The following is a 57,671-nucleotide window of genomic DNA, read 5'->3' as shown; positions in this document are numbered from 1 at the left end:
CCAACTGCGCAACAACGTACTCAAGTCCGGCCAGGTCGGGCGTCTGGTGGCCAACGATTTCAAGTCGAGCATCGTCGATATTCCGTTGTTGGAGTCCTACCCGGACCCGCAGGACCAAGGCAAGTTGCTGGCCCTGGACTACCGCAAGTTCTCCCATGAACTCGAAGACAAGATCCGCGACAAATTCGAAGCCCAGAACCCCAACGTCAAGATCCATATCGTCGGGTTTGCCAAGAAGGTCGGTGACCTGATCGACGGCCTGGTGATGGTGGTGATGTTCTTCGGCATCGCGTTTGTCATCACCTTGATCCTGCTGCTGTGGTTCACCAACTGCCTGCGCAGCACCGTCGCGGTGTTGAGTACCACCCTGGTGGCGGTGATCTGGCAATTGGGGCTGATGCACTTTTTCGGCTTCGGCCTCGATCCCTATTCGATGCTGGTGCCGTTCCTGATCTTTGCCATCGGTATTTCCCATGGCGTGCAGAAGATCAATGGTATCGCCCTGCAATCGAGTGAAGCGGACAACGCACTGACCGCGGCGCGGCGCACGTTCCGGCAATTGTTCCTGCCCGGTATGATTGCGATCCTCGCCGACGCCGTGGGCTTTATCACGCTGCTGATCATCGACATCGGCGTGATCCGCGAGCTGGCCATCGGCGCGTCCATCGGCGTGGCGGTGATTGTGTTCACCAACCTGATCCTGCTGCCGGTGGCGATCTCCTATGTCGGCATCAGCAAGCGCGCCATCGCCAAGAGCAAGAAGGACGCGCACCGCGAACACCCGTTCTGGCGCCTGCTGTCCAAGTTCGCCAGCGCGAAGGTTGCGCCCGTCTCGATCCTGCTCGCGCTGGTCGCCTTCGGCGGCGGCCTCTGGTACAGCCAGAACCTGAAGATCGGCGACTTGGACCAGGGCGCACCGGAACTGCGCCCGGATTCGCGCTACAACAAAGACAACAACTTCATCATCAGCAACTACTCCACCAGCTCCGATGTGCTGGTGGTGATGGTCAAGACCAAGGCCGAGGGCTGCTCGCGTTATGACGCCATGGCGCCCATCGACCAGTTGATGTGGAAGATGCAGAACACCGAGGGCGTGCAGTCGGCGATCTCGCTGGTGACCGTGTCCAAGCAGATGATCAAGGGCATGAACGAGGGCAACCTCAAATGGGAAACCCTGTCGCGCAACCCCGACGTGCTGAACAACTCCATTGCCCGCGCCGACGGCCTGTACAACAACAATTGCTCCCTGGCGCCGGTGCTGGTGTTCCTCAACGACCACAAGGCCGAAACCCTCGACCGCGCCGTGCATGCGGTGCAGGACTTCGCCAAGGAAAACAACCGGGACGGCCTGGAATTTATCCTCGCCGCCGGTAACGCCGGGATCGAAGCCGCCACCAACGAGGTGATCAAGGAATCGGAACTGACCATCCTGATCCTGGTGTACCTGTGCGTGGCGACCATGTGCATGATCACCTTCCGCTCCTGGGCGGCGACCCTGTGCATCGTGTTGCCGCTGGTGCTGACCTCGGTGCTGGGCAACGCCCTGATGGCCTTCATGGGCATCGGCGTCAAGGTCGCGACCTTGCCGGTGGTGGCATTGGGCGTGGGGATTGGCGTGGACTACGGCATCTACATCTACAGCCGTCTGGAAAGCTTCCTGCGCGCCGGCCTGCCGTTGCAAGAGGCCTACTACCAGACGCTCAAGTCCACCGGTAAAGCCGTGCTGTTCACTGGTTTGTGCCTGGCCATCGGTGTGTGCACCTGGATCTTCTCGGCCATTAAGTTCCAGGCCGACATGGGCCTGATGCTGACCTTCATGCTGCTCTGGAACATGTTCGGTGCGCTGTGGCTGTTGCCGGCACTGGCACGGTTCCTGATCAAGCCCGAGAAGCTGGCGGGGCAGAAGGGCAATTCGCTGTTTGCGCACTAGTGGTTTAACGGTTTTACTCGGTCAACCTGTGGGAGCGGGCTTGCTCGCGAATGCGGTAGTTCAGTCTATGCATCTGGCGACTGATACACCGCATTCGCGAGCAAGCCCGCTCCCACATTAATTCCAGGTCCAACCTATAGGTTACGGCGTGGGCTATCATTGGCACTTTCCCCAAATGATTGACTGCCATGACTGCCGACACCGCTACCTTGCTCGATGCTTTTAAAGACTGCCAGATGGTCGAAATCGATGGGCTGCACACCTTCGATTTCAGCCTGGATGACCAGAAACTGTTGATCATTTGCATGGACGGTCGCGCCGAGAAGCGCTGGAGTTTCAGCCTGGAGCAAGTCAACGCGGCGGTGTTTGATCCAACCTTGCAAAGCTGGACCCTTACCGGTGACTCGGGCGAGCATCGCCTGGTGTGCATGAGTGGCGTCACCGGCAACAATAACGACGAGGACGAAGCGGATGATGATGCGTAAATTCTGGCCCCTGCTGATGGCGGGCAGTGTCGGTGCGATGTCGGTGCAAGCCGCGCCGGCCGACACCTATGAACTGTTGGTGGGCAGCTACACCGCCGGCACCAGCGAAGGTATTTACCGCCTGCAATTTGACAGCCGCACCGGCCAGTTCAGTGGCAAGCCCGTGCTGGCGGCCAAGGCGGCCAACCCGTCGTGGCTGACGCTTTCCCAGGACCGTAAGCACCTGTTTGTGGTCAACGAGAATGGCCCAGGGCAAAAAGACCCGGTCGGCCGCATCAGCAGTTACAGCATCGACCCGCAGAATCATCAGCTCAGCCTGATCAACCAGGTCCAGAGCCTGGGCAACGAGCCTACCCATTCCAGCCTGGCCGCCGATGGCCGTTACCTGTTTGTCGCCAACTATTCGGTGCTGGAAGATCCGGGCGGCAGCCTGGCGGTATTGCCGGTTGATGCCAATGGCAAGCTCTCGGCGCCGGTGCAGTTGAGCGCACACCCGGCCAGCCGCGTGAACCCAGAGCGTCAGGCCTCCAACCACGTGCACTCGGTGGTGTCGTCGCCGGACGGCAAGTATGTGTTTGTGCAGGACCTGGGCGCCGACAAGGTGTTTGCCTACCACTACGACCCCAAGGCCAACCACGAACTGCCATTGACCCCGGCCGATCCCGCCTTTGTGCAATTGCCACCGGGCAGCGGCCCGCGCCACCTGTTGTTCAGCGCCGATGGCAAACATGCCTGGCTGACCACCGAAATGAGCGCCCAGATCGCGGTGTTCGATTACAACGACGGCAAACTCAGCCAGACCCAGTTGGTCGATTTTGCCGCCGGGCAGCCGGTGTCCGACAAGGCCGGTGCGGCGGTACACGCCTCAAGCGACGGCAAATTCCTGTATGTGAGCAACCGTGGCACGGCCAACCAGGTGCTGGTGTTCAGCATCGACCCGGCCACCGCGCACCTCAAGGAATTGCAGCGCCGTTCCGTCGAAGGCGACCACCCGCGCGAGTTCAGCCTGGACCCGAGCGGCAAGTTTTTGCTGATCGCCAACCAGAAAAGCAATGAAATCGTGGTGGTTGAACGCGACCCCAAGACCGGCCTGCTGGGTAAAACCGTGCAGAAACAGTCGATCGATGCGCCCAGCGACCTCAAGTTCCTGGTGCGTCAATAAGCCACAGGCCCCGCAGTGCGGGGCCTGACCCTTTGTATTAATTCTATTAATAGCGGCTACTGTTTCAAAGCATTTCTAAGGTTCAACCCTCGGGCGTAAGTTGGGTTCCAAGGCCTCCACCGGCCACCTAACCAAACGAACACAAGGGTTACCGCCATGAACTTGAACCTCTTCTCCATCATCGCCGCTTCCGCTGTTTCCGCCACCGTGGCCCTGCCAGCTGCCGCCAGCGTGGAAGTCTCCGGCAAAAAATCCAGCACCACCGCTTACACCCAGAAATACCTGCAACAAAGCGCCAACTTCTATGCCGCACTGGATCACAAAGCTCAGCACTGAGCTTGAGCCAAGCGACGGTCAAATGTGGGAGCTGGCTTGCCTGCGATGAAATCAATGCGGTGGATCAGTTGCACCGAGTCGTCGGCATCGCAGGCAAGCCAGCTCCCACATTTGATTGTGTGGATCTCAGGGTTTTGCCATCACCGCCACAAACAGCGGCGATTCCAGAAAGCGTTGCAACCAATGCTGCAAGCGCTTGTACGGCGTCTGCGCAAACCACTCGCGGTCCACATGCGCAAACTGGCGCACAAACGGCGCCAGTGCCATATCGGCCAGGCTCAAATGCTCGGCCAGCAAATAATCATTGCTCGCCAGTAACGCTTCCAGCTTGTGCAAAAACACCTCGCCCTCGGCCCGATAGTGTTCCATCGGCTGCTCCGGGTAGCGCTCGGCGTACTTGTATCGATTCAAATGATGTTTGAACACCTGGTCGTTCTCAGCAATCAGTGCTTGAACCCTCGGGTCGCCCTGTAGCAACCAGTCGTCAGGATCGTGCTGCGCCAGCGCCCATTGCATGATCTCCAGGCTTTCCTCGATCACCCGGCCGCCCACGCAAAGCACCGGCACCGTGCCCTTGGGCGACAGCGCGAGCATCTCGGCCGGCTTGGCCTTGAGGCTCACTTCGATGATGTGCACGGGCACGCCCGAGTAGCGCAAGGCCAGCCGTGCCCGCATCGCATACGGGCAGCGCCGAAACGAATACAGCAGCGCCTCGCTCACTTGACCTCCAGCGTACTCAAGCCATTGCCCTGGCGCTTGACCTGGATCTGCACCGGGATGCTCTCATGCATTTCCTGCACGTGGGAGATCACCGCCACCTTGCGGCCCTGGGCCTGCAAACCGTCGAGCGCGTCCATTGCCAACTGCAGCGACTCGGGGTCGAGGCTGCCGAAGCCTTCGTCGATAAACAGCGACTCAATCTTCAAGGTGCTCGACGCCATCGACGCCAGGCCCAACGCCAGCGCCAGCGACACCAGGAACGTCTCACCACCCGACAGCGAATGCACCGAGCGCAATTCATCGCCCATCTCCGTGTCCATGACCAACAGCCCCAACATGCTGCCGCCGCGCTTGAGGCGATAGCGGCGCACCAGTTGGCGCAACTGCACATTGGCGTGGTGTACCAGCAGGTCGAGGTTATAGGCCTGGGCGATCTTGCGGAACGTGTCGCCGGTGGCCGAGCCAATCAGCGCATTCAGGCGTGCCCAGCGCTGCCACTCGTCATAGGCCTTGGCGATATGCTCGCCCAGGACATGGTTGGCGTCCTGGCGACGCTGGTCTTCAGACTGACGCGCACGCAATTCGGCGCAGCGGCTGTCGCCCTCGGCCAATTGCTGATTAAGCTCGGCAAGATGGCCGTCCAGCTGTTCGGCGTCCAGGTTGCCATTGTGCAAGGCCTGGTGTTCGGCCAGGCGCTGTTGGCGCTCCTGCAACAACACCTTGGCTTGCTCCACGGCTTTTTCGCTGTGCTGCAACTGCTGGCGCAAGGCGCTGACTTGGCTGTCATCAAAGGCCAGCAAACGCGTAAGCCCGTCGTTATCGAGTTCTGGATGAAGCGCGCGCCATTCACCCAGGCGCGCGGCGAGGGTGTGCTGCTCGGCGGTCAGCGCCTGTTGGCGTTCCTGCAGGGCCTTGAGGTCGGCGGCCAATTGGATCAGGGCATCGCGGCTGTCTTGCAGCTGTTGGCTGGCGTCGCTGTCGCTGCGGCGTGATTGCGCCACAGCCTGATCCAGCTGCTGTTGCCACTGTTCGGCAGTGGCGTGCTCGCCCAGCAATGCGCTGAGCTGTGCCTGGGCGGCCTGTTGCTGTGTGGTCAGCTCGCTGACTTGCTGCTGCAAGGCTTCCAGCTGCTGCTGGCGATGCTGCTGATGGGTCTGCTCTTTCTCGATGGCCTGCTGGCGCTCTTGCTGTTCGGCCAACTCATCGCGCTGATGGCCCAACTGTTCCAGGCGCTGGCTGACGTGCTGGTCCAGTTGCATAAAGGTGGCTGCCGGTTCACGGCGCAAACCCTCGAGGGTGTCGGCCGGTAGCAGGCCGGCGAAGGCGTGCAGTTCTTCGTCCAGGCGCTCACGGTCGTTGGACAGTTCACGTTGCTGGTCCACCAGCAACTGGCGGGCTTGCTGGCTGGCATCCTGGGCCGCTTGCAGCTGTTGCTGCAAACGCCCGGCATTTTGTTGCAGATTGAGCAGGGCGCTTTGGCGTTGCTCATCCTGGGCAATGTTCTGCGCCAGCTGACCCAACTGCTGGCCCAGCCAGGCGCTGCGTTTGGCGGCGTCCTGGTTGAACAGCGAGGCGGACAACGGGTGCGCTTGCAGGCTCGGCGTCAGGCTCTGCTGTTGCGCCGCCAACTGTTCCTGCTGTAGCAGGAATTCTTTTTGCTGGGCGATCAAGCCGCCCACGACGGCACGCAGTTCGGTGAGTTTTTCCTTGAGGGTGTCGACAGCCTTCTGCGCCGTGGCTTCTTCGTTTTCATCATGGCGGCCAAGGCTTTGCAGCAAGGCTTCGGGTTGATGGTACGGATGCTCATGGCTGCCGCACACCGGGCACGGCTGGTCGTCCTGCAACTGCTCGCGCAACTCCTCGACACTGGCACTGCGCGCCAAACGCTGGCGTTCCAGCAGTTGCTTGGTGACCGACAGGGTTTGCTCGGCCACGCTCAGTTCGGCCTTGGTTTGCAGGCCGGTCTGGTTCAACTGTTCGCGCTGTTGCTGCGCGTCTGCGAGTTTTTGCGTCAACGCGGCGCTGTGTAGATCCAGTTGCTGCTGGCTGTCCCACAGGCGCGTGAGGTCCTCGAAGGCGCGTTGCTGCTTGCGATTGTCCTGCAGCAGGCTGGCCAGTAATTGCACCTGCTCGGCCACGGCGTGCGGTTCGGCACCGGCTTCCTGGTACAGCAGGTCCAACGCCTCGCGTTGCTGGGTGAATTTTTCGGCAGCGGTGGTGGCTTTTTGTTCAAGCTGCGGCAGTTCGGCCTGGCCCTTGTTCAGGCGGTTGCCGATCAGCATCAGCTGTTGCAGGCGGTCGCGGTAGGCGGTCCAGGCGTCGCTGAGCGGCGCCAACGCGGCGCTGCGCTCAAGTTCGGCGGCCAGGCGTTGCAGGCGCCCGGTAACCTGGGCCTGCTTCTCCAGCAAGCCGTTGAGCAACGATTGCCCTTCGGCGCAGGCAGTGTCCTGTTGCTGCTTGTCGTCGCTGCGTTTGGCCAGGTCTTTGCTCAGGTGGGCGAGGGTGCTCTGCTGTTCGAACGCCTGGCGCAGCAAGGGCACGGCGTCGGCCTGGTGTTTCAAGGCGTCAGCCAAGGCGACCTGGGCGGCGGCCTGCTGTTGTTGCGCCTGCTCCTGGCGTATTTGCAACGCGGTTTGCTGCTCGAGGTGCTGTTGAATCTGCACCGCCAGCGGCGTCAGCAGGGTGTCGAGTTCAGCCAGGCGCGCGAACTGATGGCGCTGTGGCGCTAACTGCTCCAGGCGGTTCAGGTCCTGGCGTTGCGGGCCTTGGCTGTCCCAAACCTGTTGGGCTTGCTGCAACTGTTCGGTGGCACTGAGCTGGCGCTCTTGCCATTCGCGCAGTTCCTTGAGCCAGGTGTGTTGCAGCTCCAGCTGTTTGAGTTGGGCCTGCTGGGTCTTGAGGTGCTGCTGCGCCTCGGCCAATTGCTGGTCAAGTTCGGCGCGGGCCTCAGGTGCCAGCGGCACCAGGCCGGTGGCCTGGTCTTGCAGCTGTTTATGCGCGTCCCGGGCATCCTTGGCCTTGTCGAAGGCGCGGCGGCCGAGCTGGGTGTACAGCGCGGTGTCGGTGAGCTTTTCCAGCAGTTCGCTGCGCTCATTGTCGTTGGCCTTGAGGAACGCGCTGAACTCACTTTGCGCCAGCAATACGGCACGGGTGAACTGCTCGAAGTTCAAGCCCAGGGCCAGTTCCAGCTGGGTTTTGTATTCGGTTTTCTGGCTGGCCAGCAGTTGGTCGCTGTCCAGGTCGATCAGGCTTTGGCGGCTGTTCTGCAACTTGCCGCTGGCCTTGTCGCGCGCGCGGTTGGCTTCCCAGCGTGCCCGGTAGCGACGGCCGTTGACGCCGACAAAATCCACCTCGGCATACCCGCCGCCGGTGCCGCGGCGGATCAGGGTGCGCGGGTCGCCGATGGAGATATCGCTGTCGGCATCCGGCATCTTCGCCTGGCCGGTATCGCCCAGGCGCGGCACGGCGCCAAACAGGGCCAGGCACAAGGCATCCAGCAGGGTACTTTTACCCGCGCCGGTCGGCCCGGTAATCGCGAACAACCCGGCACTGGCCAGGGGGTCGGCGGTAAAGTCGATTTCAAACGGGCCGGCCAGGGAGGCGAGGTTTTTCAGGCGGATGGCGAGGATCTTCATGGCTGTTCGCCCTCCTGTTGCACTTCCTGGAGCAGCACGGCGAAGTCCTTCAAGGTCTGTTCATCCACCTCACTGCCGTAGTTGTCCTGCCAGGCGCGGCTGAACAGCTCCTGGGGCGTGAGCTGGTCCAGTTCGACCAGGCGGTCTTCGTCGGTGTCGTCGCTGCCGCGTTTGCCGGCGTATTCGGCGGCGATGCGCACCAGGCGCACGGCCTTGCCTTGCAGGGCGGTTTCGATTTGCTGGCGCAGGTCCGGTTGCGGCTCGTCGAGGCGCACGCGCACTTCCAGCCAGGGGTGGCGCTGGGTTTCGGCGAGCAGGTCGATGTCGGGCAAGTCGGCCAGCTGCGCGAGGATATCCGCCAGTGGCGCGGCGTCCAGCCGTTGCAGGTTGACCGAGCGTGGGATCAGGCGTGGTTCCACGCCCACCAGGCGCTGGCCCTGGAACGTCACATCGAGAATCTGGTGCTTGTAGCCGATTTCGGAAAACGACAGGGGAATGGGCGAGCCGCTGTAGCGAATGCGCTCTTCGCCGTTGACCTGCTGCGGCTTGTGCAAGTGGCCCAGTGCCACATAGCTCACACTGGCGTCGAACAGGCTGGCAGGCAGGGCCTCGGCATTGCCGATAATCAGGCTGCGCTCGGAGTCTTCCGACACCGAACCACCGGCCATGTGCGCATGGCTGATGGCAATCAGCGCCTGGCCTTTCTTGCGTTTGGCATTGGCGGCGGCGATCAGCCATTCATGCACCTGGCCAATGCCCCGCAGATAGTCGTCGCCCAAGTGCGCACCCGTGACCTCTGCCGGGCGCAAAAACGGCAGCGCCAGGCACCAGGCGGCGATCTTGCCTTTGGCGTCGGGCAGCGGGATCAGCAGGCGCTCGGCGTCCAATTGGCCGTCATCCAGCCACAGCACGCGGCCCAGCGCATGGGTGCGCAAACGGCGCATCAACGGCGCGGGCAGCTCGATCCGCGAACCGGAGTCGTGGTTGCCGGCGATCATCACAATGGTCAGCTTGGGGTTTTGTTCGTGGGCGCTGATGATGAAGTCGTACAGGCGCTCCTGGGCCTTGAGCGGCGGGTTGACCGTGTCGAAAATGTCGCCAGCGATCAGCAGTGCATCCGGCTGCTCGGCTTTTAGTTGGCCCAGCAGCCAGTCGAGAAAACAGGCGTGTTCGTAGTCGCGTTCCTGGCCGTGAAGGTTTTGGCCAAGGTGCCAGTCGGAGGTGTGGAACAGACGCAAGGCGAACTCCGTGGAGAAGATGAAAAGGAGGGGAGTTTACCTGTAAAACACACACTCGGTGCTCGCGGGTGACCCAGGTCAAATGTGGGAGCGGGCTTGCTCGCGAATGCGGTGGTTCAGTCAGTACATGTGTGACTGACACACCGCATTCGCGAGCAAGCCCGCTCCCACAGGGGTTACGCGCTGTGCAGGCACGCCAGCGCGCGGTCTGCGAGGGTTTTGGCCTAGTTGATCAAGTGCTCGGTGGCGCCGGCCATGTGCTGTTCATCGCCTGTCAGCGCCTCACGGGTGCCCGCTGCGGTGGCGGCTGCGCAGCGCAGCACGTCGCAGAGTTGGGCGAGGGCGTCTTCAAAGCTGAGGTCGTGATGCACGGCGAAGGACGGCGGTGGGGCAGGTTGCAGGTAGTGGCGCAGGGCGCGCTCAAAGATTTCGCGGTCGGGGGTGAAGCGGGGTGGGTCTGGGACGATTTTGGTCATGCGTGAAGTACCTGTTCGGGCTGGGAGCCATTTTCTTGCCGATCTCACACGTCAAAAAAGGTGGCAGCTATGTGCGGGGTGAGATACCGGTGAACAGGACCCGGCCAGACCGAAGTCTGCCCGCACACAGCCGCCATAAGCGGTTGTAGCGCATTACGTCCGTTCATACACGGGATCTCACACCCGATCGCTGATAGGCAGCGACGAAGCGAAGGCTAGCCAGTGAAGTGAGCAGGCGCAAGGCCAAAGGATTGTCTAGGAAACTTCCCGCAAATTAAAGGGATAGGGACTGCTGGCCTTTAATAATGCGTAACAACCCTTGCAATTCAGAGGGAACTGGGCATTTGGCGGGTGCCAACTACCTTATGTGCCCCGCTTCGCGGTGGCCTCTCTCTACGTATTTTCAAGGGTTATTCGGATGCTTAATTTTTCTTTTGGTTTTCAATTGATCAGGCCTGTGTTTTCGCAATTGCTAAGTCCTGCACACGTCACTGTGGCGCTCTCTGCGCCTTCAGTTGCCACCACCGGTGAAAAAGCCTTGGGCAGCGTTCCCACGCAGAACGTCCCGCGGCCCGAGAATGATCGTCGAACCGCCGAGCAGATTATTCTCGACAACCCCATTCTAAAAAATCTGGGGCCTCAAAAAGACATCCACCTGGCACTCATCAAGGAGCGTCTGGGCGATTGGAGCGCCAATAACCCTGATCCGGCGTCGAGAGCGGACGCTGCCTACAATGCTGCTCGGGTTCTCAACTGGATTGATACGTCGTTGACCGCCGTAGGCGAAGACCGTGGTAAATACTCGAACAACGGCGTCCTGGAGGGCTACACCAGCACCGGTTACGCCGCATTCGGCACACCAGCCGGAGCGTGGGAGGGTTTTATCGAACATGGCTACCACATCCTGAACCGCGATCGTCGTCTGGAATGGACCAATGACGCGAATGTGACCGCTGAAGGCAACTACCGCGACACTTATCGTTAACATTTGACCGAGGCTTGACCGCAAGCCAGTTCCCACAGGTTTTTTTGTGCTGTCAGGTAAGTAGAGATTTACCGGGATACAGCGGCGGTAGTTGGGGGTATCCGTTGGCAGATATTTTGTCGCACATACTCAGACCGTCCAAGGAACCGAGCAATACCTGTTGATCACTCAATGAGTGCCCTGGCCATCTGGCAACAGGGCTTCCTATTGTTTTTTAGAGAGTGAGAACGCGATGGCTATTAGTGCAATCAAACCCGTTGTTGTAACGCCTCCCCGCAGTGGTGACTCCTGGGACCCAGTACCTGCTCGGCGCCCCACAGACCCACCCTCACATTGGAGTGACCGCCAGCTGATTGAGCAGGTGGGCAAGCATTTTAATGAATTCGGTGGCGGTGATGAATATGTGAATTTCAATGAGTTGAAGCAAGCTGCCGGGCTACTACCCAGCGATAAGACGTTTTCTGTTGAAGCACAAGCTGTTGCGACGGAAATCCTGAATCGCCCCAAGTTGTTGCGTAAGTTGGATATTGGCGTTTATCGAGGCGGCCCAGGCAAGGAAGATGAGCGGTTCGATATGGATAACGTCGATCATCTAAAGAAAAAAACCGCATTCCGTTTGGCGCCCAATTACCACAGTTTTTATAACTGATGCACGCCTGATGGGGCCTGGCTTTTTTGGATACCAGGATCGATGACCGATGGGGAAAGTCCTCACTTGGGTGAGGACGATCCTCAATAGCTGCTTAAGTTACTTTGGATACAACGGCGGCAAGCTGGTGCTGTCGGTGGCCGGGTCTTGTTCGCGCTCCACCATCGGGATGGACTTGACCGCACGCCACAGATCCTCACCCAGCCAATACTGGCCACTCTCGCTGTACAGCGCGCCATTGAGCCCATCCAGGGCATCCGACAACGGCACAAACCGCGCCGCCATGTCGGCCAGGGTTTCCGGCTGTTGCCGCGCCCAGGCATCCAGCGCCTGGCGTGTGGCTTGTGGGTCGTTGGCCTGGGTGGCGCGTTTGAGGTCGTCCAGCAGCGAGCGTGGGCTCGGGCCGGTTTGTGCGGCGCGCTGCACGGCAGGTTGGCGACGTGCGCGCCACCACAGGCCGAAACCCAACAGCGTGGTGCAGGCGAGTATCAAGGTGCTCAGTTGCCACAGCCACAGGCGGCTATCGTCCGGTGCGGTAATCACCGTTGGCGTGGCGGGCGTGTCCACCACCAGACTTGGGTTGGTCGCCACTTGCAGCGTGCGCGCGGGCAGGCTGGTGCGTTCCAGGTGATCTTCGTGGGTGTTCCACCACACCACTTCCACGGCGGGCATTTCTAAGCTGCCGGCGCGGGTGGGCACCAGGGCTTCGCGGTCCTCACGGCTGCCGATCAGGCCACGGTCGCTGTTCTGGTTGGCGAGCACCGGTTGGTCCGGGTAACGGCGCAGGCCGTTGATCTCGCTGGTGGGCAGTGCCGACAGTTGTGCGCTGGACAAACCCTCGGCCTTGACCGTGAGGCTGCGCGTCAGGGAGTCGCCGACTTGTACGTGATCGGGTTCAGGGTTCCAGGCTTCACTCAGGGTCAGGCTGCGCGCAGGCAGCCAGGCGGCGTCGGCGGGGTAAAATTCCGGCTTGGGTTTTACCGTCAGTGGCAACTCGGCCGAGCTGACATGAATCAACTTGCCCGGTTTGGTGCCTTGCAGGGTGTTCTCCTGGGGCGGCCGCGATTCCACCAGGGTGGCACTGAAAGTCTGCGCCGGTATCACCAGGGCGCCGCTGTGCTGCGGGTAGATCGCATAACGGGTTTCGATCACGCCGTGGCGAATGCTGTTGATGACCTTCTCAAAGGTGCGTGACTCGCCCAATTGCTCGATGCGCGCATCCGGGATCTGCAACGGCGTGAGGCTGCTGTCGTCATACAGCGACACCGAGTGGTACACGCGCACGGTCAACAGCGCCTGGGCCTGCACGTACACACTGCTCTGGTCGAGGTTGGCTTCGATAAACACCGGGGCCAGTTCGGCGCTGGTGTTCTGGCTGGCGGTTTCCAGCACTTGCAGGCTGATCGGCTGGGTCTTGAGTTCGCCCACTTGCAGCGGCGGAATCACTACAGTGCCGTTTTCCTTGGGCAGCAACGTGATAATCCAGCGCGTGGTGGCGTGGTTATCGCCGCCCAAGGTGGTGAGCTGGTTGATCTGGCGCGTGCCGCTGACTTCGAACTGCGCATCCAGCGGTGACAAGTCGGGTTTGCCGAACTGGGTGACGTCACTGGATTCCACCGTCAGCTCCACCGTTTCCCCGGAATTGACGCGGCTGCGGTCGACGCTCGCCACCAGGTTGGCCGCCTGGGCGTGGCCTGCCGAGAGTGCAAGCAGGAGCAGAAGGGTGGTGCGGCGGCTCATCGAGTCTTGTCCTGATGTTGTTGCTGTTCGTACCAGAATTTACGCCGCAGCAACTCGCCGGGGTTGTCCGGGATCTGCTGCAGCCATTGCTCCAGTGCCTGGCGATGCTCGCCATCGAGGCTGGCATCGGCGGGGCGCAAGGGCGGGGTGGTGGTGTGCTCGTCGCCCAGTTCGCTGCCGGGTACGTCATTGCCGCCGGCCTTGGGGGTGGCGCCCGTCTGGTTATCGCCGGCACTGGCCTGGCCTTGACCTTGGGGCGATTGCTCGCCGCCTGTGGCACTTTGGCCGCTGGCGCCCGGTTGCGCAGTTTGGCCGGGTTGGGTGGTTTCGTCATCCTCATTTTTGACAGGCTTGGCCGGTTCGGGCTGGGCTTTTTCCTGGATCAGGCTTTCGACCAGCGCTTTGTTTTTCAACGCCGGTTGCAGGTCGGGCTGGGCTTCGAGCGCTTGCTCATAAGCGTCGATGGCGGCTTCCAGTTCACCGGATTTGGCCAGGGCATTGCCGCGATTGTAGTGGGAATAGGCGTCATTGCCCTGGGCAAAACGCTTGATCGCTTCGGCGTAGTTGCCCGCCTCATACAGCGCCACGCCTTGCCATTGCGGGTCTTCGAAGTGTTCGGCGGCCTCGCTGGGGCGCTTTTTCTTCAGCAGGTATTGGCCTTGTTGGTCGGGGCGCAGCCACAGGTCCCGAAGTTCAAAGGCATAGCTGGGTTGCGGCGCGCCCAAGAGCAGCAACGGCAAACAGAGCAGCCAGCCTCGGCGGCCCGCGCAGGCGGCGAGCAGCAACAGCGGCAGCAGCAGCCAGTAACCCTGGTCGGCCCAGGTATCGAGGTGCAGCAGTTGGCCGTCATTGCGCAGTTGTTGCGGGCCGTCGAGCAGGTTGAGTTGGCGCAGGTCTTTGTCGTCCAGGCGCGCGGCGTGGTAACGGCCGCCCATCTCACTGGCGAAAGCTTTGAGGGTTGGGCTGTCCAGGCGCGGCACCAGGATGGCGCCCTGGTCATCCTTAAGGAACTCACCGCTTTCCTGGGTCACCGGCGTGCCTTCGCGGCTGCCGATGCCGAGGATCGACAGGGCCGGGGCCTGAGCGCCTTGCAACTGCAGACGGATGCCTTGGCGCTCCTGTTTGGACAGTGACGAGCCCACCAGCAGCAGGCGCCCCTGGCCAAGGCCGGCTTGCTTGAGCAGGCTCAGGGCTTTTTCTACCGCCAGATCGGCGCGATGGCCGGGCTCGGGCATGATCGAGGGGCGCAACGCTTCGAGCAGGTTGCGGCTGGTGGCCAGGTCGTCCGACAGCGGCACCAGCGTGTGCGCGCTGCCGGCATACACGACGATGGCGGTGGGCGCGTTGTCACGTGCTTGCAGCAAGTCGTAGAGCTTGCGCCGCGCCTGCTCCAGGCGATTGGGCGGGCTGTCGGTGGCAAGCATTTCCGGGGTCAGTTCCAGCAGCACGACCACCGGGTCGGCGGGTTTCTGGCTGTTCTGTTCAACCCTTTGCCAGCTGGGGCCGAGCAACGCCAACACGGCCAGCAGCCAGGCGATGCCCAGCACCACCCACGGTGATTTGCTCTCGCGGCCATTGCCGCCACTGAGCAGCACCGCATGAAAGGCCGGTGGCAAAATCATCTGCCAGCGCCCGGCGCGCTTTTGCCGGTGCCACAGCTGCCACAGCAGCCAGCCGAGCAACGGCAGCAGCAACAGCCACCAGGGGCGGAACCAGTGCGGCCACAGGTCGATCATCGACGCCTCCGCAAGCGCAGGCGTTTAAGGCGTTGGCGCCATTGCGGGTGTTGCTGCAAAAAAATGCCTTTGGTCGAGAGCTTATTGAACCAGCGTTGCAATGCGTTATTGGGCCAGCGCTCCTGCACCACCAGCAGCATGCTCAGTATCAGGGCCAGCGCCAAGGGTGCGCTGTACAGCGCCTGGGCCGGGCGTGCCTGGGTCGGTTGTTGGGCCACCGGTTCCAGCTGATCGAGGGTTTGCTTGATCTTTTGCAGCTCATCGCCGTCGCGGGCGCGGAAGTAGCGGCCACCGGTGGCGTCCGCGATGGCCTTCAAGGCCGGTTCATCGAGGTCCAGGCTCGGGTTGACGCCCAGGATGCCCAATGAGCCGGTTTGCTCCGGGTCGGCGCCAATGCCGATCGGGTAGATTTTCACGCCTTCTTCGGCCGCCAGGCGCGCGGCGGTCAGCGGGTCGATCTGCCCGGCGTTGTTGGCGCCATCGGTGACCAGCACCAGCACACGGCTTTGCGCCGGGCGTTGGCGCAGGCGTTTAAGGGCCAGGCCAATTGCATCGCCGATGGCGGTGTTCTTGCCGGCGATGCCGATGCGCGCTTCATCCAGCCAGGTGCGCACGGTGCGCCGGTCGAAGGTCAGCGGCGCTTGCAGGTACGCCTGGCTGCCGAACAGGATCAGGCCCACGCGGTCGCCTTCGCGGCTTTCCAGGAAGTCGCCGAGCAAATGCTGCACCAGGCTCAGGCGGCTGACGTCATCGTCGTGCCAGTGCATATCGGGGAAGTCCATGGAGCCGGACACGTCCACGGCCACCAGCAGGTCACGGCCGCTGGCGGCAATCGGCAGCGGTTCGCCGAGCCATTCAGGGCGCGCGGCAGCGGTCAACAGCAGCAACCACAGCACCACGAACGGCGCTTGCTGGCGCCAGCCGGGCAGGTTGACCCGTGCGCGGCGGCGCGCCAGGCCTTCAAGGTCGGCCAGGTAGCTGACCTTCAGCGCGGGCTCGCCGCTGTCGGCCACCGGCAGGATAAAGCGCATCAACCACGGCAAGGGCAACAGGGCGAAGATCCACGGCCAGGCGAACTCAAACATGTTTGCGAATCCAGGTATCGACCGCTTGGGTCAAGCCGGCGATGGCCTTGTCGTCGAGTTTGCATTCGGGTTTGTAGGCGCCTTCGACCAACACCATCCAGCGCGTAAGGCCGGCGGCGGGGCAACGGTTGTCGAGGAACGCCAGCCATTTGCGTCCGTTGAGTGTGTGGCTCTGGCTGTAGGGGTAGTCGTTGCGGCACAGGCGCTTGAGCAGGCCATTGAGTTGTTGCAGCCAGGCACCGGCGGGCGCGCCGTCGTAGGGTTTGGGCATCAGCGCCAGTTCGGCGAGGGCGGCGATGCGCAGCGGGTCCAGTGGTTGTTCGGCGCGGGCCACGGGGCGGCGTGTGGGCAGGAACCGGCGCAACCACCACAAGCCCCAGCCCAGCAGGGGAATCACCAGCAGCAACAACCACCAGCCCGGCGCAGGCGGCCAGAAGCCGATGGCCGGCGGGGCGATCAGGGGCTGCAGTTGGTCAAGGCTGCTCATTGCTTTTTAACCGGGCGTTGCGGGTTGAGGTATTCGCGCAGTTGCTCGACCATTTCGCTTTGGGTGCTTAAGGGCATCAACAGGATGCGCAGCTTCTGTGCGAGCAGTTCCCAGCGCGCAATACGCTCCTCGGCCTGGGCTTTGTAAGCCTGGCGCAAATCGAAGTTCAGGGTGTCCAGTTCCAGTTGCGCGCCTCTTTGCGCGAAACGCAGCAGCCCCGCGGCGGGCAGGGCGTGGTCCAGCGGGTCAGAAATGGGCAGCAACAGCAGGTCGCAATGCCGTGACAGCAGGCTAAGTTGCTGCTCGGCGCCTTCGGTCAGGGCGCGCTCGTCGCAGATCACAATCACCAGGCTGCCCGGGCGCAGCACTTCGCGGCCACGGCGCAGGGCCATGCCCAACGCGTCGGCTTCGGGGCGACTTTCGGTGTTCAGGCTCTGGTTCACCCGCACCAGGCGGTTGAGCAATTGCAGCAGGCTTTGTTTGCTGCGCCGGGGTTTGATTTCGTAGTGTTCGCTGTCGCCGAACACCAGCCCGCCGACACGGTCGTTGTGCCCCAGCGCAGCCCAGCCGATCAAGCTGGCAGCCTGCGCGGCGAGCACCGATTTGAACATTTGGCCGGAGCCAAAAAACAGCCGGCAGCTTTGCTCCACCATGATGAAAATCGGCCGTTCGCGTTCTTCGTGGAACAGCTTGGTGTGCGGCTCCTGGGTACGCGCCGTGACGCGCCAGTCGATGGTGCGCACATCATCGCCGGCCTGGTACACGCGCACCTGGTCGAAGTCGACCCCGCGCCCACGCAGCTTGGAGTGGTGCAGGCCGATCAACGGGCTGCGCTGGCTGGGGGTGGAAAACAGCTGCACTTCGCGCACGCGATGGCGCATCTCAATCAATTCGCTGAGTGTGACGCGGATTCCGTCGCCGGCGCTCATGGGGTTCAAGCGACGGCAACGACGTCGAGAATGCGTTGCACCACACGGTCCTGGTCAATACCGGCCGCTTCGGCCTCGAACGACAGAATGATGCGATGGCGCAGCACGTCGAACAGCACCGCCTGGATATCTTCCGGGCTCACAAAGTCGCGCCCGGCCAGCCAGGCGTGGGCGCGGGCGCAGCGGTCGAGGGCGATGGAGCCGCGCGGGCTGGCGCCATAGGCGATCCACTCGGCCATCTCCGGGTCGAACTTGGCCGGGGTGCGTGTGGCCATGACCAGTTGCACCAGGTATTCCTCCACCGCATCGGCCATGTACAGGCCAAGGATTTCCTTGCGCGCGGCAAAAATCGCCTGCTGGCTTACGCGCCGCTCAGGCTTGGTTTCGCCATTGAGTGCTTCGCCCCGGGCTTGCTGCAGGATGCGCCGTTCGACGGCCGCGTCCGGGAAACCGATTTTGACGTGCATCAGGAAACGGTCGAGCTGGGCTTCGGGCAGCGGGTAAGTGCCTTCCTGCTCAATGGGGTTTTGCGTGGCCATGACCAAAAACAGCGGCGACAGGTCATAGGTGCTGCGGCCCACACTGACCTGGCGTTCGGCCATGGCTTCGAGCAGCGCCGATTGCACCTTGGCCGGGGCGCGGTTGATTTCGTCCGCCAATACCAGGTTGTGAAAGATCGGGCCTTGCTGGAACACGAAGCTGCCGGTTTCCGGGCGATAGATCTCAGTGCCGGTGATGTCGGCGGGCAGCAGGTCGGGGGTGAACTGGATACGATGGAACTGCGCTTCAATGCCTTCGGCCAGCTCTTTGATGGCCTTGGTCTTGGCCAGGCCCGGTGCGCCTTCGACCAGCATATGGCCGTCCGCGAGCAGGGCGATCAGCAGGCGATCGATGAGTTTTTCCTGGCCGAGAATCTGCGTAGAAAGAAAGGTTCGCAGCGCAAGCAGCGCTTCACGATGTTCCATCGATGACGGTTCCTGGAGAGATAAGCCCCAACGTCGAAAAAACCGCCGGGCCTGGGGCGTCTACTTTAATGCATCGCAGGGTGTAGCGACTAACGGCGCGACGGGTATTTTTAGCAAAACTTGTAGGATTTTTGTGTGGCGTGCACAAATTCCACTGAGCGTTGCTCGGCCCCTGTGGGAGCTGGCTTGCCTGCGATGGCATCAACGGGGGGGTATCTGATACACCGAGGTGTGAGTATCGCAGGCAAGCCAATTCCCACATTTGATCCTTGGCATCGTTTAAATTCGGATAAAAGTACCGGTGCCCTTGAGGATGTTCTGCAAGGTTTCTTCCACTTCAGCCATATCCGACACAGCAGTGGTGTGGGTGATCTCCAAACAGTCCTTGCCACCCAGCGCATCGGCATCGCCGGCCGCCAGTTCAATCACCAGGGTGGTGTCACTCAAGGTGACTTTCAGCCCGTCCAGGGTCGATGGCTCATAGTCCCAGGTCAGTTCAACCTCATCTTCATCCGGGTAACGGCTGAGCATGAACATCTCGCCATTTTTGCCGTGACAGCAAAGCATGGCCAGGTTGTCTTCTTCGTCATCACAGGGGTTGACGATCAAGTGGGCGCTGGTGAGTTGCATGGGCAATCCTGTTTATGGGGGGAGGGGATTTTGCCATTTTCCATGCTTTTGCGCCGCTTTAAGTAATGTCGGTGTGAGTAGCCGTCCCTGGCCTACGGGCCTCAGGCCTTAAATACTAGGGTCTTGATGGCGCCCGAAACAGGTGTGAAGGCTTTGCCGAAACCCTCGCTGAATATAGGCTTGACGGTGTTGATTGCACCGCTGAAAACGCGCTCGGTGCCGCCTGGCCGGTTGTGGATCTTGTCATTGATGCCGATACCGAGTTCCGCCCCACCGAGAGCAACACTTGTTGCCGTAAGTGCTACACCGACGGGAGGGAAGGCCATTCCGAGGGGCGCGAAAACCAGTAAACCGTAAGAGGCAATCTTCAACCAATTGACCACCTTGTTTTTGGTGTGGTCGCTATTGAGTATGAATTGATGATCGGTCGCCGCCTTGGTTGCTTTCTCCGTACGGTGTTGAAGTTCTTCAAAGGGGTTGCCCTTGATCACTTGCCCACTAAACACGCCGCCTTCCTTCCAAAAGCCAAGGCTTTCCTGGGTTTCTTCCGATACATAGTGATTGAGTTGCTGGGTCAGGTAATCAATCCGCGCATCCGAGCCCAGAGACACGCCCCCAAGCGGCCCGGCAACGGGGCCGACTGAGGGGCGATCCTGTGGCCGGAACTGAATTTTAAGTGCCTGGGCCTTTTGAGGGTCCTTCAATTGTTCCCCCAGCCATCGATACGTGGCTTCAACCGAGTCAAAACCCTGCTGGGGAGGCATTTGGCCGGGAATATACAAAAGTGTTCTTCCCGTTGTTTTGTCGCGTGTGTAGAACATTCTCGATTCGAAACCGTTGAGCTTGAGGAATTTGGTTTCCAGATTCGGGTCGGCCTTATAAGGTTGCTTCAAATCGTCGGGTGTCGCGCTCAGGTATGTTTTGTCAGAGGGCAAGCCCGCTACGCCCGAGGCAATTTTTTTGTCGTTTTCGGTCAGTGATTTGTCATGATGCAGAATATGCGCACTCGTCAGGTAGGCGATCGTCGCTGTGGATGTAAATTCGGAACGTGTGTTGGCGTTCCAGTAACTTTTCAGGTAGTTGTCGTAAGGTTTTTTATAGGCGTTGTCCCACACCATTTGTTTGAATTCTTTAGGGTCTATAGGGACGTAGTTGCTGTGGTCATAGGTGTTGGGTGCCCCTGGGGAAGGCTCTTTGTAAATGCCATGGGTCCATGTGTTGTAGGTGAAATTTTCCGGAGTTGTGTAGGTCCCGTCAGCACTTGAGGCACCGGCATGTCGAGACTTCTCGTCTATCGTAATCAGGGGGGGGCCATCACGGTATTCACTGTGGGAATCTGAGCCACTGAAAAAGGGCAGTTTAATACCTTGTATATTGAGCCGGGCGGCATCGGTTAAAGATATTTTCTGTGTGATGACGCCTTTATTAGGTTCTTTATCACTTTTGTGGTTGAACACGATGGTGACCAAAAAGGTCTTGTCCGGATCAACGTCGGTGAGCCCGAATTTCTCTGCAATATGAGCTTTTACCTGTTCCGAGGTGATCTCATTAACTGATTTCATGGGCGTGTAGTTTCTGGCGAGCTCATCCAGCGCTTCATTGCGTTTTACCGGTGCCTGAAAGTAGGCCTTTGAGGCACCCTCTGTTGTAAGGACTGGCTTAGTCTGTGCCTGATGGTGCAAAGCGGACAGCCAGTAGGCGAGGGTGCCCGGTTTTTCGGCTTTGTCGCCCTCGTTCGAATGGGCGGCGGCTGGCGGGACAAGGGCTTGCGATGGGTTAGAAGTTGTCGATGTGATAGACATATAGACCTCATGATTATGAATAGAGATCTTCCTTGAAATGATTGATGCCCATTGGTTGGCGCACTCATAACAACTGATTGGTCAGCTCCGGCGATTTGCGCCCATCTAAAAATGCTATCGACTCGGTTGATGAAATCTATCGGCGCGCTTGCCGCGCCCGTGAAAGCGGGCTTCTTCAGGTTTGCCTGCGCTTGACCGAATATGTCGCCGTACGGAAAGCAACCGTCTTCCTACACTCGTTAAGCTGCGCAGTGGATGCGCCACCGTCAGGCCGTTGACCTGCCCGTCGTTCCGTCACCTGCCAAACGGCGCATCCGATGTGACCTGATCGCCTTGCGCAGCTTCACCCACCTGTCACCTCGATTCGTTATAAGGTAAGCGACGAACAGAGCTGACGGTCTCCCCGCAAGGGGATAACACGCGACGCTTCCATCAATAACAAGCCCAAGCGGAGTACCACAGATGGCGTTCTTCACCGCAGCCAGCAAGTCCGACTTCCAGCATCAACTGCAAGCGGCACTGGCGCAGCACATCAGTGAACAGGCACTGCCACAAGTGGCGCTGTTCGCTGAGCAATTTTTCGGTATTATTTCCCTGGACGAACTGACCCAGCGTCGCCTTTCCGACCTGGCCGGTTGCACCCTGTCTGCCTGGCGCCTGCTTGAGCGCTTTGACCACACCCAACCGCAAGTGCGGGTCTACAACCCCGATTACGAACGTCATGGCTGGCAGTCGACCCACACCGCGGTTGAAGTGCTGCACCATGACCTGCCCTTTCTGGTCGACTCGGTACGCACCGAGCTGAACCGCCGTGGCTACAGCATCCACACCCTGCAAACCACCGTGCTCAGCGTACGTCGCGGCAAAAAAGGCGAGTTGCTGGAAATCCTGCCAAAAGGCACCCAGGGCGAAGGCATTCAGCAAGAATCGCTGATGTACCTGGAAATCGACCGTTGCGCCAATGCCGCCGAACTCAACGTGCTGAGCAAAGAGCTTGAGCAAGTGTTGGGCGAAGTGCGCGTGGCCGTGGCCGACTTCGAACCGATGAAAGCCAAGGTCCAGGACCTGCTGGCCGGTATCGACGCGAGCCAGTTCGGCATCGACGGCGAAGAAAAAGCCGAGATCAAGAGCTTCCTGGAATGGCTGGTGGGCAACCACTTCACCTTCCTCGGTTACGAAGAGTTTGTGGTACGTGACGAGGCGGATGGCGGTCATATCGAATATGACACCGGCTCCTTCCTCGGTCTGACCAAATTGCTGCGTGCCGGCCTCACCGCCGAAGATACGCGCATCGAAGACTACGCCGTGGCTTACCTGCGTGAACCGACTGTGCTGTCGTTCGCCAAGGCCGCGCACCCAAGCCGCGTGCACCGCCCGGCTTACCCGGACTATGTGTCGATCCGTGAGATCAGCGCCGACGGCAAGGTCATCAAGGAACACCGCTTCATGGGCCTCTACACTTCGTCGGTGTACGGCGAAAGCGTGCGAGTGATCCCTTACATTCGCCGTAAAGTCGCGGAAATCGAGCGCCGCTCGGGCTTCCAGGCCAAGGCGCACCTGGGCAAAGAACTGGCCCAGGTGGTTGAAGTGTTGCCGCGTGATGACCTGTTCCAGACCCCGGTCGACGAACTGTTCAACACCGTGATGTCGATCGTGCAGATCCAGGAACGCAACAAGATCCGCGTGTTCCTGCGCAAAGACCCGTACGGTCGTTTCTGCTACTGCCTGGCCTACGTGCCGCGCGATATCTATTCCACCGAAGTGCGCCAGAAGATCCAGCAAGTGCTGATGGATCGCCTGAAAGCTTCGGACTGCGAGTTCTGGACCTTCTTCTCCGAGTCCGTACTGGCCCGTGTGCAGCTGATTCTGCGGGTAGACCCGAAGAACCGCCTGGACATCGACCCGGTTCAACTGGAAAAAGAAGTGGTGCAGGCTTGCCGCAGCTGGCAGGACGACTACGCCAGTCTGGTGGTGGAAAGCTTCGGCGAAGCCCAGGGCACCAACGTGCTGGCGGACTTCCCGAAAGGCTTCCCGGCAGGTTACCGCGAGCGTTTTGCTGCGCATTCGGCGGTGGTCGACATGCAGCACCTCAACAGCCTGACTGAAGCCAACCCGCTGGTCATGAGCTTCTACCAGCCGTTGGGCCAGGTCTCCGGCCAGCGTGAGCTGCATTGCAAGCTCTACCACGCCGACACGCCACTGGCGCTGTCCGACGTGCTGCCGATCCTGGAAAACCTCGGCCTGCGCGTGCTGGGTGAGTTCCCGTACCGCCTGCGTCATGCCAATGGCCGTGAGTTCTGGATCCATGACTTTGCGTTCATCGCCGCCGAAGGCGTGAACCTGGATATCCAGCAGCTCAACGACACCCTGCAGGACGCGTTCGTGCACATCGTGCATGGCGATGCCGAAAACGATGCGTTCAACCGCCTGGTACTCACCGCCGGCCTGCCTTGGCGCGACGTGGCGTTGCTGCGTGCTTACGCCCGTTACCTCAAGCAGATCCGCCTGGGCTTCGACCTGGGTTACATCGCCAGCACCCTGAACAACCACACCGATATCGCCCGCGAGTTGACCCGGTTGTTCAAGACCCGCTTCTACCTGGCGCGCAAGCTCACCGCCGACGACCTCGAAGACAAGCAGCAACGTCTGGAACAAGCGATTCTCACGGCCCTGGACGATGTTCAGGTGCTCAACGAAGACCGCATCCTGCGTCGCTACCTGGACCTGATCAAGGCCACCCTGCGCACCAACTTCTACCAGACCGACGCCAACGGCCAGAACAAGTCGTACTTCAGCTTCAAGTTCGACCCGCGTGCGATTCCCGAGCTGCCCAAGCCGGTGCCGAAGTTTGAAATCTTCGTGTACTCGCCGCGCGTTGAAGGCGTGCACCTGCGCTTTGGTAACGTTGCGCGCGGCGGCCTGCGCTGGTCTGATCGTGAAGAAGACTTCCGCACCGAAGTGCTCGGCCTGGTAAAAGCCCAGCAGGTTAAGAACTCGGTGATCGTGCCGGTGGGCGCCAAAGGTGGCTTCCTGCCGCGTCGCCTGCCATTGGGCGGCACCCGTGACGAGATCGCGGCCGAGGGCATCGCCTGCTACCGCATCTTCATTTCCGGCCTGTTGGACATTACCGACAACCTCAAGGACGGCGCCCTGGTGCCACCGGTCAACGTCGTGCGTCATGACGACGATGACCCGTACCTGGTCGTTGCGGCGGACAAGGGCACTGCGACCTTCTCCGACATCGCCAACGGCATTGCCATCGACTACGGCTTCTGGCTGGGTGATGCGTTCGCTTCCGGTGGTTCGGCCGGTTACGACCACAAAAAAATGGGCATCACCGCCAAGGGCGCGTGGGTGGGTGTGCAGCGTCACTTCCGTGAGCGCGGCATCAACGTGCAGGAAGACAGCATCACGGTGGTGGGCGTCGGCGATATGGCCGGTGACGTGTTCGGTAACGGCTTGCTGATGTCCGACACGCTGCAACTGGTCGCGGCCTTCAACCACCTGCACATCTTCATCGACCCGAACCCGAACCCGGCGACCAGCTTTGTCGAGCGCAAGCGTTTGTTCGAGCTGCCGCGTTCGGCGTGGACCGACTACGACACCAGCATCATGTCCGAAGGCGGCGGGATCTTCTCGCGCAGTGCCAAAAGCATCGCCATTTCGCCCCAGATGAAAGAACGCTTCGATATCTCGGCCGACAAGCTGACCCCGACCGAACTGCTCAACGCCTTGCTCAAGGCCCCGGTGGACCTGTTGTGGAACGGCGGTATCGGGACTTACGTCAAGGCCAGCACCGAAAGCCATGCCGACGTGGGCGACAAGGCCAACGACGCGCTGCGCGTCAATGGCAACGAACTGCGCTGCAAGGTAGTGGGCGAGGGCGGTAACCTCGGCATGACCCAATTGGGCCGTGTGGAATTCGGCCTCAATGGCGGCGGTTCCAACACCGACTTCATCGACAACGCCGGTGGTGTGGACTGCTCCGACCACGAAGTGAACATCAAGATCCTGCTCAACGAAGTGGTGCAGGCCGGTGACATGACCGACAAGCAGCGTAACCAGCTGCTGGCGAGCATGACCGACGAAGTCGGCAACCTGGTGTTGGGCAACAACTACAAGCAGACCCAGGCGTTGTCCCTGGCCGCGCGCAAGGCTTACGAGCGTGCTGCCGAGTACAAGCGCCTGATGAGCGACCTGGAAGGCCGTGGCAAGCTGGACCGCGCCATCGAGTACCTGCCGACCGAAGAGCAGCTTGTGGAGCGTGCCTCCGCCGGTAAGGGCCTGACCCGTCCCGAGCTGTCGGTGCTGATCTCCTACAGTAAGATCGACCTCAAGGAAGCCTTGCTCAAGTCGCTGGTACCGGATGACGACTACCTGACCCGTGACATGGAGACCGCGTTCCCGCCGAGCCTGGTGGCCAAGTTCGGCGAAGCCATGCGCCGTCACCGTCTCAAGCGCGAAATCGTCAGCACCCAGATCGCCAACGACCTGGTCAACCACATGGGCATCACCTTCGTTCAGCGACTCAAAGAGTCGACCGGCATGAGCCCGGCGAACGTGGCCGGCGCTTATGTGATCGTGCGTGACATTTTCCACCTCCCGCACTGGTTCCGTCAGATCGAAGCCCTGGACCACCAGGTGTCCGCCGACGTGCAACTGGAGCTGATGGATGAGCTGATGCGCCTGGGCCGTCGCGCTACGCGCTGGTTCCTGCGCAGCCGTCGCAACGAGCAGGACGCTGGCCGCGACACCGCGCACTTCGGTCCGCACCTGGCGGCGTTGGGCCTCAAGCTCGACGAACTGCTGGAAGGCCCGACCCGCGAAGGCTGGCAGAACCGCTACCAGGCCTACACCGAAGCCGGCGTACCCGAGTTGTTGGCGCGCATGGTTGCAGGTACGACTCACCTGTACACCTTGCTGCCAATCATCGAAGCCGCCGACGTGACCGGGCATGACGCCGCCGAAGTGGCCAAGGCCTACTTCGCCGTCGGCAGCGCCCTGGACTTGCCGTGGTACCTGCAGCAGATCAGCGATCTGCCGGTGGCCAACAACTGGCAGGCCCAGGCCCGCGAAGCGTTCCGCGACGATGTGGACTGGCAGCAACGGGCGATCACCATTTCGGTTCTGCAAATGGCCGATGCGCCACAAGACATGGAGGCCCGTGTGGCCCTGTGGCTTGAGCAGCACCAGGACATGGCCGATCGCTGGCGCGCAATGATGGTTGAAATCCGTGCAGCAGTCGGCACGGACTACGCCATGTATGCGGTCGCCAACCGTGAGTTGCTCGACCTGGCATTGAGCGGTCAGTCGGTGCTGCAGCCGGCTTGATCCCTCGGTAAAACAAAAGCCCCCGCCTCGTGAGAGGCGGGGGCTTTTTGTTGGAACACTCTTCACCAAACACCACACATCCACTGTGGGAGCGGGCTTGCTCGCGAATGCGGTGGATCAGTCAACACTTATAGTGACTGACAAACCGCCTTCGCGAGCAAGCCCGCTCCCACAAGTTGATCTTCCAACGTTAACGACTACCCAAACATGGCTGAATAACTTTTTTCAACCCACTGTTGTTTGCCGGCAATGTAAAGGTTGCCGTCAGCGGCTGGCCGCCTGCCTTGGCAGGCGCCAACCAAAGTTTCAGCGTCTGGCCCCGTGAGGCATCACTGGCCCAGTAGGCCAGTTCATCGCGCGGCACTTGGGTGCTGAACGCAAAGACCGTCCCTAGCTGGAAAGACCCGGCGTAAGTCCAGACGCCACTGACCGAAAGCTCAATGGCCGTGCGTGCTCCCGTGGTCATACGCAACGGCCCATTGGTGCTGGCGTCTTTGCCATGAAATGGCTCAATGTCCAAGCCCAGCGTTTCCGGGGTTATCTGCAGCGCCAGCCCGGCCGTTGGATTTTCCGGGTGGCAGCTGATTTCCAGGCTGGCCTTGGTGTGGAAGTCGTTGTAAGCGCTGTCACCAAAAGTCCGTGCGGTGGTCAACATCGGGCTGTCGACGTCGGGCCGCTCAAGCAACCAGACGGGGTGCGCGGGTGTGATGATTACGTCGTCACCGGCGTGTGCGTAAACCGTGAGCGATGGTATGAAAAGAGCTGCGAGCAACGTAAAGGCGAGGGGTTGCATAGAAGTATTCATCCGTATGTGGGCCTTGATGTAAGGAATGAATGCATTCTGCTGCTTAGCGAGCGCTCGTTATGTCGGGCGTTTCCCAAGCGGGAGTAGTTTGTCCTCCAGGTGATCCAGATGCCGGCTCATCAGGCTTGTCGCGCTGCGCACGTCGCGTTGCTCCACCGCATCGACAATCGCCAGATGCTCCTGCCACGCGCAGTAGGTGCTGGCTTTCGCTTCATATTGCGCAATGATCAATGACGTCAACGGCACCAGGCTGTTGAGAAATTGCGCCAACGGTGCGTTGCCTGCCATCTGCGCCAATTGCAGATGAAACTCCCCCGATAATCGAATTGCCGGCCCGCGCTGGTCGCGTTCGATGCAGTCGCGCTCCCGTGCAATCAACTCACGCAGCTGGCGTATCTGCGTGGTGGTCGCTTGGGCGCACGCCAACTGCACCACGGTGATCTCGGTCATCCGTCGTGCTTCCAGGATCTGCCGCGTCTGTTGCGCATCCGGCGCCGCCACCTGGGCACGCTGGTTGGGGCGCAGAATGATCACTTGCTGATGGGACAGCTTGGCCAGCACACGGCGAATCACGCTGCGGCTCACACCAAAGGTTTCGCCCAGGCTCTCTTCGGTAAAGCGGCTGGCCGGGGCGATGCGTTGTTCGAGGATGGCGTCGAACAGGCGTGGGTAGATGTCATCCACCGAAAGTTTCTTGCCGCCAACCAGGCGCAGGGCAGGGAGGACAGCATTGCGTTGCAGGGCATGGGCGCTCATGGTCGGTCTCCAAAAAATCAGCTGCCCAGATGGTCGTCCGGGATATTCAAACGAATGCCCATGCGCAGGCCTTCCTGGAGGATGTGCCGGCGCATTTCGGCGCTGGCCAGGGCGCTGTTCTTGTTGCGGATGGCGCGCACCACGGCGTCGTTCTCCTGCAGGCGTTCGGCCAAGTGCTCGGGCGAATTGCGCAGTACCTGCGCGCTTTGCTTGAGGGCGTTGCTGGTCTGCTGCACCACGTTCTGGAAGATCGGGTTGGAGGTCAGCGCGAACAGCTCTTCGTGAAAGCCGATGTAAGCGTTCATGCCGGCTTCGGCGTCGCCGGCATCCAGGGCTTCGCGCATGTCCATCAAGGTCAGGCGCAGCTGGCCGACTTCCTTGCTGCTGATGGACTGGGCCACCAGGCCGACAATAAAGGGTTCGAGGGTGTAGCGCAGTTGCAGGATATCTTCGAGGCTGGCGTCGGCCACAGCGTCGCTGGACTGTGGTTCGCTGACGCTGGTTTCCAGCACCACCACGCCTTTACCGGGCATCGAGCGCACCAGGCCGAGGGTTTCCAGCACGATCACGGCTTCGCGCAGGCTCGGGCGGCTGATGCCCATCTGCTCGGCCAGTTCACGCTGGCCGGGGAGCATGTCGCCCTGGCGCCACTGGCCCCGCTTGAGTGCGGCGCGCAGTTTTTCTACGACTGAATTGACGACGGTTGAAGTGCTGATCACGTCTACGTCTCCTTGGATGTTGCCAATACGATGGTCAAATTAGCGATGATCAAAATGTGGGAGCGGGCTTGCTCGCGAATGCGCAGTGTCAGCCAATGGATTTATCAACTGACCCACCGCTTTCGCGAGCAAGCCCGCTCCCACATTTGATTTATGTCGCTCATAGACTGGGTTAAAACTCCTGATGCGCCGGCAGCACCGGCTTCTTGGCCTGGAAGGCATACCCTTGCTCGCCGTCGAGCACCTTGTTGGCGCGCTGGATATCAATGTCTTTTTCCCAACGGGCGATGGCCACGGTGGCCACGCAGTTGCCGATCAGGTTAGTCAGCGCGCGGCCGATGCCCATGAACCAGTCCACCGCCAGCACCAGCACCAGGCCCACCACCGGAATCGCCGGGATCGCGGTCAGCGTGGCCGCCAAAATCACCAGCGCCGAGCCCGGAATGCCGTGGGCACCTTTGGAGGTGATCAACGACACCAGCAGGATGGTCAGCAAATCAGTCATCGACAGCGGCGTGCCGGTGGCATTGGCGATAAACACAATGGCCAGGGTCAGGTAGATCGAGAAACCGTCGAGGTTGAACGAATAACCGGTCGGAATCACCAGGCCGACGGTGGAGCTGCCAATGCCCAAGTGCTCGAGTTTACGCATGATCTGCGGCAATACCGCGTCGGAGGAGGCGGTGCCCATCACGATCAGCAGCTCTTCGCGCAGGTACTTGAGCAGCGGCAGCATGCGCAGGCCGGACAAACGCATCACCAGGCCCAGCACCAGCCCGACAAAGGCAAAGCAGGTCAGATAGAACAAGCCCACCAGGCTGCCCAGGTGTTGCAGTGAATCCAGGCCGTAGGTGCTGGTGGTGAAGGCTATGGCGCCGAATACACCGATTGGCGCCAGGCGCACGATCATGCCCATGATGCGAAAGATCACATGGCTAAGTTCGTTGATCAGCCGCGAGATGCCGGAAGCGGCTTCGCCCACCAGGTTCAGCGCGCTGCCGAACAGCACCGAAAACAGCAGCACTTGCAGCACGTTGTTGTCGGCAAAGGCGCCGATCACCGAGTTGGGGATCAGGTCCATCAGGAACTGGCTGGTGCCGCGAATGTGCTGGCCCTTGTCGGCCAGCTCATTGAGACCGGCGGACGACAGCTGCTCCAAGTGAATATTGGCGCCTTGGCCGATACCGGTGCTGAACGCCATGATCAGGCCGATCACCAGGGCGACGGTGGTCAGCACTTCGAAGTAGATCACTGACTTCAAGCCAATGCGCCCGACCTTCTTCAGGTCGCCGGCACCGGAAATACCGCTGACCACCACGCAGAATACGATCAGGCCGATCAGCATTTTGATCAGCTTGATAAAGCCGTCACCCAGGGGTTTGAGTTGCGAGGAGAATTCGGGAAGGGCCAGGCCGCAAATAACGCCTAACATCAGGCCAATCACGACTTGCAGGAAAATCGAACGCGAGCACCATCTGAGCATGGGAGGGATCTCTATTCGGTGCCCTGGTGGTTCCAGGGCTTAATTGTTGTGGTCTTACCGGTATGTCCAGTGCGCGGCCAGTCTACGCCGGGTTTTTTTCAAATCACAAGTAAATATTCGGCGGTTGCCAGGTCCCGGTCTGACCAGTTGGTCGGTAAGGGTGATGCTTGAGCGGTTGGCAGGTAATAATTTTTTTCGCTTATCATCCGCGCCTTGATTGGCGAGGTGACACATGGATAGACCCGGGCTGACCACCGACGCAGCAGGCCAGACGCACTGCACCTGGCGCACTGCCGCACCTGAATATCCGCATTACCACGACCACGAGTGGGGCGTGCCGGTGGCAGACGATACCCAGCTGTACGAGAAAATTTGCCTGGAAGGTTTTCAGGCGGGCATGGCGTGGATCACCATTTTGCGCAAGCGCGAGCAGTTTCGGGCGGCGTTCGAAGGGTTTGATTTTCGCCGCGTTGCGCAATACGGCGAGGCCGATATCGAGCGGCTGATGAACGACCCAGGCATCGTGCGCAACCGCGCGAAGATTGTCTCGACGATCAACAACGCGCGCCGGGCCTGTGAGCTGGTGGACGAAACCGGTTCGCTGGCGCGCTGGTTGTGGGCATTTGAACCTACGCCAGAGGAACGCCCGGCGGTGGTAGACATGGCTTACTGGACCGGCAACCCGACGTCACCGGCATCGGTGCGCTTGTCCAAAGCCTTGAAGAAACGCGGCTGGACCTTTGTTGGCCCCACCACGATGTACGCGCTGATGCAGGCGATGGGGATGGTCAATGATCACTTGGAAGGCTGTGTGTGCCGACCGCGCATAGAGACGCTACGCCAACAGTTCAAGCGCCCGTAAGTGTGTGGCGAGGGAGCTTGCTCCCGTTGGACTGTGCAGCAGTCTCCCGATTTTTGGGGGCGCTTCGCACCCCAGCGCAAGCAAGCTTGCTCGCCACAGTAAGCTTGCTCCCACAGGGTTTTCGCGGGGCCTGGAAGGTCTGGTCAGGACAGGAAACCACCGTCCACATTCAGCGACACACCGGTGGTGTAGCTGGACGCATCGCTGGCCAGGAACAGCACCGCACCGGCCATCTCGCTTGGGTCGGCCACGCGCTTGAGCGGGATCTGCGCCAGGGCCATCTTCAGGATCGAGTCGTTCTTGACCAGCGCCGAGGCGAACTTGGTGTCGGTCAGGCCCGGCAGCAGCGCATTGCAACGGATGCCGAACGCCGCGCACTCCTTGGCAAACACCTTGGTCATGTTGATCACGGCGGCCTTGGTCACCGAGTAGATGCCCTGGAACACGCCCGGGGAGATGCCGTTGATCGAGGCCACGTTGATGATGCTGCCGCCGCCGTTGTCGCGCATCAGCTTGCCGGCTTCCACCGACATGAAGAAGTAGCCGCGAATGTTCACGTCAACGGTCTTCTGAAACGCACCCAGGTCGGTGTCCAGTACGTTGCAGAACTGCGGATTGGTTGCGGCATTGTTGACCAGGATATCCAGGCGACCGAACTGCTCACGGATACCGGCGAACACCTGGGTAATCTGCTCCATTTCACCAATATGGCAGGCCACGGCGGTGGCTTTGCCGCCGGCGGCGATGATCGCGTCGGCCACGTGCTGGCAGCCTTCGAGCTTGCGGCTGGAGACGATCACGTGCGCACCTTGCTGGGCCAGGAGCTTGGCGATGGCTTCACCAATGCCACGGCTGGCGCCGGAAACAAATGCGATCTTGCCGTCAAGGTCGAACAGATGGGTCTTGGACATGCTGGGTTCCTTGCTCTTGTAGTCAGAGGGCTGATTTAGCGATGACATTCAGGCTCATTTGCTCCAGCAGCTTGTTCATATGGATGAACTGCGCAAAGCGTTTGTCCTGGGTCTGGCCGTGGAAAAAACGGTAGTAGATCTGCTGCACAATGCCGGCCAAACGGAACAGGCCGTAGGTGTAGTAGAAGTCGAAATTGTCGATCTGGATGCCGGAGCGCTCGGCGTAGTAATCCACAAACTGGCGGCGCGTGAGCATGCCCGGCGCGTTACTGGGCTGGCGGCGCATCAGCTGCACGGGCGCAGGGTCAGCGGCTTCGATCCAGTAGGCGAGGGTGTTGCCCAAGTCCATCAGTGGGTCGCCTAACGTGGTGAGTTCCCAGTCCAGTACGCCGATGATCTGCATCGGGTTGTGCGGGTCGAGGATCACGTTGTCGAAGCGGTAGTCGTTGTGCACGATGCTGGAGGTCGGGTGGTCGGCCGGCATCTTGTCGTTGAGCCAAGCGCGCACGGTTTCCCAGCTGGGTGCGTCGGGCGTCAGGGCTTTTTCGTAGCGGTCGCTCCAGCCACGAATCTGGCGCTCAACATACCCTTCAGGTTTGCCCAGGTCGGCCAGGCCACAGGCGGCGTAATCCACTTGGTGCAGTTCGACGAACTTGTCGATAAAGCTTTTGCACAGTGCCTCGGTCTTGGCCGCGTCCAGGCCCAGTTCGGCGGGCAGGTCCGAGCGCAGGATGATGCCGTTGACGCGCTCCATCACATAGAACTCGGCGCCGATCACCGACTCATCAAGGCAGTGCACATAGGCTTTGGGGCAATACGGGAAGCCGTCCTTGAGCTGATTGAGAATGCGGTATTCGCGGCCCATGTCGTGGGCGGACTTGGCTTTGTGGCCAAACGGCGGGCGGCGCAGCACGAATTCCTGGCCGGGGTATTCCAGCAGGTACGTCAGGTTCGACGCGCCACCGGGGAACTGGCTGATCTTGACCGTGCCGGCAAGGCCCGGAATATGCGCCTTGAGGTAGGGATCGATGAGGCTGGCATCAAGTTCTTCGCCGGGGCGAATCTGGGTCGATTGGTCGTTAAGCGCCATGCTTATCCCTTCTGCTTATTCTAAAGGCCTTGGACTATTGGCTAATCTAATGCGCACCGCCGCCCAGCGACAAGGTCGGGGCGGCTTAATAGGTTAGCGTGTTGGACGATGATCAGCGGGCCTGATGTGCTCAGATCACCAGCATCGCCCGGCCACCGGGGTTGCAGGACAGGTTGGCACCGATTTCGACTTTTGCCAGGTCGATGCCCAGGCCGGCGAGCAGGTTGTTGACGATGGGGTCGAGCAGCGGACCGAGCAGCCCGGCAATCAAACCGCCCAGGGTAGTGAGCAAACCGTTGACCACGCCCGTGACCAGGCCCAGCACGGCACCCAACAGGCTGGCCATTTTGGCCGGGTGGTTGATCAGGTGTATGCCGGTGAGTGTTTCCTTGAGGCTGCTGACCGCGTTCGAGCTGGCGAATGCGTAATAGAGCGGTTGCTGGTTGATAGCGGGCGGGTCGGTGTAGGTGTGCGCACGCGCGGTTTTCAACACTTCGCTGTCGACGCGGATGCCCAGGCCGCCCGCTGCAAAGCCCTGCCTGTTGCCGCACATGCCCGTGCCGCGCTTGCAGGTTTTAGTGCCGATATCCACCAGCGGGTACTCGTCTACCTTGAGTGTTTCGGTGGATGAGTACAGGTTCTTGGGGTCAACCTGGCCAATCATTGCGCGCAATGCCGAGGTTTCGCCGAGTACCGACAACGACTTTTTACCGCTGTCGCAACTGTAGCCCGTGACCCTGGCGCTGCCGCCGGCGGCTTCGAGGGCGATGTCGAGGGTGTCGCCGATTTCCAGGCTGGCGACCAGGCAGCAATTGGGGTCGAGCAAGCCAAACAGGCCGCCGAGCAGGTCACTGAGCGCCTGCACCACGCCCCCCAGCAGGTTATTGACCAAGGTGACGATCGGCAATTTTACCGAGATCAAGGTGCGCACTTGGGCGGTGCGCACATAGATGGGCTGCTTGGCGATATCTTTGGGATTGCCGATGCTGGAAACCTGCCCGGGCTCGATCACTTTGGTCGACACGGTCACGCCGAGCAGGCCCAGCACATTGACCGGCAACTCCACGGCAACCGCGCTGGCTTTGTTCGACAGTTGCACAAAACCCTGGATCAGGTTGAACAGTTGCAGGTTTACATCCAAGGCAGTTTTGTCGGTGCCATTCTGGATATTGATCAGGTCGCCCAGGTGCAGGATCTGCGTGCCCGGTGCAATCAGCTTGATGGCTTCCAGGTTGTTGATCACCACGTTGACCGCATCACCGCCCAGCTTGAGCACATCAATGGCCGCCTGGATCAGTTGGCCGACGGTGGCGTCGGTCTTGAGCAACTGGTCGTAGTTGCCGGCGCTGACTTTCAATTCGATGGCCAGGGCATCCAGGTACTTGAGCAGGCTGATATCGGTGTTGAGCAGGCCATTCCAGCCCACTGCGTCCAACTGCAACTTGCCGCCCAGCAGTCCACCGATCAAGGCGTTAAGGGCGACAGACTGGGTGCTGTCCACGGTCAATAAGGTGCTGCGAACCGTGAGCTGGGCAACCGTGGGGGTTGGCGCGGCGGCGACGGCGGTGGCGCTCAGCAGCGTTGTCAGGTTGACGGGCTGGCCCGAGAACAGGGTGAGCACGCCATGGGCAAGGCTGGTGTGCACGCGATGGGTGGCAACCACCCGGATAGCGTCGGTTTTGCTCGGGTCGGCGCTGAACGTGCGCATAAAATCTGCGCCGGTGGCCAGGGTGCCGCAGGCGGTGGCCAGCGTGCGATTGTCGTCGAGGCTAAAGTTGTTGCGCGCCGCGCTTTCAATTGCAAACTGCGCAGCATTGCGGGCGGGCGCCGCGCATGTGCCGCTGCGGCTTACCGCCTCCAGCGCTGCGGTGTCGGCCACACGCTGCAATTTGCGCTTCTCCAGGTACAGGCGACCGCTGTCGACCACCAGCAGCAGAAACAGCAGCGCAATACCGAGGGTTAACGCGCCTATCAGGCCGATGGCGCCGCGCTGGCGGGCCGGGCCGAGTCCATGGCCAATCATTGTGCGTTCCTTCGCCGGTCCTGCACCGACGTCCTGAGCATACCCGCAAGCAGTGTAGTCAGGTTTTGCGCCGGCGCTGGCTAATCGCTACTAGTTGCGCGGCGGCAGGGTAACCGGTGTCAGCACTGGGCGGCCGGCGAAGTATTCCACCAGGTTATCGGCCACGCGTTGCACGGTGTCGTGGGCCGCTTCCGGCGAAAGCCCTGCTACATGGGAGGTGAGCACGGTATTGCTCAGGCGCTTGAGGGCGTCGGGCACTTTCGGTTCATCGTCGAACACATCCAATGCGGCGCCGCCGATACGGCGTTGTTCCAGCGCAGCCACCAGGTCGGCGGTCACCACCACGCTGCCACGTCCGATGTTCACCAGGTAACCGTTCGGCCCCAACGCGTCCAGGGCGTGGCGATCAATCAAGTGGCGGGTGCTGGCCCCGCCCGGCGTGGCCAGGATCAGGAAGTCCGAGGTGCGCGCCAGCTCCACGGCGGTTGCGCAGTAGGTGTAGTCCACATCATCGCGGGGCTGGCGGTTGTGGTAACTCACTTCCATGCCAAAACCGAGGGCGGCACGCTTGGCTATCTCCATGCCCACTGCGCCGAGGCCGAGAATGCCCAGTTGCTTGCCGCCCAGGGAAGGGCGCATCACTTTCGGCCATTCGCTGCGCCGCACCGCCGCGTCAGTCTGGGGAATGCCGCGCACCAGCGCCAACAGCAAGGCCATGGCGTGGTCAGCCACTGACGGCGCGTTCACGCCGGCACCGTTGGTGACCACGATCCCGCGATTGCTCGCCGCTTGCAGATCCACGTGCTCATAACCTGCGCCGATCACGCAGATAATCTCCAGCAACGGCAGCGCCGCGATTTCTTCGGCATACAGCCCCAGCGGGCCACGGGTGAGTACCGCCTTGATCTGCGCGCCGTGGGCCTTGATCGCTTGGGCACGCTCGGCCGGCGTCGGTGCCAGAATCACATGAAAGTCGTTGCTCTCGATGATTTGCAGGTATTCGTTGATGGTTTCAACCAGGACCAGAACAGTGGTGGGCATCGCAAGGCTCTTCCTGAAGGGTTTGATAGGAGGAGTATGCGGGATTTGTAAGACGGAGCGATTTGCTCAATCAGAAAAATCCCGCACAGATGACGCTAGAACTCAATATCCAGCGCTTTCACCCGCTTCACAAATGCTCCCGCCAAGGTCGCATTGTGATGCTCGATGATCGCCTGGGCCGACAAGGTCGGGGTGTCCATGCAGGTATGGCCGTCCTCGGGCAGCACCACCGAAAACCCAAGCTCCACTGCTACTCGACACGTGGTGTCGATGCAAAACTGGGTTTTCATGCCGACCACCACCAATTCGTCGACCTGCGCTGCCGCCAGTTGTTGCGCCAGCTCGGTGCCCAGGAAGCAACTGGGGCGGGTTTTATTGAACAGGTGGTCACGCGCTGCGTCCACATCGAGGCCGTGCCACAGCTGCCAGAGCGGGCTGCCAGCTGCAATCGGCGACCCCGCGGGGCCGGTGTGGCGGGCGACGAAGATAGGGGCGCCGGCGTTGCGGGCGCGCTGGATAAGCTGGTTGATGGTGCCCAGCACGCGCTCGCGCTCGAAGGGGGGGGCCGGCCCGTCGTATAAACCGGTTTGCATATCGATGATCAACAGGGCGTTTGCCATGGTCTTGCTCCTTGCAGTGGCCAGCGGGCGGGGCAATAAAAAGGCCCCGTCCATTACTGGCGGGGCCTTGGGTTGTTGCTGGGTGTCTTTAGCTCTGGCACCCACAGCAACCGCACGACCCGCCATAAGCGGTCGTGGTGGTGGTGCGGGTGAGGCAGAGCTGAATTAAGTTCATGGCCTGATCATGCTGGGGAGGGCACGTGGCTGTCAACGGCGCTGTCCGAGTTCTGCTCTTGCAGCAGGGTATTTCTTGCAGCCTCAAGGAATTCATCTGACAAACTGCTGCCGCGTGTCGCACGGGCGAGGGTGAGCGCGCCAATCATCATTGCGTACTTGGCGAGCATCGCCTCGCGGTCTTCATCCTGAAGCTGCGCAAAAACCTCCAGTGACTGTTCAACACCCTCAATAAAGGTACGTTGCAACGCCGTGTCAGCGGGCTCATGGCACATGTCCGGGGTAAAGGCCGAGATGGGGCAGCCGTCGCCAGGGTTGTCACGGTGGCGGGTGGAAAAATACGGACGCAGGATGGCGTCACGGGCGGCGCGCACATCATCACTGCGGTTGATTTTTTCCTGCCAGCCCAGGTTCGATTGTTCGAATGCCTTTTGGCACGCCTCCGTCGCCAATGACTCCTTGGACGCGAAGTGCCCATAGAAACCGCCGTGAGTCAGGCCGGCTGCGGCCATTACATCCGACAGGCTGATGCCGTGTAAACCGCGCTCACGAAACAGATGCGTGGCAGCCTGTACGATGATTTCGCGGTTGAGTTCGGCTTGTTTGCGGGAGACGCGCGGCATGGCTGGGCACTCAGGATAAAGGCGGGCAGTGCCTGAAAAGTACAGGAATGGGTGGGATACTAAAATAGATTTTTTGTGGAATCTATTCTCCAAGGGTTGCCGCGATGTTTGAAGCGCCAGCCCCGGAGCGCTATTACTGGCTGTTTGTGCCTGCCGCGCCTTGGTTTGCTCTGCTTGGGCAATGGGCATGAAGTCGTAGGTAGGGAAAAATTGTGTTTTGTAGGCACTGCGCCGCCCCAGCCCTCGCAAACGGCCGCCTAGAACCCCACTTGCACGCCTGCACCGGCTAACCATTCCTCAGCTAAGTCTTTGCTTATTCGAGAGAATCCCGGACAATCCGGCCCCTTCTATGGTCGAGGCGCTGCCTGTCAGGTTTTTCTGACTCGCCCCGGCCGTGTAAATGCGGAGATCCGACCGGATGAATGATCAGGCCAATAGCGTCGACGAACGCTATGCAACGACACCTGCAACCCTCACAAGCTGGAGCCGCCAGGACACCACCTGGATGCTCGGCCTCTTCGGCACCGCTATTGGCGCCGGTACTTTGTTTTTGCCGATCAACGCCGGCCTGGGCGGCTTCTGGCCCCTGGTGATCCTGGCATTGCTGGCGTTCCCGATGACGTTTTTCGCTCACCGTGGGCTGACGCGTTTCGTGCTGTCCGGCCGTGCCGGCTCCGACATCACCGACGTCGTTGAAGAGCACTTCGGCCTCAAGGCCGGTGCGCTGATCACCTTGCTGTACTTCTTCGCCATCTTCCCGATCCTGCTGATCTACAGCGTGGCCCTGACCAACACCGTCAGCAGTTTCATGGAACACCAACTGCACATCATGCCGCCGCCACGCGCGATCCTGGCCTTTGTGTTGATCCTCGGCCTGCTGGCCGTGGTGCGTTGCGGCGAGCAAGTGATCGTCAAGGCCATGAGCCTGATGGTGTATCCGTTTATCGTTGCCTTGCTGTTCCTGGCGGTGTACCTGGTCCCACACTGGACCGGCGGCATCCTCAGCACTGCCAGCGAAGTCCCGGCGCCGTCCGCGCTGCTCAATACCTTGTGGCTGGCGATTCCGGTGATGGTGTTCTCGTTCAACCATTCGCCGATCATCTCGGCGTTCGCGGTCGACCAGAAACGCCAGTACGGCGCCAATGCCGATGAACGCAGCTCGCAGATCCTGTGCCGCGCGCACCTGTTGATGGTGGTAATGGTGCTGTTCTTCGTGTTCAGCTGCGTGCTGACCCTGTCGCCGGCACAACTGGCCGAAGCGAAAGCGCAGAACCTGTCGATCCTGTCGTACCTGGCCAACCACTTCGACAACCCGACCATCGCCTTCGCCGCACCGTTGATTGCATTCGTGGCGATTGCCAAGTCGTTCCTGGGCCACTACATCGGCGCCAGTGAAGGCCTCAAGGGGCTGGTATTGAAAACCGGGCGTCGTCCGGCTGCCAAGTCCCTGGACCGCATGACCGCCGCGTTCATGCTGGTGGTGTGCTGGCTGGTCGCCACGCTCAACCCGAGCATTCTCGGCATGATTGAAACCCTCGGTGGCCCGATCATCGCGTCGATCCTGTTCCTGATGCCGATGTACGCGATCCGCAAGGTGCCGGCCATGGCCAAGTACCGTGGGCAGGCGTCGAATGTGTTTGTCACCGCTGTAGGCCTGGTCGCGATTACTGCGTTGGTTTACTCGCTGCTGTCCTGATAACCGGCAGCAGGTAGCAAAGCCGATTCGCGCACTGCGTGAGTCGGCTTTTTTTGTGTCCGAAAAAAATCCCGATGGCAATGAGGACACCCCAATACTCGGTGCCTCGCTATGGCTCGGTATGCAACAGCAGAGCCATACTCGGTCAAAGGTGGGAGCTGGCTTGCCTGCGATAGCATCAACTCGGAGTGCCTGATGTACCGAGGTGTCTGCATCGCAGCGGTGCGACGATTCGACAAGCCCGCTCCCACAGAAAAGCAGCTCTACAGTGCATGCAAATCTGCAGCCGACCTCATATTCAAAACTGCCTGCAGTTAACTGTGGGAGCGGGCTTGCTCGCGAATGCAGTGTGTCAGATACAGATAAATTAACTGAACGACTGCTATCGCAGGCAAGCCAGCTCCCACAGTGGTTTTTCGGTGTGACGAATATCGTATTCCAGGCATAAAAAAACGCCGCGCATCTTGCGATGCGCGGCGTTTTTTAAATCACCACATCTTAGGCTTGAATCACCGGGATGTTGGCGCTTGCTGCGATCTTGCGGAACTCGGCGATCTGGTCGAAGTTCAGGTAGCGGTAAACGTCACTGGCCATGGTGTCCAGTTTCGCTGCGTAACCCATGTACTCTTCGACGGTCGGCAGGCGACCCAGCGTGGAGGCAACTGCCGCCAGCTCAGCCGAGGCCAGGTAGACGTTCGCGCCATCACCCAGACGGTTCGGGAAGTTACGGGTCGAAGTCGACACCACCGTCGAGTTCGGCTCTACACGTGCCTGGTTACCCATGCACAGCGAGCAGCCCGGCATTTCCATACGCGCGCCGGCCTTGCCGTAGATGCCGTAGTAGCCTTCTTCGGTCAGTTGGTGAGCGTCCATCTTGGTCGGCGGCGACAGCCACAGACGGGTTGGCAGCTGACCTTTGACCTGCTCCAGCAGTTTACCGGCAGCGCGGAAGTGACCGATGTTGGTCATGCACGAACCGATGAACACTTCGTCGATCTTCTCGCCGGCAACGCTGGACAACAGACGGGCATCGTCCGGGTCGTTTGGTGCGCAGAGGATCGGCTCGTTGATTTCGGCCAGGTCGATCTCGATGATTTCGGCGTATTCGGCGTCGGCATCGGCTTCCATCAGCTCAGGGTTGGCAACCCAGGCTTCCATCGCTTGGGCTCGACGTTCCAGGGTGCGTGCATCGCCGTAGCCTTCGCCGATCATCCAGCGCAGCAGGGTGATGTTGGAGTTCAGGTACTCGGTGACCGATTCCTTGGACAGCTTGATGGTGCAACCGGCAGCCGAACGTTCAGCCGAGGCGTCGGACAGCTCAAAGGCTTGTTCCAGCGTCAGGTCGTTCAGGCCTTCGATTTCCAGGATGCGGCCGGAGAAGGCGTTCTTCTTGCCTTTCTTCTCTACGGTCAGCAGGCCAGCCTGGATCGCGTAGTAAGGAATGGCATGAACCAGGTCACGCAGGGTGATGCCAGGTTTCATTTTGCCTTTGAAGCGCACCAGGATCGATTCCGGCATGTCCAGTGGCATTACGCCAGTGGCTGCGGCGAACGCGACCAGACCGGAACCGGCCGGGAACGAGATGCCCATCGGGAAACGGGTGTGGGAGTCACCACCGGTGCCGACGGTATCCGGCAGCAGCATACGGTTCAGCCAGCTGTGGATGATGCCGTCGCCTGGACGCAGCGATACACCGCCACGGGTCATGATGAAGTCGGGCAGGGTGTGGTGGGTGGTCACGTCGATCGGCTTGGGGTAAGCCGCGGTATGGCAGAACGACTGCATTACCAGATCGGTCGAGAAGCCCAGGCACGCCAGGTCTTTGAGTTCATCACGGGTCATAGGACCGGTGGTGTCCTGAGAACCCACGGTGGTCATCTTCGGCTCGCAGTAGGTGCCAGGACGAACGCCTTTGCCTTCTGGCAGACCGCAAGCCTTGCCGACCATTTTCTGTGCCAGGGTGAAGCCTTTGCCAGTGTCGACAGGGGCTTCAGGCAGTTTGAACAGGTCGGTAGGGCCCAGGCCCAGTTCAGCACGGGCCTTGTCGGTCAGGCCGCGACCGATGATCAGCGGAATACGGCCGCCGGCGCGAACTTCGTCCAGCAGCACCGGGGTCTTCATTTCGAAGGTGGTCAGGACTTCGTCGGTGCCGTGTTTGCAGACTTTGCCAGCATGCGGGTACAGGTCGATCACGTCGCCCATGTTCATGTTGGTAACGTCGAATTCGATTGGCAGTGCGCCAGCATCTTCCATGGTGTTGTAGAAGATTGGAGCGATCTTGCTGCCGAAGCAGAAGCCGCCGGCGCGCTTGTTCGGCACGTACGGTACGTCGTCGCCGAAGAACCACAATACCGAGTTGGTTGCCGATTTACGCGACGAACCGGTACCGACCACGTCGCCGACGTAGGCGATCGGGAAACCTTGGCCGCGCATCTCTTCGATCTGCTTCATCGGGCCGGTTTTGCCTTGCTCGTCCGGCACGATGCCTTCGCGTGCCATTTTCAGCATGGCCAGGGCGTGCAGCGGGATGTCAGGGCGGGACCAGGCGTCCGGGGCAGGGGACAGGTCGTCGGTGTTGGTTTCGCCGGTGACCTTGAAGACGCGCAGGCTGATCTTGTCGGCCAGGGTCGGGCGGTTGCGGAACCACTCGCCGTCAGCCCAGGACTGGATCACGCCTTTGGCGTGCTCGTTGCCGTTCTTGGCTTTTTCGGCCACGTCGTGGAACGCATCGAACATCAGCAGGGTGTGCTTGAGTTGGGCGGCCGCGACAGGGGCCAGCTCGGCGTCGTCCAGCAGCTCGACCAACGTCACGATGTTGTAGCCACCTTGCATGGTGCCAAGCAGTTCAACCGCGCGTTTCTTGTCGATCAGGGGAGAAGTGACTTCGCCCTTGGCCAGGGCGGACAGGAAGCCGGCCTTGACGTAGGCAGCCTCGTCAACGCCTGGTGGAATGCGGTTGGTGATCAGGTCAACGAGAAATTCTTCTTCGCCAGCCGGAGGATTCTTCAGCAGCTCGACCAGGCCTGCGGTTTGTTCGGCGTTAAGCGGCTGGGGAACGATACCCAGTGCTGCGCGCTCTTCGATATGTTTGCGGTAGGCTTCAAGCACAGTTATTACCCTCATCAGTGGTCCCACGGGACGCTCATCCAGAAATGAACGGCACGCATGCGCTCGGGGGCTTTTTGGGCCGCAAAGCCAGCGCTGCCGGCATTCCTCACAGAAGCTGCTTTCAAAGTTTTACGCCTGCAGAACGGAGCTGATGAGGGTTGGCGCGGTTTTTGACCTACCGGGGTCAAACCCGCGCCAACACCGTTCTGAAGGAACGACTGTGCTCGTGACGCTTTGAAAACAGCTTCCAGCGGATTATTGGCGCCTTACAAGGCCGGATGATTCTACGGCAAAAAAAATCTAAAGGTAAGTTACCTAACCAAGTTTGCTGGGTGATCAACCTTAGACAAAGGGCTAACATGGCGCACTGTTTCGCTGATTTGTGTGCGCTGCCCATGTCCAACCAAGCCATCAAGACCCCCTGCGTCGGCCTGTGCTCCACGGTTTACGGCGATCTCGTGTGCCGCGGCTGCAAGCGCTTTCACCATGAGGTGATCCAGTGGAATGGCTATAACGAAGAAGAAAAACGCGCGGTATGGCTGCGATTGGAACAGCTGTTGGTGCAAGTGATGGCGGGCAAACTGGAAGTCTTTGACCCCAAGATGCTGCGCGGGCAGCTTGAGCAGCGCAAGATTCGCTTTGTGCCACACCAGTCGGAGTACTGCTGGGCCTACCAGCTGATCGCCCGAGGCGCGCGGGTGATTTCCAACCTGGAAGCCTATGGCATGGTGCTGCTGCCGGAGTTTCGCGACTGGGCACTTCCGGATCTGCGGGATGCCATCGATCGTGAGTTCTTTATCTTGTCCGAGGCGCATTACCAGCGCTATATCGCGCCGGGGTTCCTGAAGGACGCACTGGGCCACTGACCGCAGAGGTCAATGTGGGAGCTGGCTTGCCTGCGATGGTGGTAGATCAGCCAAAGGTGTGTTGACTGTAAGGTTGCTATCGCAGGCAAGCCAGCTCCCACCTTTGATTTCCATCGCCCCGTAGATCAAGGCTTGGTCGCCAACTCCTGCAGATGGTCCATCAACGCCTGCGGCTTGAGCACCAGCACATCACCTTCCACCGCATCCAGCACCACCTCCGCCGTATTGCCGATCAATGCGCCGGAAATCCCTGTGCGCGCCACCGTACCGATAATGGTCACCGCCGCTTGCAAAGTGTGGGCTGCATGGGGGATCAACACATCCGCCGGGCCTTCCTCGATATGCAGGTGGGTGTCGTCGATATCAAACTCGGCCTGGAACGCCTTGCACTGCTCGCGATAGCGCGCCTCGATGGTTTCCTTGAGCTGGAAGGTCGGGTCTGCCGCCGACAGCATCGGCGACGGATGGGCACTGATCACGTGCAGCTGTGCTTTGGCCAGGCGCGCAATGTCGAAGCCATGGTCGATGATGGTGTTGTGCAGCGCCTGATGTTCGCTGTCGCTGTTGCCCACATCAATCGCCCCCAGCACCACCTTGTCGGCCCAGGGCGTCGAGGTTTTCACTAGCAGCACCGCGGTAGGGCAGTAACGCAGCAGTTTCCAGTCTGCCGGCGTCAGCAGGGCCTTTTTCAGCGGGCTGTCGGCAAAGTGCTGCTTGATCACCAGGCCACAGCCTTCGGCCTGCTGCACATCGATGATGGTTTCATGCAGGCTGTCATTCCACGCCTGCTCGGTGGTCACGCTGTAGCCGTCCTCCTGCAGGCCGGACTTGAGCAGGCTCAGCAGCGCCGAATGCTCGTGCTTTTTGTCGCACACCAGCAAGTGCAGGTGCGCGCCGGTGACCCCGGCAATCAGCTTGGCGCGCTTGAGCGCCAGGCTTTCGGAATGCTCAGGTTCGATAACCACCAGGATGCTGCGAATGGCTTGCATGGTCGGGGTCTCCAAAAGGGTGGGCCTGGAACAACTATAGTTGCTGCCCACCAGACGTCATGTTGATGCACATCAAAGCCGGTGGCTGGTGGTCTGCGGCGGGGTCGGTATAATCGCCTGCCTTTTGTGATCCTTTTGCCCGTGAGCCCGATGAACCTGCCCGAAATCCACGAATTCCTCGGCTGCCGCACCCCCGACGCCTGGGTCCAGGCCGCGTTGGCCGATCAGCACACCCTGCTGATCGACCACAAGAACTGCGAATTCAAAGCCGCCAGTACCGCCCTCAGCCTGATCGCCAAGTACCACGCTCATGTGGACCTGATCAGCATGATGTCGCGCCTGGCCCGTGAAGAGCTGGTGCACCACGAACAAGTCATGCGCCTGATCAAAAAGCGTAAGGTCGAGCTGCGCCAACTGCATGCCGGCCGTTACGCCTCGGGTTTACGCAAGGTGGTGCGCAGCCATGAGCCGGTCAAGCTGGTGGACACGCTGGTGGTCGGCGCCTTTATCGAGGCTCGCAGTTGCGAGCGTTTCGAAGCCCTGGTACCGCATTTGGACGAAGAACTCGGCAAGTTCTACTTCGGTTTGCTCAAAAGCGAGGCCCGGCACTTCCAGGGTTATCTGAAGCTCGCCTACCAGTACGGCGATGCCAAGGACATCGCTCAGGTGATAGAACGGGTGCGCGCCGCCGAGCAGGAACTGATCGAGTCACCCGACATCGAGTTCCGCTTTCACAGTGGCGTGCCAGCCTGAGGCGACGGCCACGCCGATCAGCGCGGTGATCCCGGCCAGCAGCAGGATCACCGTTTGCGTGCCCAGCGGCGCCGCGAGCACGGCGATCAACAGGCCAGCCAACGGCTGCGCCAGGTTGTTGAGCAAGGTGATCACGCCCACTGTCTTGCCGAAGTCCTGCACCGGAATCACCCGCTGGCGGGTGCTGCGCATGTACACATTGAAAATCTTGTCGAAGCCGGTGATCAGCAGGAACCCCAGGGTGTAAGCCCACAGATTGGGGCTGACGGCCATGATCAACGCCCCCGCCGCAATCATGGAATAGGACAACCCGCCGAGCACCTTCAACGGCAGGCTGGAACGCGCCAGGTAAAACAGAATAACGATGGTCACCACCGCGCCCGCAGCCTGCAACAACGCATAGGCATCTTTGCCGGCGTCGAACAGGCCAGTGACCATGGCCGCAGACGTCGCCAGCGTGACCCCGATGATCAGATTGACGCCCACCGCCAGGGCAATGATCCGCTTCAGTTCCGCCACTTTGCGAATGTGCCCGTAGGCAATGCGCAGCGGTTGCAGCCAGATATCCTGATGCTGCTCAAAGCTCTCCAGGCTGACCGTGGTGTTGCGCTGCCACACCAACATCGCCAGGTCCGCGAGCACAAACAGCCCGGCAATGCCCACCACCACCCACGGCCAGGCCCACACCTCCAGCATCAGCGCCGCCACCAGCGGCCCCAGCACCAGGCCGCTCTGGTCGGCGATCTGCGAGTAGGACAAGGTCTTGGCATAGGTGTAATGCTTGAAGATATGCGGCATCACCACTTCGCGGGCCATGATGCCTTGGGTCGTCAACACGCCGCACAGCGCCGACAGGATCACCAGCCAATAGATGCCGTCGAACACGCCATACAACGCCACCGCCAGCACGCACGCCAATGCGCGGTAAACCTGGCTGATATGCAGGATGCGCACCGGCGAGAACTTGTCGCACAATGCGCCGCACACCGGGAACGCCAGGTAACGCGGCAGTGACTCGATGAAGAACGCCAAGCCGGCCCACGACACACTGTTGGTGGTTTGGAATACGATCAGCGGCACGATAAACAACAGAATCTGGTCCGCCAGCCGCGACAGGAACAGCGAGATAAAAAAAGCCAGGTAGTCCTTGCGCATATAACTCCTGTTAGTGGCGTAAAAGATTGCAGGCTATTTGTTAAAAACTCTTAAAAGCATGAAGCTTCGTCCGGCGGTAGTGGCCAGTTGCTTAAGTCGGCCAGCTTGCCACCTATAATGCGCACACTTCAATCCGCGCATCCACACTGAGAACTTATGGAAAACCTGGGTCTGGGCAAGGTCCTGCTCGTTGAGGACGATGAAAAGCTGGCAGGGCTGATCGCGCACTTCCTGTCGCAACATGGTTTCGAGGTGCGCGTGGTGCACCGGGGCGATGAAGCCCTGGCGGCCTTTCTCGACTTCAAACCCAAGATTGTGGTGCTCGACCTGATGCTGCCGGGCCAGAGCGGGCTGCATGTGTGCCGGGGGATTCGCAATGTGTCCGACACGCCTATCGTCATCCTCACCGCCAAGGAAGACGACCTGGACCACATCCTGGGCCTGGAGTCGGGCGCCGACGACTACGTGATCAAACCGATCAAGCCGCCGGTACTGCTCGCGCGCCTGCGTGCCCTGCAGCGCCGCCAGGTGCCGGAGCCCACGGTGCGCGGTGCGCTGGAGTTTGGCCGGCTGTCGATTGATCGCAGTTGCCGGGGCGTCAGCCTGGGCGGCGAGGCCATCGACCTCACCACCATGGAGTTCGAACTGCTGTGGCTGCTGGCCAGCAACTCGGGAAAGATCCTTTCGCGCGACGACATTCTCAACCGCATGCGCGGCATTGCCTTCGACGGCCTGAACCGCAGTGTCGACGTGTACATCAGCAAGTTGCGCAGCAAGCTCAACGACAACCCACGCGAACCGGTGTGCATCAAGACCATCTGGGGCAAGGGTTACCTGTTCAATCCGTTTGCGTGGGAGGTTTAGATGCTGCGCCTGTTTCTGCGCCTGTATGTGATCCTGGCGCTGGGGTTGGCCGGGGCAATCTGGCTGGTCAACTACACCTTCGACGAGTTATTGCCCGAGGCCAACGAGGTCTATAACCGCGAAGCCTTGCGCGGGCCGGCCTACGGGCTGGTCGAGCAACTGCGCCCGGTGCAGGGCGCGGCCCGCGATGCGCGCCTGGCGGAGTTGCAACCCCATTATGGTTTGCGCCTCAAGCTGGTGCCGCGCGACACCCTGGCGCTCAATGACCGTGAGCAACAATTGTTGGCAGGCGGCCAACTGGTGGTGCGCGGCGACTTCATGGAATTCCTGGCCACCATTGATGGCGGCCCGCAGCTGCTGCAGATCAAGCTGCCGGAAGAACCCAAATGGTTGTACCTGTGGGCCTATGGCTTTCTGGGCGTAAGCCTGGCCATCGTCCTGTATTTTTGGGTACGCCCGCACTGGCGTGACCTGGAGCATATCCGCCTGGCCGCGCAGCACTTTGGCGATAACGACCTCGGCTCGCGCATCCTGCTGCCACGCCGTTCTACCGTGCGCGAGCTGGCCGGGCACTTCAACCAGATGGCCGAGCGCATCGAAAGCCTGATCGCCAACCAGCGCGAGCTGACCAATGCGGTGTCCCATGAATTGCGCACGCCGATTGCGCGCTTGTCATTTGAGCTGGATCAACTCAAGCAACAGGCCGACCCACGGCAGAGCCGCGAATTGATCGCCGATATGTACGCTGACCTTGGCGAGCTGGAAGAAATGGTCTCCGAACTGTTGACCTACGCGAGCCTTGAGCGCGGCGCCACCCAGGTCACTCGGGAGAATATCGAAGCCCACAGTTGGCTCGACAGCGTGATCGGCAGCGTGGCGCTGGAGGCCGAGGCAGCCGGGGTGCAGTTGTCGTTGCGCACCTGTGAGGTCGACTTTATCCAGATCGAGCCGCGCTTTATGGCGCGTGCAGTGATCAACCTGCTGCGCAATGCCATTCGCTACGCTGAGCGCCGTGTAGAGGTGTCGCTGGTCAAGTTCGGTAATGGCTACGAAGTGCGGGTCAATGACGACGGCCCTGGTGTGCCGATGGAGGGGCGGTCGAAGATCTTCGAACCGTTCCTGCGCCTGGATGCCAGCCGCGATCGCCGCACCGGCGGCTTTGGCTTGGGGCTGGCGTTGGTCCAGCGCGTCAGCCAGTGGCACGGCGGGCAGGTGGAAGTGCTGGATTCGGAGTGGGGCGGGGCGTCTTTCAGAATGACCTGGGCGTACGCCGAGTAACCCTTGAAGCCTGCAGGGAATGGGGGTGATCACCCCTTCAATGTGGGCGCTGGCTTGCCTGCGAATGCGGTGTATCAGTTAAAGAATTATTGACTGACACACCGCATTCGCGAGCAGCCCGCTCACACACGTTCTGATCGGCTAGCCGATCAGAACGTGTATTCCAAAACCCCCATCACCGACGTCTGCAACCGTCGCTCCACAATCGGGCTCTTGCCCGCTTCATCTGCCAGGTACTGCACATCCAGCAAGGTCGAAAACTGGGTGTGCTCGCTGATCGGCAGGCTCCACACCAGGTTCAGGCCATTGCTGATGTTGCCCGCGCCGGCCTTGTAGGCTTTGAAGCGGCTTTGCGCGGCCTGGCCGGTGGTCACGCCATACCAGGTCTGCAAGTAGTTGCGGTCGCCAAAGTGGCTGCTGAGACTGGCATCCACCGAACCGTAGCGGCCTTCATACAGGTGGGTGCCCAGGCTCAGTTCCAGGTGGGTGTAGGCCTTGCCGGTGTCTTTGCGGTCGTTCTCCTTGAGGGCATGTTCCAGGGTTGCGCCAACAATCACACCGCCCAGGTTATAGCTGGCGTTGACGCCCACTTGCGGGCGGGCCTTGATCTCGCCCATGCCTTTAAGGCGTTTGGAGCCGGCATGCAGGCTCTCGTTTTTATCCTTGCGCGCGGCGCTTGCGCCGACATACGCGCTGAAGCTCAGGGCATTGCCTTCGTAACCCCAGCCCAGGCCCTTGTCGGTGTCGAGGAAAATCCCCCACGGGCTGACGACTTTGCCGCCCAGCAGCGGCGCGGTCATGCGTTCGTCGCTGCCGCTGTAGCGCGGCAGGTTGCCTACGCCGGCCTTGAGGCTGTATTGCCAGTCTTCGGCAATCGCAGTGTCTGCAGCCGCGAGCAGGCACAGTGAGGTGATTGAAAGGCAGAGGTTTTTTGAGCGCATCCGGGTATTCGTCCTTGTTAAAAATTCAAGAGGTTGTTGGGCGATTGCGTGCGTTTGAAGGAGTAACCCGAGGCGCTGAGGCCGTTGACCTGGCGGCTGACGGTATCGCCCAGGCCGTAGCCGTTGCCGGCCAGTACCGCGTGGGCGTTGTCGACGGGAAGCAGGATGTAGTCGGTAAGCGGCTCGTTGTGCAGTTGGCCGCGAATCACCAGGAAGCCTTCTTCCAGGCGCACGCTGATGCCGCTCAACGGCGCGTCGGGCTCATGGGTGTTGAGCACCTGATAGGTGCCGATGGTGGAGGCCCAGGCCAGCGGCAGCGGCGGCGGGTCGATGCGTTCACCGATGGCCAGGCGTTGGCCATGGCTGCGGGCGGTGAGCACTTGGCGGCCCTGCACCGTGACCACGTCCAGCTGTACGCGGCCCAAATCACCGAGGTCCTTGAACCAGAGGCCGAAGACTTTTTTCTGCGCGCGCAGCCAGCCGTGCTCGTCGCGCAATAACTCGAAGTCAAAGCCGGCCAGCTCACCGCTCAGCCGATCGCCGTCATCCTTGACCCGGAATACGCCCCAGGCCGTGGCATAAAACCCGGCCAGGCGCTTGCGGTCGACGGCGGCGGGCACCTGGCGCAACTTGAGCCCATGGCTGGGCGTCTGGCAGTCGTCGGCGCACACGGCTTGCCCGGTTTGCGCCTGGAGCATCAGGCGCAGGGTCTCGGTGGCCAGGCGTGCGACCAGTTCTTCGGCGTTGCTGTCATTGGCCATGATGATCACCGCCAGTTGCTGGTCGGGCAGCACGCTCAACTGCGCGGCAAAATCATCGCCGCCGCCACTGTGCTGGTAGGTGCGCACGCCGGGGGCGACGGGTTCATCGCCGCAGGGTGCGAGGAACCAGCCCAGGCCCATCTGGCAATCGAAGTCCAGGGCATTGCCGGTGTTTTGCTGGGTGAACATCTGATCAATCGACGGGCTCTCAAGCACACGGGTGCCTTTATAGAGGCCATGGGCAAACAGCATCTGCACGTAGTGGCTGAGGTCTTTGGGGCTGGCCCACAAGCCGCCGGCGGCCAGGTCGCGCACCTGCGCATCGGTACTCGCCACGCCGTCTTCGTAACCGAGGGCGCGAAAGCTCAACTGCGTGCCGTTGCCGACAAAACTCGACTGGTTCATCTCCAGGGGCTTGAGCAGGCGGCTTTGCAGTTGGGCTTCAAAACTTTTGCCGCTGCTGCGCTCGATGGCGGCGCCGACCAGCGAATAACCGAGGTTGGAATAGGCCACCTGCGAGCCCGGCGGGCTGCTTAGCCACACGCCCGACACCCGCATCGGCATCTGGCCCATGGCATAGGTGCTGCGCACGTCGCGCAAATGTTCACTGGGCAAGCCGGACTGATGACTGAGCAAGCGGCGCAGGGTGATATCGCGGTCGGCGGCGGCCTGGTCAGTGTGAAAGCGCGAACGCACGTAAAATTCGCGCAAGGTCTGCTGGATCGGCGCGTCCAGGCCCAGGCGCTGTTGCTCGACCAACTGCATCGCTGCCGTGGCCGTCAGTAGTTTGGAAATGCCGCCGGCGCGAAACGCCGTGTTGGCGGTCACCGGCACACCCTGGGCCTTGTCGGCCAGGCCAAAGCCGCGCGCCCAGATCAGCTCCTGGCCATTGACCAGCGCAATCGACAACCCGGGCACATTCTCGCGGGCCAGGTCTTTGGGAATGCGCGCTTGCAGGTAGCGGATGATCGCGCCGTAATCGCCCTTGGGAATCGCCGGCGGGGCAGGCGGCTGCACGTGGCAGCCGAGCGTGACCAGCAGGCAACCCCATAACGGAATACCGCGCAATGTGCGAAACATGAAGAGCACCCGGATGGTGGTTTGGATGCTCGAATGCTAGGGCCATGCCGGCCAACAATCTTTGAGAGCTTTGTCGAGAAACTGTCAAAGAGTGTTAACGCGTCAGCCCCAAACGTTCATGCCACTGGGCGATGGATTCCTCGGGGTATTCGTCGAACTGCAGGTCACCCTTGCGCACGCTGACTTCCACCCACGGCGCCTTCGAGCCGAGCATCAGGTGCGTGTGTTCCGGCGGCACCGGCAACGGCGTGTCGATGGCCGAAGCAAACGGGTGAATCAACTCCGGCCACTCCGGGCTGAACAGCCACAACGCGCTGGCGCACTGCGAGCAGAAATGCCGTTCGGCAGTGCTCGCATGCGCACGGCTGGCGCCTTCGGGTTTAAGGCGCGCGTGATAGATCGAGATGTGCTTGCGTCCCTGCACCTTCAGGCTTTGTGTATCGCCGGCAAGGTTGATCGCATAACCACCGCCGCCTTGGGTTTTTCGGCAGATGGAGCAGTAGCAACGCTGATAAGGATAGGGATGCTGGCTGTTCAGGGTGAATGTTACGGCGCCGCAATGGCAGGATCCTTCGAGTTGCATGAGCTGACTCCTCAAGGCAGGTTGTAACAACGCTTTGCTAATACCTTAGCCTCAGGCAAGATTCCCCGCTTTGGTTTCAGGGAAGATACCCATGATTGCTCAGTTGCAAAGCGCTGCCACGCAAATCCGCCACGCTGTGCGTAAGGCGACCGAAGGCTTGGTCGGGCGCGAGCAATTGGCCGAGTTGATTGTGCTGGCGGCGGTCGCCCAGGAACACATTTTGGTGATTGGCCCGCCTGGCACGGCCAAGAGCGCCGTGGTGCGCCGTGTGGCGCAGTCCATGGGCGGGCGTTACTTCGAATACTTGCTGGGGCGCTTCACTGAGCCGTCGGAGCTTTTTGGTGCCGTAGACCTAAAGAAACTACGTGAAGGCACGGTGGAAACCGATGTCAGCGGCATGCTGCCGGAGGCCGATATCGTGTTTCTCGATGAAGTCTTCCTGGGCTCGACCGCCATCCTTAATACTTTGCTGGGCGTGCTCAACGAGCGCCGCTTTCGCCGTGGCCATACTCAAATCCAATGCCCGTTGCGGGTGTGTGTCGGCGCGGCCAACGGCTTGCCGGACGATGAAGCACTGGCGGCATTTGGCGACCGCTTCCTGTTGCACCTGTTCGTTGAGTCGGTGCCGGACAATCAACTGGAAGCCATGCTGGCGGGCGGTTGGCAGTCGGAGCAGCGGCCGGTGCAACAGTTGCTGGGGCTGGCCCAGTTGGACACGCTGAGCCAGGCCCTGAAAGACGTCGACCTGGGCGCGGTGCGTCCAGCCCTGGCCCAGGCGATTCGGCGCCTGCGCGAAGCCGGCATACAGTTGTCGGACCGCCGTATCGTCAAGTCTCAACGGCTGATCGCGGCCGCCGCGTTGCTCGGCGGGCGGCTGGAAGCCAGCGAGGCAGATCTGTGGCCGCTGCTGTATGTGCTGCCCACTAAAGAGACTCAGCAGCATGGCCGCGAGGTGCTGCGCGACCTGTTTGCCGCGTCCAGCAACAGCCATTTGTTCAGCGCAGTCGAAGAGGCCACCTTGCAACCGATGTCGCGCTTGAATCGCTTGCTGGAAACTGCACAAGACTACCTGGCCCGCAGCGAGCCGCCCGACAGCCCGGCGCTCGAAGGGCTGCTGCGCGAGATCGACGCCAACTTCAATAGCGAGACAATGCCGGAACCCTTGCAGCAGGTACGCGGGCAACTGTCCCGAATGCTGACGCCATGAGTGCCGACCACTACGCCTGGACCTGGCGCCCAAGGCAGGTGCCTGCCGAGCCTCAAGCCGCCGTCGCATGGGGCGACGCCGCGCGACGTTTGCATGCGCGCTTGCTGCTGCTCGCAGATGAACAGGCTGCCCGCTTGCACGCTACCGCCAATGGCGATGTATTGGTCGTCACTGGGCCGGCGGCGGATTTGCCGTGGGTCGACGGCGTCGAATACGCCGCAGTACACCCCGGCGCGCCTGGCATATGGCTGCCCACCAGTTGGGAGCCGACAGTGCCAGTAGACCTGCTCGGCCAGACGCTGTCGGCACGTTTCAAGCGCTCGCCCTTACTGTTGTGGCGCGAACCGCAAGCCGTAGTGCCGTTGGATCGCCTATTGCCGGGCACGGTTGAACACCTTCAGCGCATCGCGACGCATTGGGGAGCCAGCCATGCAACTGCCTGAAGCCCTGCAACCCTGGCGCCAGTGGCTGGAGTGGTTTGCGCCGCAGCATCTGCCGCTGTTCGCCGACTTGCTTGGGCGCCTTAACCCGGTGCTTGGGCCACTGCGCGGTAGGCAGCAAGGCGGGGTGCCTGAGCCGGATGGCGTGGGTGACCTGCAACGCCGTGGGCCTTACGAGCGCCTGCTTTCCAGCGAATGGCTGCTGGCCGATGAAGTGCCGGATGAGTTTATGCGCCGGGCTGTCGGCGGCGAGCATATGTTCCTGGCGCCGCAGTACCGCGCCCGTGAAGCCAACCGCCTGATTGTCGTGCTGTTCGACGCCGGCCCGTTGCAGTGGGGCGCCGCGCGGCTGGTGCATATTGCCTTGCTGATGCTGCTGGCCCGGCGTGCCGAGGAGGCAGGGGCTCAGTTGCGTTGGGGCATCCTGCAAGGCGAGCCGTTGCTGCATGAATTCGATAGCGCGGGGCAGCTCAAGCAGCTGCTCAAGGCGCGCACCTATGAAAGTGTCGCCCCGGCGCACTGGCACGCCTGGCAGGAATGGCTGGCCACGCAGGGTGAGACGTTGGGTGAGTGCTGGACAGTCGGGCAACGCTTGCCCAAGGACTCGACCAAGTCCTGTACGCACCGGGTGCAGGTGCAGCGCAGCCTGGATGGGCACAGCCTGTCATTCGAGTTGCAGGCCGGGTCGGTGCGGCGCGTGCTGCTGCCTATGCCGGATGAGGCGCACGCGGTGCAACTGCTCAAAGGCCAGTTTGACGATGAAGTCCAGGCGCCGCCGCCGAATCTCGCACGTGCGGTGCCACGCGTAGCCTTGACTTTGCCGCCGGTAATCTCCAGCGCCGGTAACTATGTGGCGCTGCGCCTGCTCGATGAGGCGGGCATGGTGGTGATCAAGCTGCCGCACAAAAACCAGAAAAAGTCGCTGGAGGTTCGACGCCGTCTGTGGGGCAAGCATCAGCGCGTATTGAGCACCACCTTTCACCACCGCAGCCTCGGCGCTGTGTTGAGCGACAACGACAGCCTGACATTCTGGAACATTCCCGGTATGCCCACCGTCGACAAGCCCCCCCGTGAACAGCTGCAACTGCCACCGGGCACTGCGACGTTCCTGCCGAGTGTCTGGCTGCACAGTCAGAACTCCGTGCGTGTGTACTTGCTCGACAGCCAGGGGCGGCTCGCCTACTGGAAGTCGCGTCAACTCTGCCAGGTGGCGGATGACGTAATGAGCCTGGTGCAGGTCGACCCCTTGACCATCGCTTATGCGCGCAGCGAAGGCGGGCAGATTGTCGCGTATTCCGGGTCTGCTGACGGTTTACGCGCCAATGGTCATGCGGTCGGCTCGGCAGCGGGCGTCAGCCAGGTGTTGTTGGCTGCCAACTTTTACTGGCGCCAGTACTGCGGTGGTTGCGCGCTGCTGACCACCCAGGACGGCCACCAGAGTTGGCGCCTGGTGACCCATGAAAGCTTTCCGGCGAAACACGAACAGATCGACTTGGCGCCGGGCTGGAAAGCCATCGGCCTGCACCACGCGTTCGCCCAACGACAGCTCTACTCACTGGTGCTGCTGGGGCCGAACCAGCACAGCGTCGGGCTGTACGCCGAGGGGCAACAGCGCACGTTGTTTACCACTTCGGCGCCGATTGCCCGCGCGAGCTTTTGCCCCATGAGCGGCTTGATCGCCGTACTGACCACTGACCGCGAATTACTGGTTTACTCGGTTGCCGAGCGCTCCATGCGTTTGCAAGTGATGTGCAGCCAGGCACCGCAGCTCACCCAGGAAGCTGCCAATGCTTGAGCCAGAACGGATGCTGATTCGCCGCCCGCTGCTTACCGGGCACCAACAGATTGACGGCCTATGGTTTGCCGCCGAGCGTTTTGATGAAGGCGAGCGCAAGCGCCTGATCCTCAAGTATTGGCAAGTCGACGCGCGTGCCTACCGCTTTGCCGACGGCGACTTGCTGCAATTCCACACACCTTGCCCAGTACACTGCGAAAGCCTGCACGGCTGGCCGCTGATCCGCCAGGGCCTGGGCTTGTCGTCTGCCGCGCTGCACCCCGAGGAATTGCGCGGGCTGCCCGTTGCCGACTTGTGGCTGGTGCGCGGCAGCCAGATACATGCACTGCAGTTGCGCGATGCACACGTGCTGAAGCCCGGGCTGTGGCTCGACATCAGCACCTACACGCTGCTCGACACGTTTGACTGCCATACCCCGTTGCCGGCAACGCTGCCGGATGCAGTGATCACCGACCTGCGTGAAATCCTCGGTGGGCCGCTGGAGCCCGTCAGCCCGGAGCGTGACGCGATCATGCAAGCGCTGCGGGAGCGTGCGCGTCACACGTCGAGTAAAGGGTCTGGCGCCAGCGCATCGCCTGCGCAAAACAACCCGAATAGCGCCCGTGAAGTCTCTTCCCCGGTGCTGAAAATCGTGATCGGCCTGGTACTGCTGGGTGGGCTGGTCCGCCTCTTCGGCCAGAGCGATGCTGCCGCCATGCTGGCCACGCACACACAGTCCCTCAGCGGTATGCTCCTGAGCGCGCTGATCTGGATGGTTGTGATTACCGCGCTGCTGTTCGGGTTGAACCGCTTTCTGCACCCTGGCGCATCGGCACCCGCTAAAGCGGCGCCCCGGCCGGTTGCCCCTGCACCCGCTGACCCAGGCATCGCTGCGCGTGCCACCCCGCGCAGGCACAAACCTGCCGCATGGCGCCGCTTGTTGACCCGGCTGACACAGCATTCCCAGCTTTCCAAACTGTATGGCAAACGCCAGGCTGCCTACATGCAGCGCATGTTGGAGATGTTCGAAGACGGCAATTTCGAAGAAGCCTTGCGCCATGCGATCCCCTTGAACGGCGGAGCCTCCAGCGGTGAACAGAGTTTTGGTACGCCTCAGCGCCGCGAGAATTTGAGCCTCAGCCAGCAGGATGGCCCGGCGCGCTCGATGCTGTTTGAAGACGACTTGGCCGAGCACTTGCGCCAGGTGTACCGCCAGACTTTTGAGCGCCTGGACCGTGCCGGTCGTATAGAGGAAGCGGTGTTTGTCCTTGCCGAATTGCTCAAGGAGCATCAGCAAGCCCTCGATTACCTGGAGAAACATGCGCGCTATCAGCAGGCCGCCGACCTGGCTCTGGCGTGGGACATGCCAGCTGCGGTGATCGTGCGCCTGCTGTGCCTGGCCGAGCAGTGGCAGCGCGCCGTGCTGGTGGCGCGGCGCGACAATGCGTTCGCCGACGCCGTGGTGATGCTCCAGGCCAAGTCGCCAGAAGCCGCCGACCGCTTGCGCCTGGAATGGGCCGAGTCGTTGATCGCCAAAGGCCTGTGGTTGCAAGCCGTCGATGTTATTTGGAGCCTGACCGCAGAGCGCCCACGCGCCGCGCAATGGCTGCTCAACGCCGAGGCGGCCGGCGGGCGCTTGGGTATTGAGGCGCTGGTTAAACGCGCGATCCTGTTGCCCGAAACGCTGCACGCTTACGGGCCGTGGGTCGAGCAATTGCGTGACGACCCCGCGCGCGCCAGCGAACGCGCCGCCCTGGCGCAGGCCTTATTGCTGCACAAGGCCAACACCACCGCCCTGGCCTGGCTGGCCGCTGCCACCGTGCAGGCGATTCTGGCTGATCAATTCAGCGATCAAGGCCAGCTGACGCATAACCAGCTACAAGCGCTGGTCAAGATGAGTCGCGATAAAGCGCTTCAGGCGGATTTGCCGGGCCAGGCGCTGAAGCGTACGCCCGTGGTTTCGCTGGAGCGTTTGGGTGAAACCCGCGAGTGGTCCGCGCCGGCCGCTGGCAGCCGGCCGATTTTCGACGCCGCGCCGCTTGAAGACCAGCGTTACCTGGTGGCGCTGGGCGAGGCGGGCGTGATGGTGGTGGATGCGGCGGGCACAGCGTTGTTTCACTTTGCTGTACCGGCGCAGAAAATCGTTATTGCCCATAGCCGACAGGTTGCGTTGGTGCTGATCAGGCGGGGGAATGTATGGCGCGTGAGCAAACTGGACCTGGTCAATCGAGTCGCCAAAGACCTCGGTATGCTGGCCATGGATGTCTATGCAAACGCCTTTGATGGCAGCAACTGGACCATCGGCAAAGGCCCGCAGTTGCGCGTGGTGGATGTTGATCGTGGCTTTGAAACGCTCTGGCATGTGAGTGATCTACCGGAGCCGGTGCGGGCCATCAAGGTGGATGAACACAACGAATACCTGTGGTTGTCGGCGCCGGGCGGGTGCCTGATGCTGTGGCATTATCGTCTGCCGGAGCGGCGTCTGGTCAGCCGCGAAAGCGCGTTTGACATCGTAGCGACGGACTTCCAGGTTCCCAGTGCCACCGCTGAATCGGCGCAGTATCTGATCAAGCACGATGATGGAACACCCGTTCTGGTACTTAAGCAGCGCGGGATTCGAAAGGGCTATAGGTTGCCCGGTAACTTGCCGGATGAAGAATGGGATGAGTCCGTCAGCCCGTTTCTATTTGAGGACTGGTTGCTGATCAGTTATCGGGTTGAGCAGCAGGACACGTGCTGGCACGTGAT

The 57,671-nt window shown here is 61.1% G+C and carries 45 protein-coding genes (2 of these 45 only partly in view); 17 read left to right on the top strand and 28 right to left on the bottom strand.

The features are described 5' to 3' along the window. The 4 genes from PSH96_RS15780 to PSH96_RS15765 all read left to right on the top strand — a co-directional run. Positions 1-1,930, top strand: the 3' portion of a protein-coding gene (locus tag PSH96_RS15780; RefSeq protein ID WP_305453797.1) for an RND family transporter. 446 nt of this gene lie to the left of the window's left edge; 1,930 of the gene's 2,376 nt are visible here — the last part of the coding sequence; the start codon falls outside the window, past its left edge; it ends in the stop codon at positions 1,928-1,930. Positions 1,931-2,118: 188 nt separating this feature from the next. After that, on the top strand, positions 2,119-2,415 hold the full coding sequence (locus tag PSH96_RS15775) for a DUF5629 family protein (protein WP_056860273.1): 297 nt from the start codon (positions 2,119-2,121) through the stop codon (positions 2,413-2,415). Beyond that, positions 2,402-3,577, top strand: coding sequence for a lactonase family protein (locus tag PSH96_RS15770; RefSeq protein WP_305453796.1), 1,176 nt, complete (start codon positions 2,402-2,404; stop codon positions 3,575-3,577). Before PSH96_RS15775 ends, PSH96_RS15770 begins: the two co-directional genes overlap by 14 nt. A gap of 156 nt (positions 3,578-3,733) precedes the next feature. Further along, the gene (locus tag PSH96_RS15765; RefSeq protein ID WP_056860271.1) at positions 3,734-3,913 is read left to right on the top strand and encodes a hypothetical protein; all 180 of its coding nucleotides are present in this window, start codon (positions 3,734-3,736) and stop codon (positions 3,911-3,913) included. 126 nt (positions 3,914-4,039) lie between these two features. On the opposite strand, the gene PSH96_RS15760 is transcribed toward PSH96_RS15765, so the two are convergent. From PSH96_RS15760 to PSH96_RS15745, 4 genes are all read right to left on the bottom strand, one after another. Continuing rightward, positions 4,040-4,633 carry a glutathione S-transferase gene (locus PSH96_RS15760; RefSeq protein ID WP_305453795.1) on the bottom strand — a complete coding sequence of 198 codons (594 nt, stop codon included), beginning with the start codon at positions 4,631-4,633 and terminating at the stop codon, positions 4,040-4,042. After that, positions 4,630-8,268 (bottom strand): AAA family ATPase, encoded by a 3,639-nt coding sequence (locus PSH96_RS15755; protein WP_305453794.1) that lies wholly within the window; start codon positions 8,266-8,268, stop codon positions 4,630-4,632. The genes PSH96_RS15760 and PSH96_RS15755 overlap by 4 nt, the downstream gene beginning before the upstream one ends. Continuing rightward, entirely contained in the window at positions 8,265-9,506 is a 1,242-nt protein-coding gene (locus PSH96_RS15750) for an exonuclease SbcCD subunit D C-terminal domain-containing protein (protein WP_305453792.1), read from the bottom strand. The genes PSH96_RS15755 and PSH96_RS15750 overlap by 4 nt, the downstream gene beginning before the upstream one ends. Before the next feature lie 224 nt (positions 9,507-9,730). Beyond that, complete coding sequence (locus PSH96_RS15745; RefSeq protein WP_305453791.1) at positions 9,731-9,982, bottom strand: hypothetical protein; 252 nt, start codon at positions 9,980-9,982, stop codon at positions 9,731-9,733. A gap of 418 nt (positions 9,983-10,400) precedes the next feature. On the opposite strand from PSH96_RS15745, the gene PSH96_RS15740 reads away from it, so the two are divergent. After that, entirely contained in the window at positions 10,401-10,967 is a 567-nt protein-coding gene (locus tag PSH96_RS15740; RefSeq protein ID WP_305453789.1) for a hypothetical protein, read from the top strand. A 232-nt stretch (positions 10,968-11,199) separates the two neighbouring features. Next, on the top strand, positions 11,200-11,616 hold the full coding sequence (locus tag PSH96_RS15735; protein WP_305453787.1) for a hypothetical protein: 417 nt from the start codon (positions 11,200-11,202) through the stop codon (positions 11,614-11,616). 99 nt (positions 11,617-11,715) lie between these two features. Here PSH96_RS15735 and PSH96_RS15730 read toward each other — a convergent pair whose 3' ends face one another. From PSH96_RS15730 to PSH96_RS15695, 8 genes are all read right to left on the bottom strand, one after another. Then, on the bottom strand, positions 11,716-13,356 hold the full coding sequence (locus tag PSH96_RS15730) for a BatD family protein (protein WP_305453785.1): 1,641 nt from the start codon (positions 13,354-13,356) through the stop codon (positions 11,716-11,718). Further along, positions 13,353-15,092 carry a tetratricopeptide repeat protein gene (locus tag PSH96_RS15725; protein ID WP_305453784.1) on the bottom strand — a complete coding sequence of 580 codons (1,740 nt, stop codon included), beginning with the start codon at positions 15,090-15,092 and terminating at the stop codon, positions 13,353-13,355. The genes PSH96_RS15730 and PSH96_RS15725 overlap by 4 nt, the downstream gene beginning before the upstream one ends. Beyond that, complete coding sequence (locus tag PSH96_RS15720; RefSeq protein WP_056860264.1) at positions 15,089-16,177, bottom strand: VWA domain-containing protein; 1,089 nt, start codon at positions 16,175-16,177, stop codon at positions 15,089-15,091. The genes PSH96_RS15725 and PSH96_RS15720 overlap by 4 nt, the downstream gene beginning before the upstream one ends. Beyond that, on the bottom strand, positions 16,170-16,664 hold the full coding sequence (locus PSH96_RS15715; protein WP_017136650.1) for a DUF4381 domain-containing protein: 495 nt from the start codon (positions 16,662-16,664) through the stop codon (positions 16,170-16,172). The genes PSH96_RS15720 and PSH96_RS15715 overlap by 8 nt, the downstream gene beginning before the upstream one ends. Next, the gene (locus PSH96_RS15710) at positions 16,661-17,593 is read right to left on the bottom strand and encodes a DUF58 domain-containing protein (RefSeq protein ID WP_305453782.1); all 933 of its coding nucleotides are present in this window, start codon (positions 17,591-17,593) and stop codon (positions 16,661-16,663) included. The genes PSH96_RS15715 and PSH96_RS15710 overlap by 4 nt, the downstream gene beginning before the upstream one ends. Before the next feature lie 5 nt (positions 17,594-17,598). Then, positions 17,599-18,558, bottom strand: coding sequence for a MoxR family ATPase (locus PSH96_RS15705; RefSeq protein ID WP_003174327.1), 960 nt, complete (start codon positions 18,556-18,558; stop codon positions 17,599-17,601). A 279-nt stretch (positions 18,559-18,837) separates the two neighbouring features. Further along, entirely contained in the window at positions 18,838-19,188 is a 351-nt protein-coding gene (locus PSH96_RS15700; RefSeq protein ID WP_305453781.1) for a hypothetical protein, read from the bottom strand. 101 nt (positions 19,189-19,289) lie between these two features. Next, positions 19,290-20,990, bottom strand: coding sequence for a dermonecrotic toxin domain-containing protein (locus tag PSH96_RS15695; protein WP_305453780.1), 1,701 nt, complete (start codon positions 20,988-20,990; stop codon positions 19,290-19,292). 462 nt (positions 20,991-21,452) lie between these two features. Between PSH96_RS15695 and PSH96_RS15690 the strand changes: the two genes are divergently transcribed. Next, positions 21,453-26,321, top strand: coding sequence for an NAD-glutamate dehydrogenase (locus PSH96_RS15690; RefSeq protein ID WP_305453779.1), 4,869 nt, complete (start codon positions 21,453-21,455; stop codon positions 26,319-26,321). A gap of 190 nt (positions 26,322-26,511) precedes the next feature. Here PSH96_RS15690 and PSH96_RS15685 read toward each other — a convergent pair whose 3' ends face one another. The 4 genes from PSH96_RS15685 to PSH96_RS15670 all read right to left on the bottom strand — a co-directional run bounded on the left by PSH96_RS15685 (position 26,512) and on the right by PSH96_RS15670 (position 30,099). Further along, entirely contained in the window at positions 26,512-27,114 is a 603-nt protein-coding gene (locus tag PSH96_RS15685) for a hypothetical protein (protein WP_305453777.1), read from the bottom strand. A gap of 69 nt (positions 27,115-27,183) precedes the next feature. Beyond that, complete coding sequence (locus PSH96_RS15680; protein ID WP_305453776.1) at positions 27,184-27,882, bottom strand: GntR family transcriptional regulator; 699 nt, start codon at positions 27,880-27,882, stop codon at positions 27,184-27,186. 17 nt (positions 27,883-27,899) lie between these two features. Beyond that, on the bottom strand, positions 27,900-28,601 hold the full coding sequence (locus PSH96_RS15675) for a FadR/GntR family transcriptional regulator (RefSeq protein WP_017136644.1): 702 nt from the start codon (positions 28,599-28,601) through the stop codon (positions 27,900-27,902). 172 nt (positions 28,602-28,773) lie between these two features. Further along, positions 28,774-30,099, bottom strand: a complete 1,326-nt coding sequence (locus PSH96_RS15670) for a C4-dicarboxylate transporter DctA (RefSeq protein ID WP_169986452.1) — start codon at positions 30,097-30,099, stop codon at positions 28,774-28,776. 217 nt (positions 30,100-30,316) lie between these two features. On the opposite strand from PSH96_RS15670, the gene PSH96_RS15665 reads away from it, so the two are divergent. Then, positions 30,317-30,946 (top strand): DNA-3-methyladenine glycosylase I, encoded by a 630-nt coding sequence (locus PSH96_RS15665; protein WP_305453774.1) that lies wholly within the window; start codon positions 30,317-30,319, stop codon positions 30,944-30,946. Between the two features lie 143 nt (positions 30,947-31,089). Here PSH96_RS15665 and PSH96_RS15660 read toward each other — a convergent pair whose 3' ends face one another. The 6 genes from PSH96_RS15660 to PSH96_RS15635 all read right to left on the bottom strand — a co-directional run bounded on the left by PSH96_RS15660 (position 31,090) and on the right by PSH96_RS15635 (position 37,428). Beyond that, the gene (locus tag PSH96_RS15660; RefSeq protein WP_056860254.1) at positions 31,090-31,857 is read right to left on the bottom strand and encodes an SDR family oxidoreductase; all 768 of its coding nucleotides are present in this window, start codon (positions 31,855-31,857) and stop codon (positions 31,090-31,092) included. Between the two features lie 22 nt (positions 31,858-31,879). Further along, the gene (locus PSH96_RS15655) at positions 31,880-32,947 is read right to left on the bottom strand and encodes a phosphotransferase family protein (RefSeq protein ID WP_305453773.1); all 1,068 of its coding nucleotides are present in this window, start codon (positions 32,945-32,947) and stop codon (positions 31,880-31,882) included. A 130-nt stretch (positions 32,948-33,077) separates the two neighbouring features. Continuing rightward, positions 33,078-34,970 (bottom strand): pilus assembly protein TadG-related protein, encoded by a 1,893-nt coding sequence (locus PSH96_RS15650; RefSeq protein WP_305453771.1) that lies wholly within the window; start codon positions 34,968-34,970, stop codon positions 33,078-33,080. Positions 34,971-35,060: 90 nt separating this feature from the next. Next, a complete protein-coding gene (locus PSH96_RS15645; protein ID WP_236373317.1) occupies positions 35,061-36,011 on the bottom strand; it encodes a 2-hydroxyacid dehydrogenase in 951 nt (316 codons plus the stop codon). Positions 36,012-36,106: 95 nt separating this feature from the next. After that, complete coding sequence (locus tag PSH96_RS15640) at positions 36,107-36,631, bottom strand: cysteine hydrolase family protein (protein ID WP_305453769.1); 525 nt, start codon at positions 36,629-36,631, stop codon at positions 36,107-36,109. Positions 36,632-36,813: 182 nt separating this feature from the next. Then, positions 36,814-37,428, bottom strand: a complete 615-nt coding sequence (locus tag PSH96_RS15635) for a TetR/AcrR family transcriptional regulator (RefSeq protein WP_305453768.1) — start codon at positions 37,426-37,428, stop codon at positions 36,814-36,816. Positions 37,429-37,846: 418 nt separating this feature from the next. Between PSH96_RS15635 and PSH96_RS15630 the strand changes: the two genes are divergently transcribed. Beyond that, positions 37,847-39,124, top strand: coding sequence for a serine/threonine transporter (locus PSH96_RS15630; protein ID WP_305453767.1), 1,278 nt, complete (start codon positions 37,847-37,849; stop codon positions 39,122-39,124). Positions 39,125-39,622: 498 nt separating this feature from the next. Here PSH96_RS15630 and acnB read toward each other — a convergent pair whose 3' ends face one another. Beyond that, positions 39,623-42,232 (bottom strand): bifunctional aconitate hydratase 2/2-methylisocitrate dehydratase, encoded by a 2,610-nt coding sequence (gene acnB, locus PSH96_RS15625; RefSeq protein WP_069786358.1) that lies wholly within the window; start codon positions 42,230-42,232, stop codon positions 39,623-39,625. Between the two features lie 395 nt (positions 42,233-42,627). Here acnB and PSH96_RS15620 point away from each other — a divergent pair, with 395 nt between their 5' ends. Then, positions 42,628-43,098, top strand: coding sequence for a DUF1289 domain-containing protein (locus tag PSH96_RS15620; protein WP_200433250.1), 471 nt, complete (start codon positions 42,628-42,630; stop codon positions 43,096-43,098). 125 nt (positions 43,099-43,223) lie between these two features. Here the strand turns inward: PSH96_RS15620 and PSH96_RS15615 are convergent, their stop codons facing one another. Further along, positions 43,224-44,087 carry a universal stress protein gene (locus PSH96_RS15615; protein ID WP_305453765.1) on the bottom strand — a complete coding sequence of 288 codons (864 nt, stop codon included), beginning with the start codon at positions 44,085-44,087 and terminating at the stop codon, positions 43,224-43,226. Positions 44,088-44,237: 150 nt separating this feature from the next. On the opposite strand from PSH96_RS15615, the gene PSH96_RS15610 reads away from it, so the two are divergent. Further along, on the top strand, positions 44,238-44,840 hold the full coding sequence (locus PSH96_RS15610) for a tRNA-(ms[2]io[6]A)-hydroxylase (protein ID WP_058421365.1): 603 nt from the start codon (positions 44,238-44,240) through the stop codon (positions 44,838-44,840). On the opposite strand, the gene PSH96_RS15605 is transcribed toward PSH96_RS15610, so the two are convergent. After that, on the bottom strand, positions 44,796-45,995 hold the full coding sequence (locus PSH96_RS15605) for an MFS transporter (protein WP_305453762.1): 1,200 nt from the start codon (positions 45,993-45,995) through the stop codon (positions 44,796-44,798). The genes PSH96_RS15610 and PSH96_RS15605 overlap by 45 nt on opposite strands. 156 nt (positions 45,996-46,151) lie before the next feature. On the opposite strand from PSH96_RS15605, the gene PSH96_RS15600 reads away from it, so the two are divergent. Together PSH96_RS15600 and PSH96_RS15595 are read left to right on the top strand one after the other, a co-directional pair. Next, positions 46,152-46,859, top strand: coding sequence for a winged helix-turn-helix domain-containing protein (locus PSH96_RS15600; RefSeq protein WP_305453761.1), 708 nt, complete (start codon positions 46,152-46,154; stop codon positions 46,857-46,859). Beyond that, a complete protein-coding gene (locus PSH96_RS15595; RefSeq protein WP_305453759.1) occupies positions 46,860-48,137 on the top strand; it encodes an ATP-binding protein in 1,278 nt (425 codons plus the stop codon). It abuts the gene before it with no gap. Between the two features lie 149 nt (positions 48,138-48,286). On the opposite strand, the gene PSH96_RS15590 is transcribed toward PSH96_RS15595, so the two are convergent. From PSH96_RS15590 to PSH96_RS15580, 3 genes are all read right to left on the bottom strand, one after another. Then, positions 48,287-49,078, bottom strand: coding sequence for a MipA/OmpV family protein (locus PSH96_RS15590; protein WP_305453758.1), 792 nt, complete (start codon positions 49,076-49,078; stop codon positions 48,287-48,289). A 17-nt stretch (positions 49,079-49,095) separates the two neighbouring features. Then, positions 49,096-50,919, bottom strand: a complete 1,824-nt coding sequence (locus tag PSH96_RS15585; RefSeq protein WP_305453757.1) for a serine hydrolase — start codon at positions 50,917-50,919, stop codon at positions 49,096-49,098. 94 nt (positions 50,920-51,013) lie between these two features. Continuing rightward, positions 51,014-51,502: a GFA family protein gene (locus PSH96_RS15580; RefSeq protein WP_305453756.1), complete on the bottom strand. Its 489-nt coding sequence runs from the start codon at positions 51,500-51,502 to the stop codon at positions 51,014-51,016. Between the two features lie 91 nt (positions 51,503-51,593). On the opposite strand from PSH96_RS15580, the gene PSH96_RS15575 reads away from it, so the two are divergent. The 4 genes in view from PSH96_RS15575 to PSH96_RS15560 are tightly spaced (each overlapping or abutting the next) and all read left to right on the top strand, a layout consistent with a single transcriptional unit that may run on beyond the window. Next, a complete protein-coding gene (locus tag PSH96_RS15575) occupies positions 51,594-52,709 on the top strand; it encodes an AAA family ATPase (RefSeq protein ID WP_305453755.1) in 1,116 nt (371 codons plus the stop codon). Next, positions 52,706-53,152 (top strand): hypothetical protein, encoded by a 447-nt coding sequence (locus PSH96_RS15570; RefSeq protein WP_305453754.1) that lies wholly within the window; start codon positions 52,706-52,708, stop codon positions 53,150-53,152. The genes PSH96_RS15575 and PSH96_RS15570 overlap by 4 nt, the downstream gene beginning before the upstream one ends. Next, positions 53,139-54,944 carry a hypothetical protein gene (locus tag PSH96_RS15565; protein WP_305453752.1) on the top strand — a complete coding sequence of 602 codons (1,806 nt, stop codon included), beginning with the start codon at positions 53,139-53,141 and terminating at the stop codon, positions 54,942-54,944. Before PSH96_RS15570 ends, PSH96_RS15565 begins: the two co-directional genes overlap by 14 nt. After that, positions 54,937-57,671, top strand: the 5' portion of a protein-coding gene (locus PSH96_RS15560; protein ID WP_305453750.1) for a bpX6 domain-containing protein. It continues 160 nt past the right edge of the window; 2,735 of the gene's 2,895 nt are visible here — the first part of the coding sequence; its start codon is at positions 54,937-54,939; its stop codon lies off the right edge, out of view. The genes PSH96_RS15565 and PSH96_RS15560 overlap by 8 nt, the downstream gene beginning before the upstream one ends.

The sequence above is a fragment of the Pseudomonas sp. FP2338 genome, from assembly GCF_030687515.1.
Lineage (GTDB): Bacteria > Pseudomonadota > Gammaproteobacteria > Pseudomonadales > Pseudomonadaceae > Aquipseudomonas > Aquipseudomonas salomonii.
The sequence above is the reverse complement of the archived record's forward strand: the minus strand, read 5'-3'. Positions and strand labels throughout refer to the sequence as shown.

Coding starts and splice junctions, on each gene's coding strand:
- PSH96_RS15630 (WP_305453767.1), top strand. CDS start 37,847: ATGAATGATCAGGCCAATAGCGTCGACGAACGCTATGCAACGACACCT.
- PSH96_RS15775 (WP_056860273.1), top strand. CDS start 2,119: ATGACTGCCGACACCGCTACCTTGCTCGATGCTTTTAAAGACTGCCAG.
- PSH96_RS15755 (WP_305453794.1), bottom strand. CDS start 8,268: ATGAAGATCCTCGCCATCCGCCTGAAAAACCTCGCCTCCCTGGCCGGC.
- PSH96_RS15685 (WP_305453777.1), bottom strand. CDS start 27,114: ATGCAACCCCTCGCCTTTACGTTGCTCGCAGCTCTTTTCATACCATCG.
- PSH96_RS15680 (WP_305453776.1), bottom strand. CDS start 27,882: ATGAGCGCCCATGCCCTGCAACGCAATGCTGTCCTCCCTGCCCTGCGC.
- PSH96_RS15655 (WP_305453773.1), bottom strand. CDS start 32,947: ATGGCGCTTAACGACCAATCGACCCAGATTCGCCCCGGCGAAGAACTT.
- PSH96_RS15735 (WP_305453787.1), top strand. CDS start 11,200: ATGGCTATTAGTGCAATCAAACCCGTTGTTGTAACGCCTCCCCGCAGT.
- PSH96_RS15590 (WP_305453758.1), bottom strand. CDS start 49,078: ATGCGCTCAAAAAACCTCTGCCTTTCAATCACCTCACTGTGCCTGCTC.
- PSH96_RS15620 (WP_200433250.1), top strand. CDS start 42,628: ATGTCCAACCAAGCCATCAAGACCCCCTGCGTCGGCCTGTGCTCCACG.
- PSH96_RS15710 (WP_305453782.1), bottom strand. CDS start 17,593: ATGAGCGCCGGCGACGGAATCCGCGTCACACTCAGCGAATTGATTGAG.
- PSH96_RS15745 (WP_305453791.1), bottom strand. CDS start 9,982: ATGACCAAAATCGTCCCAGACCCACCCCGCTTCACCCCCGACCGCGAA.
- PSH96_RS15690 (WP_305453779.1), top strand. CDS start 21,453: ATGGCGTTCTTCACCGCAGCCAGCAAGTCCGACTTCCAGCATCAACTG.
- PSH96_RS15565 (WP_305453752.1), top strand. CDS start 53,139: ATGCAACTGCCTGAAGCCCTGCAACCCTGGCGCCAGTGGCTGGAGTGG.
- PSH96_RS15580 (WP_305453756.1), bottom strand. CDS start 51,502: ATGCAACTCGAAGGATCCTGCCATTGCGGCGCCGTAACATTCACCCTG.
- PSH96_RS15610 (WP_058421365.1), top strand. CDS start 44,238: ATGAACCTGCCCGAAATCCACGAATTCCTCGGCTGCCGCACCCCCGAC.
- PSH96_RS15645 (WP_236373317.1), bottom strand. CDS start 36,011: ATGCCCACCACTGTTCTGGTCCTGGTTGAAACCATCAACGAATACCTG.
- PSH96_RS15695 (WP_305453780.1), bottom strand. CDS start 20,990: ATGTCTATCACATCGACAACTTCTAACCCATCGCAAGCCCTTGTCCCG.
- PSH96_RS15635 (WP_305453768.1), bottom strand. CDS start 37,428: ATGCCGCGCGTCTCCCGCAAACAAGCCGAACTCAACCGCGAAATCATC.
- PSH96_RS15705 (WP_003174327.1), bottom strand. CDS start 18,558: ATGGAACATCGTGAAGCGCTGCTTGCGCTGCGAACCTTTCTTTCTACG.
- PSH96_RS15640 (WP_305453769.1), bottom strand. CDS start 36,631: ATGGCAAACGCCCTGTTGATCATCGATATGCAAACCGGTTTATACGAC.
- PSH96_RS15720 (WP_056860264.1), bottom strand. CDS start 16,177: ATGTTTGAGTTCGCCTGGCCGTGGATCTTCGCCCTGTTGCCCTTGCCG.
- PSH96_RS15665 (WP_305453774.1), top strand. CDS start 30,317: ATGGATAGACCCGGGCTGACCACCGACGCAGCAGGCCAGACGCACTGC.
- PSH96_RS15605 (WP_305453762.1), bottom strand. CDS start 45,995: ATGCGCAAGGACTACCTGGCTTTTTTTATCTCGCTGTTCCTGTCGCGG.
- PSH96_RS15725 (WP_305453784.1), bottom strand. CDS start 15,092: ATGATCGACCTGTGGCCGCACTGGTTCCGCCCCTGGTGGCTGTTGCTG.
- PSH96_RS15615 (WP_305453765.1), bottom strand. CDS start 44,087: ATGCAAGCCATTCGCAGCATCCTGGTGGTTATCGAACCTGAGCATTCC.
- PSH96_RS15660 (WP_056860254.1), bottom strand. CDS start 31,857: ATGTCCAAGACCCATCTGTTCGACCTTGACGGCAAGATCGCATTTGTT.
- PSH96_RS15700 (WP_305453781.1), bottom strand. CDS start 19,188: ATGCAACTCACCAGCGCCCACTTGATCGTCAACCCCTGTGATGACGAA.
- PSH96_RS15650 (WP_305453771.1), bottom strand. CDS start 34,970: ATGATTGGCCATGGACTCGGCCCGGCCCGCCAGCGCGGCGCCATCGGC.
- PSH96_RS15585 (WP_305453757.1), bottom strand. CDS start 50,919: ATGTTTCGCACATTGCGCGGTATTCCGTTATGGGGTTGCCTGCTGGTC.
- PSH96_RS15600 (WP_305453761.1), top strand. CDS start 46,152: ATGGAAAACCTGGGTCTGGGCAAGGTCCTGCTCGTTGAGGACGATGAA.
- PSH96_RS15715 (WP_017136650.1), bottom strand. CDS start 16,664: ATGAGCAGCCTTGACCAACTGCAGCCCCTGATCGCCCCGCCGGCCATC.
- PSH96_RS15570 (WP_305453754.1), top strand. CDS start 52,706: ATGAGTGCCGACCACTACGCCTGGACCTGGCGCCCAAGGCAGGTGCCT.
- PSH96_RS15730 (WP_305453785.1), bottom strand. CDS start 13,356: ATGAGCCGCCGCACCACCCTTCTGCTCCTGCTTGCACTCTCGGCAGGC.
- PSH96_RS15595 (WP_305453759.1), top strand. CDS start 46,860: ATGCTGCGCCTGTTTCTGCGCCTGTATGTGATCCTGGCGCTGGGGTTG.
- PSH96_RS15765 (WP_056860271.1), top strand. CDS start 3,734: ATGAACTTGAACCTCTTCTCCATCATCGCCGCTTCCGCTGTTTCCGCC.
- PSH96_RS15770 (WP_305453796.1), top strand. CDS start 2,402: ATGATGATGCGTAAATTCTGGCCCCTGCTGATGGCGGGCAGTGTCGGT.
- PSH96_RS15740 (WP_305453789.1), top strand. CDS start 10,401: ATGCTTAATTTTTCTTTTGGTTTTCAATTGATCAGGCCTGTGTTTTCG.
- PSH96_RS15575 (WP_305453755.1), top strand. CDS start 51,594: ATGATTGCTCAGTTGCAAAGCGCTGCCACGCAAATCCGCCACGCTGTG.